At 57.3% G+C, this 57,269-nt stretch carries 50 protein-coding genes, 1 tRNA gene and 2 pseudogenes; 23 read left to right on the forward strand and 30 right to left on the reverse strand.

Annotated elements, in window-relative coordinates; translation table 11 throughout:
- Positions 1-257 precede the first annotated feature (257 nt).
- The 4 genes from AAEZ08_RS14350 to AAEZ08_RS14365 all read left to right on the forward strand — a co-directional run bounded on the left by AAEZ08_RS14350 (position 258) and on the right by AAEZ08_RS14365 (position 3,945).
- On the forward strand, positions 258-1,595 hold the full coding sequence (locus AAEZ08_RS14350) for a TRZ/ATZ family hydrolase (RefSeq protein WP_500124595.1): 1,338 nt from the start codon (positions 258-260) through the stop codon (positions 1,593-1,595).
- A 150-nt stretch (positions 1,596-1,745) separates the two neighbouring features.
- Positions 1,746-2,444 (forward strand): bifunctional 2-polyprenyl-6-hydroxyphenol methylase/3-demethylubiquinol 3-O-methyltransferase UbiG, encoded by a 699-nt coding sequence (ubiG, locus tag AAEZ08_RS14355; protein WP_102819642.1) that lies wholly within the window; start codon positions 1,746-1,748, stop codon positions 2,442-2,444.
- On the forward strand, positions 2,444-3,115 hold the full coding sequence (gene mupP / locus AAEZ08_RS14360; protein ID WP_102819641.1) for an N-acetylmuramic acid 6-phosphate phosphatase MupP: 672 nt from the start codon (positions 2,444-2,446) through the stop codon (positions 3,113-3,115). The genes ubiG and mupP overlap by 1 nt, the downstream gene beginning before the upstream one ends.
- Before the next feature lie 89 nt (positions 3,116-3,204).
- Entirely contained in the window at positions 3,205-3,945 is a 741-nt protein-coding gene (locus AAEZ08_RS14365; RefSeq protein WP_003282593.1) for a YciK family oxidoreductase, read from the forward strand.
- A gap of 78 nt (positions 3,946-4,023) precedes the next feature.
- Here AAEZ08_RS14365 and rluB read toward each other — a convergent pair whose 3' ends face one another.
- The 5 genes from rluB to prmB all read right to left on the reverse strand — a co-directional run bounded on the left by rluB (position 4,024) and on the right by prmB (position 9,264).
- Positions 4,024-5,151, reverse strand: coding sequence for a 23S rRNA pseudouridine(2605) synthase RluB (rluB, locus tag AAEZ08_RS14370; RefSeq protein ID WP_500124596.1), 1,128 nt, complete (start codon positions 5,149-5,151; stop codon positions 4,024-4,026).
- Positions 5,152-5,264: 113 nt separating this feature from the next.
- Complete coding sequence (locus AAEZ08_RS14375) at positions 5,265-5,909, reverse strand: bifunctional 4-hydroxy-2-oxoglutarate aldolase/2-dehydro-3-deoxy-phosphogluconate aldolase (protein WP_102819657.1); 645 nt, start codon at positions 5,907-5,909, stop codon at positions 5,265-5,267.
- Between the two features lie 17 nt (positions 5,910-5,926).
- A complete protein-coding gene (gene pgl / locus AAEZ08_RS14380; RefSeq protein ID WP_181066898.1) occupies positions 5,927-6,640 on the reverse strand; it encodes a 6-phosphogluconolactonase in 714 nt (237 codons plus the stop codon).
- Positions 6,627-8,096 carry a glucose-6-phosphate dehydrogenase gene (gene zwf, locus AAEZ08_RS14385; protein WP_500124665.1) on the reverse strand — a complete coding sequence of 490 codons (1,470 nt, stop codon included), beginning with the start codon at positions 8,094-8,096 and terminating at the stop codon, positions 6,627-6,629. The genes pgl and zwf overlap by 14 nt, the downstream gene beginning before the upstream one ends.
- A gap of 244 nt (positions 8,097-8,340) precedes the next feature.
- Positions 8,341-9,264, reverse strand: a complete 924-nt coding sequence (gene prmB / locus AAEZ08_RS14390) for a 50S ribosomal protein L3 N(5)-glutamine methyltransferase (RefSeq protein WP_500124597.1) — start codon at positions 9,262-9,264, stop codon at positions 8,341-8,343.
- A 297-nt stretch (positions 9,265-9,561) separates the two neighbouring features.
- On the opposite strand from prmB, the gene AAEZ08_RS14395 reads away from it, so the two are divergent.
- From AAEZ08_RS14395 to folE, 3 genes are all read left to right on the forward strand, one after another.
- Entirely contained in the window at positions 9,562-10,158 is a 597-nt protein-coding gene (locus tag AAEZ08_RS14395; protein ID WP_003282587.1) for a cysteine hydrolase family protein, read from the forward strand.
- A 150-nt stretch (positions 10,159-10,308) separates the two neighbouring features.
- The gene (locus AAEZ08_RS14400) at positions 10,309-10,866 is read left to right on the forward strand and encodes a Smr/MutS family protein (protein ID WP_003282586.1); all 558 of its coding nucleotides are present in this window, start codon (positions 10,309-10,311) and stop codon (positions 10,864-10,866) included.
- 95 nt (positions 10,867-10,961) lie between these two features.
- Positions 10,962-11,507: a GTP cyclohydrolase I FolE gene (gene folE / locus AAEZ08_RS14405; RefSeq protein ID WP_003282585.1), complete on the forward strand. Its 546-nt coding sequence runs from the start codon at positions 10,962-10,964 to the stop codon at positions 11,505-11,507.
- Between the two features lie 51 nt (positions 11,508-11,558).
- Here folE and AAEZ08_RS14410 read toward each other — a convergent pair whose 3' ends face one another.
- Both AAEZ08_RS14410 and AAEZ08_RS14415 read right to left on the reverse strand, forming a co-directional pair.
- Positions 11,559-12,161: a glutathione S-transferase family protein gene (locus AAEZ08_RS14410; RefSeq protein WP_003282584.1), complete on the reverse strand. Its 603-nt coding sequence runs from the start codon at positions 12,159-12,161 to the stop codon at positions 11,559-11,561.
- 42 nt (positions 12,162-12,203) lie between these two features.
- Positions 12,204-13,370 carry an aminotransferase-like domain-containing protein gene (locus AAEZ08_RS14415; protein ID WP_003282583.1) on the reverse strand — a complete coding sequence of 389 codons (1,167 nt, stop codon included), beginning with the start codon at positions 13,368-13,370 and terminating at the stop codon, positions 12,204-12,206.
- Between the two features lie 80 nt (positions 13,371-13,450).
- Between AAEZ08_RS14415 and AAEZ08_RS14420 the strand changes: the two genes are divergently transcribed.
- On the forward strand, positions 13,451-13,894 hold the full coding sequence (locus AAEZ08_RS14420; RefSeq protein WP_058064609.1) for a MarR family winged helix-turn-helix transcriptional regulator: 444 nt from the start codon (positions 13,451-13,453) through the stop codon (positions 13,892-13,894).
- 103 nt (positions 13,895-13,997) lie between these two features.
- Here the strand turns inward: AAEZ08_RS14420 and rpsA are convergent, their stop codons facing one another.
- The 8 genes from rpsA to mtnA form a co-directional block, all read right to left on the reverse strand.
- A complete protein-coding gene (rpsA, locus tag AAEZ08_RS14425) occupies positions 13,998-15,680 on the reverse strand; it encodes a 30S ribosomal protein S1 (RefSeq protein ID WP_058064610.1) in 1,683 nt (560 codons plus the stop codon).
- 194 nt (positions 15,681-15,874) lie between these two features.
- Positions 15,875-16,564 (reverse strand): (d)CMP kinase, encoded by a 690-nt coding sequence (gene cmk, locus AAEZ08_RS14430; RefSeq protein ID WP_500124598.1) that lies wholly within the window; start codon positions 16,562-16,564, stop codon positions 15,875-15,877.
- The gene (locus AAEZ08_RS14435) at positions 16,561-18,804 is read right to left on the reverse strand and encodes a bifunctional prephenate dehydrogenase/3-phosphoshikimate 1-carboxyvinyltransferase (protein WP_500124599.1); all 2,244 of its coding nucleotides are present in this window, start codon (positions 18,802-18,804) and stop codon (positions 16,561-16,563) included. Before AAEZ08_RS14435 ends, cmk begins: the two co-directional genes overlap by 4 nt.
- On the reverse strand, positions 18,801-19,910 hold the full coding sequence (hisC, locus tag AAEZ08_RS14440; protein ID WP_500124600.1) for a histidinol-phosphate transaminase: 1,110 nt from the start codon (positions 19,908-19,910) through the stop codon (positions 18,801-18,803). The genes AAEZ08_RS14435 and hisC overlap by 4 nt, the downstream gene beginning before the upstream one ends.
- A 78-nt stretch (positions 19,911-19,988) precedes the next feature.
- Positions 19,989-21,086 (reverse strand): prephenate dehydratase, encoded by a 1,098-nt coding sequence (gene pheA / locus AAEZ08_RS14445; protein ID WP_023444760.1) that lies wholly within the window; start codon positions 21,084-21,086, stop codon positions 19,989-19,991.
- Positions 21,086-22,171: a 3-phosphoserine/phosphohydroxythreonine transaminase gene (gene serC, locus AAEZ08_RS14450; RefSeq protein ID WP_181066900.1), complete on the reverse strand. Its 1,086-nt coding sequence runs from the start codon at positions 22,169-22,171 to the stop codon at positions 21,086-21,088. The genes pheA and serC overlap by 1 nt, the downstream gene beginning before the upstream one ends.
- 116 nt (positions 22,172-22,287) lie before the next feature.
- A complete protein-coding gene (gyrA, locus tag AAEZ08_RS14455; protein ID WP_181066901.1) occupies positions 22,288-25,098 on the reverse strand; it encodes a DNA gyrase subunit A in 2,811 nt (936 codons plus the stop codon).
- 146 nt (positions 25,099-25,244) lie between these two features.
- Positions 25,245-26,321, reverse strand: a complete 1,077-nt coding sequence (gene mtnA, locus AAEZ08_RS14460) for an S-methyl-5-thioribose-1-phosphate isomerase (RefSeq protein ID WP_003282574.1) — start codon at positions 26,319-26,321, stop codon at positions 25,245-25,247.
- Positions 26,322-26,689: 368 nt separating this feature from the next.
- Between mtnA and AAEZ08_RS14465 the strand changes: the two genes are divergently transcribed.
- On the forward strand, positions 26,690-28,093 hold the full coding sequence (locus AAEZ08_RS14465; RefSeq protein WP_500124601.1) for a tyrosine-type recombinase/integrase: 1,404 nt from the start codon (positions 26,690-26,692) through the stop codon (positions 28,091-28,093).
- A 214-nt stretch (positions 28,094-28,307) separates the two neighbouring features.
- On the opposite strand, the gene AAEZ08_RS14470 is transcribed toward AAEZ08_RS14465, so the two are convergent.
- Positions 28,308-29,336 (reverse strand): IS30 family transposase, encoded by a 1,029-nt coding sequence (locus AAEZ08_RS14470; RefSeq protein ID WP_500124602.1) that lies wholly within the window; start codon positions 29,334-29,336, stop codon positions 28,308-28,310.
- 935 nt (positions 29,337-30,271) lie between these two features.
- On the opposite strand from AAEZ08_RS14470, the pseudogene AAEZ08_RS14475 reads away from it, so the two are divergent.
- From AAEZ08_RS14475 to AAEZ08_RS14490, 4 genes and pseudogenes are all read left to right on the forward strand, one after another.
- Positions 30,272-30,460: pseudogene (locus AAEZ08_RS14475) on the forward strand (integrase core domain-containing protein); the annotation flags it as partial.
- A gap of 206 nt (positions 30,461-30,666) precedes the next feature.
- Positions 30,667-31,101, forward strand: a complete 435-nt coding sequence (locus AAEZ08_RS14480) for a disulfide bond formation protein B (protein WP_177326207.1) — start codon at positions 30,667-30,669, stop codon at positions 31,099-31,101.
- Entirely contained in the window at positions 31,098-31,778 is a 681-nt protein-coding gene (locus AAEZ08_RS14485; protein WP_108235065.1) for a DsbA family protein, read from the forward strand. Before AAEZ08_RS14480 ends, AAEZ08_RS14485 begins: the two co-directional genes overlap by 4 nt.
- 4 nt (positions 31,779-31,782) lie before the next feature.
- Positions 31,783-32,244 (forward strand): methyltransferase family protein, encoded by a 462-nt coding sequence (locus tag AAEZ08_RS14490; RefSeq protein ID WP_041013797.1) that lies wholly within the window; start codon positions 31,783-31,785, stop codon positions 32,242-32,244.
- A gap of 215 nt (positions 32,245-32,459) precedes the next feature.
- On the opposite strand, the gene AAEZ08_RS14495 is transcribed toward AAEZ08_RS14490, so the two are convergent.
- Positions 32,460-33,380: a cation diffusion facilitator family transporter gene (locus AAEZ08_RS14495; protein ID WP_500124603.1), complete on the reverse strand. Its 921-nt coding sequence runs from the start codon at positions 33,378-33,380 to the stop codon at positions 32,460-32,462.
- A 400-nt stretch (positions 33,381-33,780) separates the two neighbouring features.
- Between AAEZ08_RS14495 and AAEZ08_RS14500 the strand changes: the two genes are divergently transcribed.
- Positions 33,781-34,011 (forward strand): hypothetical protein, encoded by a 231-nt coding sequence (locus tag AAEZ08_RS14500; RefSeq protein WP_003282470.1) that lies wholly within the window; start codon positions 33,781-33,783, stop codon positions 34,009-34,011.
- A gap of 227 nt (positions 34,012-34,238) precedes the next feature.
- Here the strand turns inward: AAEZ08_RS14500 and AAEZ08_RS14505 are convergent, their stop codons facing one another.
- The 3 genes from AAEZ08_RS14505 to AAEZ08_RS14515 are packed head-to-tail and all read right to left on the reverse strand — an operon-like array spanning position 34,239 to position 40,013.
- Positions 34,239-37,403 (reverse strand): CusA/CzcA family heavy metal efflux RND transporter, encoded by a 3,165-nt coding sequence (locus AAEZ08_RS14505; protein WP_083729358.1) that lies wholly within the window; start codon positions 37,401-37,403, stop codon positions 34,239-34,241.
- A gap of 19 nt (positions 37,404-37,422) precedes the next feature.
- Positions 37,423-38,730 carry an efflux RND transporter periplasmic adaptor subunit gene (locus tag AAEZ08_RS14510; protein WP_013982155.1) on the reverse strand — a complete coding sequence of 436 codons (1,308 nt, stop codon included), beginning with the start codon at positions 38,728-38,730 and terminating at the stop codon, positions 37,423-37,425.
- 41 nt (positions 38,731-38,771) lie between these two features.
- Entirely contained in the window at positions 38,772-40,013 is a 1,242-nt protein-coding gene (locus AAEZ08_RS14515; protein WP_048329176.1) for a TolC family protein, read from the reverse strand.
- Between the two features lie 301 nt (positions 40,014-40,314).
- Here AAEZ08_RS14515 and AAEZ08_RS14520 point away from each other — a divergent pair, with 301 nt between their 5' ends.
- The 3 genes from AAEZ08_RS14520 to AAEZ08_RS14530 all read left to right on the forward strand — a co-directional run bounded on the left by AAEZ08_RS14520 (position 40,315) and on the right by AAEZ08_RS14530 (position 44,000).
- Positions 40,315-41,634: an OprD family porin gene (locus tag AAEZ08_RS14520; protein WP_084899568.1), complete on the forward strand. Its 1,320-nt coding sequence runs from the start codon at positions 40,315-40,317 to the stop codon at positions 41,632-41,634.
- Between the two features lie 321 nt (positions 41,635-41,955).
- On the forward strand, positions 41,956-42,630 hold the full coding sequence (locus tag AAEZ08_RS14525; RefSeq protein ID WP_301584422.1) for a heavy metal response regulator transcription factor: 675 nt from the start codon (positions 41,956-41,958) through the stop codon (positions 42,628-42,630).
- Positions 42,627-44,000, forward strand: a complete 1,374-nt coding sequence (locus AAEZ08_RS14530; RefSeq protein ID WP_301584420.1) for a heavy metal sensor histidine kinase — start codon at positions 42,627-42,629, stop codon at positions 43,998-44,000. Before AAEZ08_RS14525 ends, AAEZ08_RS14530 begins: the two co-directional genes overlap by 4 nt.
- Before the next feature lie 389 nt (positions 44,001-44,389).
- Here the strand turns inward: AAEZ08_RS14530 and AAEZ08_RS14535 are convergent, their stop codons facing one another.
- The 4 genes from AAEZ08_RS14535 to AAEZ08_RS14550 all read right to left on the reverse strand — a co-directional run bounded on the left by AAEZ08_RS14535 (position 44,390) and on the right by AAEZ08_RS14550 (position 47,840).
- Positions 44,390-45,418 carry an IS30 family transposase gene (locus AAEZ08_RS14535; RefSeq protein ID WP_500124602.1) on the reverse strand — a complete coding sequence of 343 codons (1,029 nt, stop codon included), beginning with the start codon at positions 45,416-45,418 and terminating at the stop codon, positions 44,390-44,392.
- Positions 45,419-45,442: 24 nt separating this feature from the next.
- Complete coding sequence (locus AAEZ08_RS14540) at positions 45,443-46,132, reverse strand: hypothetical protein (RefSeq protein ID WP_500124604.1); 690 nt, start codon at positions 46,130-46,132, stop codon at positions 45,443-45,445.
- Positions 46,133-46,146: 14 nt separating this feature from the next.
- Positions 46,147-47,547 carry a YfjI family protein gene (locus AAEZ08_RS14545; RefSeq protein WP_500124605.1) on the reverse strand — a complete coding sequence of 467 codons (1,401 nt, stop codon included), beginning with the start codon at positions 47,545-47,547 and terminating at the stop codon, positions 46,147-46,149.
- 68 nt (positions 47,548-47,615) lie between these two features.
- Complete coding sequence (locus AAEZ08_RS14550) at positions 47,616-47,840, reverse strand: helix-turn-helix transcriptional regulator (protein ID WP_500124606.1); 225 nt, start codon at positions 47,838-47,840, stop codon at positions 47,616-47,618.
- 342 nt (positions 47,841-48,182) lie between these two features.
- Here AAEZ08_RS14550 and AAEZ08_RS14555 point away from each other — a divergent pair, with 342 nt between their 5' ends.
- The 6 genes from AAEZ08_RS14555 to AAEZ08_RS14580 all read left to right on the forward strand — a co-directional run bounded on the left by AAEZ08_RS14555 (position 48,183) and on the right by AAEZ08_RS14580 (position 52,322).
- Positions 48,183-48,455, forward strand: coding sequence for a hypothetical protein (locus AAEZ08_RS14555; protein ID WP_023443657.1), 273 nt, complete (start codon positions 48,183-48,185; stop codon positions 48,453-48,455).
- A gap of 95 nt (positions 48,456-48,550) precedes the next feature.
- Positions 48,551-49,519, forward strand: coding sequence for a DUF932 domain-containing protein (locus AAEZ08_RS14560; RefSeq protein WP_500124607.1), 969 nt, complete (start codon positions 48,551-48,553; stop codon positions 49,517-49,519).
- A gap of 81 nt (positions 49,520-49,600) precedes the next feature.
- The gene (locus AAEZ08_RS14565; RefSeq protein WP_500124608.1) at positions 49,601-50,605 is read left to right on the forward strand and encodes a YqaJ viral recombinase family nuclease; all 1,005 of its coding nucleotides are present in this window, start codon (positions 49,601-49,603) and stop codon (positions 50,603-50,605) included.
- A 91-nt stretch (positions 50,606-50,696) separates the two neighbouring features.
- Complete coding sequence (locus AAEZ08_RS14570) at positions 50,697-51,599, forward strand: recombination directionality factor (RefSeq protein WP_500124609.1); 903 nt, start codon at positions 50,697-50,699, stop codon at positions 51,597-51,599.
- Positions 51,600-51,628: 29 nt separating this feature from the next.
- Positions 51,629-52,126, forward strand: coding sequence for a RadC family protein (radC, locus tag AAEZ08_RS14575; RefSeq protein ID WP_500124610.1), 498 nt, complete (start codon positions 51,629-51,631; stop codon positions 52,124-52,126).
- Positions 52,127-52,139: 13 nt separating this feature from the next.
- Complete coding sequence (locus tag AAEZ08_RS14580) at positions 52,140-52,322, forward strand: hypothetical protein (RefSeq protein ID WP_213573605.1); 183 nt, start codon at positions 52,140-52,142, stop codon at positions 52,320-52,322.
- Positions 52,323-52,382: 60 nt separating this feature from the next.
- Here the strand turns inward: AAEZ08_RS14580 and AAEZ08_RS14585 are convergent, their stop codons facing one another.
- The 6 genes and pseudogenes from AAEZ08_RS14585 to AAEZ08_RS14610 form a co-directional block, all read right to left on the reverse strand.
- Positions 52,383-52,664, reverse strand: coding sequence for a type II toxin-antitoxin system RelE family toxin (locus AAEZ08_RS14585; RefSeq protein WP_213573607.1), 282 nt, complete (start codon positions 52,662-52,664; stop codon positions 52,383-52,385).
- Positions 52,654-52,899 carry a type II toxin-antitoxin system prevent-host-death family antitoxin gene (locus AAEZ08_RS14590; protein ID WP_500124666.1) on the reverse strand — a complete coding sequence of 82 codons (246 nt, stop codon included), beginning with the start codon at positions 52,897-52,899 and terminating at the stop codon, positions 52,654-52,656. Before AAEZ08_RS14590 ends, AAEZ08_RS14585 begins: the two co-directional genes overlap by 11 nt.
- A gap of 172 nt (positions 52,900-53,071) precedes the next feature.
- Positions 53,072-53,836, reverse strand: a complete 765-nt coding sequence (locus AAEZ08_RS14595) for an inovirus Gp2 family protein (protein WP_500124611.1) — start codon at positions 53,834-53,836, stop codon at positions 53,072-53,074.
- 410 nt (positions 53,837-54,246) lie between these two features.
- Positions 54,247-55,257, reverse strand: coding sequence for a DUF4917 family protein (locus AAEZ08_RS14600; RefSeq protein ID WP_500124612.1), 1,011 nt, complete (start codon positions 55,255-55,257; stop codon positions 54,247-54,249).
- A 53-nt stretch (positions 55,258-55,310) separates the two neighbouring features.
- Positions 55,311-56,876, reverse strand: a pseudogene (locus tag AAEZ08_RS14605) (BREX system Lon protease-like protein BrxL); the annotation flags it as partial.
- A 278-nt stretch (positions 56,877-57,154) separates the two neighbouring features.
- Positions 57,155-57,231, reverse strand: a tRNA-Pro gene (locus AAEZ08_RS14610).
- Between the last annotated feature and the right edge of the window lie 38 nt (positions 57,232-57,269).

Here is a 57,269-nt window from a genome sequence, read left to right on the forward strand (position 1 = left end):
CTAACCTTTTGATTTACAAGAGGTTTTGCTTGAGGACTGCGCCGGAAGTGGTGCGCATTATAGGGGCCTGAAAACTAACGTCAACCGTTTATTTGTTCTTTTCAGCAGCGGCAGTACCCAGTAACCAATTACAGGCATCCGCAAGCCGTGCCTATATAAGGAATGCGAGCATGAGGCGGACGTGCCTTAACTGCATTCCTTCAAACCGGCCCCATCAGCTATTACACTAATGCCTTTCTACTTAGTCATGGCTTCCCATGTCCCCGCAAAGCGGCACACCGCTAGATCTGCTTCTCTTTCCATCATGGTTGGTTCCGGTAGAACCTGCAGGGGTGGTGCTCAAAGGGCACGGCCTCGGAATTCGAGACGGCCGCATCGCTCTCATCGCACCACGAGCTGAAGCGCTTAAGCATCAAGCTAACGAAACTCGTGAGCTAGATGGGATGCTGCTCGCGCCAGGTCTTGTTAACGCGCACGGGCATGCCGCCATGACCCTATTTCGCGGCCTCGCCGATGACTTGCCGCTACAACGCTGGCTTAAAGACCATATCTGGCCCGCGGAAACCCGGTGGGTTGACGAGCACTTCGTCCAAAGCGGCAGCGAGCTGGCTATTGCCGAACAGTTGAAGAGCGGCATCACATGTTTTTCAGACATGTATTTCTACCCCAATGTGGTAAGTGGGCTAGTACACAAGTATGGCGTGCGTGCGCAGATCACCATCCCGGTATTGGACTTTGCCATCCCCGGCGCTCGCGACGCTGACGAGGCCCTGCGCAACGGCGTTGCACTCTTCGACGACCTCAAGCATCACCCGCGCATTACGGTCGCCTTTGGGCCGCACGCTCCCTACTCTGTCGCAGACGACAAGCTTGAGAACATCCGCATACTGGTCGCTGAGATGGACGCAGGGATTCATATGCACGTCCACGAAACAGCTCACGAGGTTCAGGAAGCACTACAGAAGAACGGAGTGAGACCTCTAGCGCGGCTTGCACGACTTCAACTACTTGGACCGCGCTTCCAGGCGGTGCATATGACGCAGGTTGTTGATGAAGATATCGAGCTGCTCACTGAGCATAATTGCAGCGTCATCCACTGCCCTGAATCCAACCTCAAGCTTGCCAGCGGCTTTTGCCCCGTGGAGCGCCTTTGGGAGGCAGGGATTAACGTTGCGATTGGAACAGACGGCGCGGCGAGCAACAACGACCTGGATCTACTAGGTGAAACACGCACCGCAGCCCTGTTAGCAAAAGCAGTCGCAGGGTCGGCAACGGCACTGGATGCCCATCGGGCACTTCGCATGGCTACGCTTAACGGTGCACGGGCAATGGGCTTGGATGACCATACTGGCTCGCTAGAGGTCGGCAAGTACGCAGACTTGGTTGCGTTCGATCTTTCGGGCTTGGCGCAACAGCCTATATATGACCCTGTCTCCCAATTGATCTACTCCACCGGACGCGACACCGTGCGGCACGTGTGGGTCGGAGGCAAGCAGCTACTGGATAATGGCAGCCTGACGCGCATGGACGAACAGCAGGTCATTGCCAATGCCCGTCAATGGGCTGCACGCATCGCAGGTACGGACAAGCCTTGATGTGCGTCCGGTGCCTGCGAATAAAGCACTGTTAACGCGACAAACTGACATACAACTGCGGGCACCTGATGTGCCCGTCCTCTATCCGAAGCTGGCAACATGAGCGTTTGCAGCTCAAGCTTCTCCCTCAGCCTTGAAACGGACCCGATCATGAGCAACGTCGACCACGCCGAAATCGCCAAATTCGAAGCCCTTGCGCATCGCTGGTGGGACCGCGAAAGCGAATTCAAGCCGCTGCACGAGATCAACCCGCTTCGGGTGAACTGGATAGACGAACACATTGCGCTAGCAGGCAAGAAGGTCATCGATATTGGCTGCGGCGGCGGCATACTAAGTGAATCCATGGCCCAGCGCGGGGCGCACGTAACCGGCATCGATATGGGCGAAGCTCCGCTGTCAGTAGCGCGCCTGCACCTTCTGGAATCTGGGCTTGATATCGACTATCGGCAAATCACCGCCGAAGCGATGGCAGACGGAGCGCCTGAGCAGTTCGATGTGGTCACCTGTCTTGAGATGCTGGAACACGTGCCGGACCCAGCATCGGTTATTCGAGCCTGCTGTAAGCTGGTCAAGCCAGGCGGACAGGTATTCTTCTCGACAATCAACCGCAACCCGAAAGCCTACGCGTTCGCCATTATCGGCGCAGAGTACGTACTGCAGTTGCTTCCGCGCGGCACCCATGACTTCAAGAAATTCATCCGTCCATCGGAGCTGGGAGCTTGGAGCCGCGACGCGGGTCTGGCGGTCAAGGACATCATCGGCCTTACTTACAACCCGCTCACCAAGCACTACAAGCTGGCTGCGGACGTCGATGTCAACTATATGGTCCAGACCATCAAGGAGGCCTGATGCGTCTGCGCGCTGTTTTGTTCGATATGGACGGTACCCTACTCGATACCGCTCCCGACTTCATTGCCGTCGCACAAGCCATGCGAACCGCCCGCGGCCTGCCCCCCGTGCCCGGACAGCAGATTCGTGATGTCGTGTCAGGCGGTGCAAGAGCCATGGTGCTCAGCGCATTCGACGTCGATCCACTATCGGCCGAGTTCGAAGCGCTGCGCCTCGAGTTCCTCGTGCGATATCAGGAAAATTGCGCGGTACACAGCCACCTTTACGAAGGCATGGCGGAACTGCTCGAGGAGATCGAGCGCGCAAATTTGCTCTGGGGAGTGGTGACCAATAAACCGCTGCGCTTTGCGGAACCAATCATGCATCAGCTGGGCTTGGCATCCCGCTCTGCGGTTCTGATCTGCCCTGACCATGTAACCAACAGCAAGCCAGACCCCGAGCCTATGCTCCTGGCGTGCAAGCAACTCGACCTTGATCCGTCTTCCGTGTTGTTCGTAGGGGACGACCTTCGGGACATCGAATCGGGCCGCGCTGCGGGCAGCAGAACGGCGGCTGTGAGCTACGGCTACATCCACCCAGAGGACAACCCCGGTAATTGGGGCGCGGATGTCGTGGTTGATCATCCATTGGAACTGCGTCGAGTTCTGGATCGAGCGTTATGCGCCTGCTGAACTGCCAATAGCGCAAAAACCGCCCCAGTCTATCTGCTCGGCAGCAACTGCCGGGCGTCAACCATCAATATGATCTACGAGGCATCCCGATGTTCGAGTACTCCGCCCGTCCCGACCTGCTGAAGGGGCGCATCATTCTGGTTACCGGGGCCGGCCGCGGCATCGGTGAAGCCGCGGCCAAAGCCTATGCCGCTCACGGGGCTACGGTACTGTTGCTGGGCAAGAACGAAGAAAACCTGAACCGTGTCTATGATGATATCGAAGCGGCGGGCCACCCTCGCCCCGCGGTCATCCCGCTGAATCTGGAAACCGCCCTACCTCACCAATATGATGAATTGGCCGCGATGGTCGAACGCGAATTCGGACACATCGACGGTATCTTGCACAACGCGGCGATCGTCGGGCCACGTACACCTCTCGAGCAGTTATCCGGAGACAACTTCATGCGGGTGATGCAGGTAAATGTGAACGCGATGTTCATGTTGACCAGCACCCTACTTCCGCTGCTCAAGCTCGCCAAAGATGCTTCGGTGATCTTCACGTCCAGCAGTGTTGGCCGCAAAGGGCGGGCTTACTGGGGCGCTTATGCCGTCTCGAAGTTTGCCACCGAGGGCCTGATGCAGGTGCTCGCAGACGAAATGGATGACACATCACCGGTTCGCGCCAATAGCATCAACCCTGGCGCCACCCGCACCGACATGCGCGCCAAGGCCTATCCGGGCGAGAATCCTGTGGTCAATCCGCTTCCTGAGGAAATTATGCCGGTCTATCTGTACCTGATGGGCCCGGACAGTGCCGGAGTCAACGGTCAGGCGCTGGACGCTCAATAACACTGGCCTGTCGATAACAGCAATGCACTGCGCAGTGGAATAGCTGCTATCCGCTGCGCAGTCTAGAACTCACCAGGATTACTTGTTGCGCTCACGCCCGAATCCTGGACGCTGACCGTCGCCCGCAGGCTTTTTGCCCAGCCCTGACGACCGCCCCGCCCCATCATTGCGCTTGCCGCCCTTACGCGAATTGCCCGGACGCTCTGCGACCGGTGTTCCACGAGACTTATCACCGTTAGCGTGCGGCTTACGCCCACCTTGATCGTTCCGTGTTGCCCGCGACTTTTCCGATGCCGCTGGAACATCAGCCTCGTTCGCCGAGCGTAGCACTCGGGGCCGCCGCTCACCCCGCGCCAGCGGTTTAGCCACCTTGCGCTGCATGCGGTCGATCTTCTCCTTCGCCTTGGCCTTCATGCTAGGCAGGGCGATCGGCTTGAGACCTACTTCCTGGCTGAGGATATCCACTTCGGATTGCGACATCTCGCGCCAGCGCCCCATTGGAAGATCAGAAGTCATGAATACCGGGCCGAAACGCACACGCTTCAACCGGCTCACGACCAGACCTTGAGATTCCCAGAGCCGTCGAACCTCGCGATTGCGGCCCTCCATCACCACGCAATGGTACCAATGGTTGAAGCCTTCACCGCCAGGTGCTTCCTGTATATCGGTAAAACGCGCCGGACCATCTTCCAGCATTACGCCGGTTTTGAGCCGGTCGATCATCTCGTCATCAACTTCGCCGCGCACACGCACCGCATACTCACGGTCCATCTCATACGACGGGTGCATCAGACGGTTCGCCAGCTCACCATCAGTGGTGAAAAGCAGAAGCCCGGTGGTATTGATGTCCAATCGACCTATGTTGATCCAACGGCCTTCTTTGGGACGTGGCAACCGATCAAAAACCGTAGGACGGCCTTCCGGGTCGTTGCGGGTGCAGATCTCGCCATCGGGCTTGTTATAGATGAGGACGCGACGAACGATTTCGTTGGCTTCTTCGCGCTTTAGCAGGCGGCCGTCAACCGCAATCGCATCATGCGAGTCGACGCGCTGGCCAAGGCTGGCGATAGCCCCATTGACCTTGACTCGACCTTCGGCAATCCATTTTTCAACATCACGACGTGACGCCATGCCCAGACGGGCCAGGACTTTTTGCAGCTTTTCGCCGTGAGTTACATGAGTGCTTGTTTCTTCGTGCTCGGTCATCTGGGCACCTCCCGGTGTGGCAATCCGATTGAAAGGGCGCGAATCATACGCGCATCGCAGCTGTTACGCATCTACGACAGGGTAGCAGCGATCCGCACTAGCTGTGGCAGAGATCAGCGCAACGCTGCCAGCGCCTCAGCCGTACGCTGCTGAATACCTGCCCAGTTGCCACTATCAAGGCTTGCGCTGTCAATCATCCAGGTGCCGCCGACGCACATCACGTTCGACAATGCCAAGTATTGCGCGGCGTTGCCGGCACTAACCCCACCAGTGGGGCAGAACCGCGCGTCAACGAACGGGCCACCGAGCGCTTTCAAGGCGGCAACGCCGCCACAGACTTCTGCCGGAAAAAGTTTGAAGCGACGATAACCCAGCGCGTACCCTTCCATGATGTCCGATGCATTGCTTGTCCCCGGCAGCAGAGGTACAGAGCAGTTCACCCCTGCCTCTAGAATCTCTCGTGTAGAGCCTGGCGTGACAATGAACTGAGCCCCCGCCGCCTCAACCTCGTCCATCATGCGCCGATCCAGCACGGTGCCGGCGCCGATACAAAGATCGGGACGTTCTTCGCGCAACCGTCGAATGGCTGTTAAGCCATAGGCGGATCGCAAGGTGATTTCCAACGTACGAAGTCCGCCCCCGGCCAATGCATCAGCAAGAGGCAGGATCTGCTCTTCGCTCCCTATGGTAATGACTGGCAGGATCCGCGCATCTACACAGATTCGTTCGATGAGAGCGTTCTTCTGGTCCATGGTCATGCGAAAGTCCTCGGGCCTCACGGGCACCAATAGATTTCGAGCGGGGAATGCAGAAATGCGCGAATCGGCATCTGCAACGGATCGACACTCAGCGCCGCGCGCAGGGTTTCGAGCTTGTCAGCGCCCTGGATAGCCAGGCATTGCATTCGAGCACCAGCTAACAGCGGATAGGTCATTGTCAGACGGGCCTGCGGATCGACCGGCGCATGCATCGGCAGGCACCGCTCCGGGCAGTCATCACGCAACGCATGTGCCAGATTTGGGTTGCCGGGGAACAACGAGGCCGTATGGCCGTCATCCCCCATTCCCAGTATCAGCACGTCGATAGGCCGCTGCAGCTGCGCCAAGGTATGGTCAGCGAGCGATGCGGCCTGCTCAATGGATTCGACCGGCTGGTACAGCCCGATCAGCCGCGCCTCGCGCGCCGCGTTCTGCAGCAGATGACGCCGCACCAAGCCTTCGTTGCTGGCCGGATCGGTCGCGGGCACCCAGCGCTCGTCAGTCAGGCTGACCTGCACCTTCGACCAGTTCAGTTCCCGTGTCGACAGGGCTTCGAAGAACGCAATCGGACTGCGTCCACCGGATACGACGAGACTGGCAATGCCGTGGGTCTGCACCGCATAGGTCAGCGCCTTGGCCACGTTGTCAGCCATCAGCTCGGCGTGCCGCTGCGGATTGGCCGAACTATGCGCCACCACACCGGTAGGAAGATCCAGCTCAGAGATCGCCATACCACGCCCTCCCATCCCGCGTAATCAGTGCAATCGAAGCGACCGGCCCCCAAGACCCAGCCGGATAAAGTTTGAGCTCCGCACCGAGGCGATTCCAGCCCTCAATTAATTGATCGCACCATTGCCAGGCATATTCAATCTCATCTCTACGGACAAAAAGATTCTGGTTGCCCTGCATGACCTCGAGCAAGAGGCGCTCATAGGCATCTGGAATGCGGGTGCTCTTGTAGGTTTCAGAGAAATTCAGCTGCAAGGGGCCGCTACGCAGATGCATGCCCTTGTCCAACCCCTGCTCCTTGGTCATCACCTGCAGCGAAATGCCCTCGTCAGGCTGCAGTCGGATGATCAGGCGATTGCTGATCAGGGCTCGTTGCTCGGGCGCAAAGATATAGAACGGCGGCTCTTTAAAATGGATGACGATCTGCGAAAGCTTCTGCGCCATGCGTTTGCCGGTACGCAGATAGAACGGCACGACAGACCAGCGCCAATTACAAATGTCGGCACGCAACGCAACGAAGGTTTCAGTGCTGCTTTCAGCGTTCGAGTTCTCCTCATCCAAGTAGCCGGGTACCGAGACGCCGGCTACGTTTCCTGCTGAATATTGGCCCCGCACCACCCTTTGATGGATGGATTGCGCAGTGATCGGCGCGAGTGCCTTTAACACCTTCACTTTCTCATCGCGAATGCTGTCGGCGGTCAGATTGCTCGGCGGGTCCATGGCAATCAGGCAGAGCAGTTGCAGCAAATGGTTCTGCACCATGTCGCGCAGCTGGCCGGCCTGATCGAAATATCCCCAGCGGCCCTCGATGCCAACCGTTTCGGCCACGGTGATTTCTACATGGGAGATATGGTGCTGGTCCCACTGCGTCTCGAACAGGCTGTTGGCGAAGCGTAGCGCGATGAGGTTCTGTACCGTTTCCTTACCAAGGTAGTGGTCTATGCGGTAGATACTACTCTCGGGAAAGTAATCGGCGACCGCATCGTTGATCACCCGCGAGGACTCCAGATCATGACCGATGGGCTTTTCCAGAACGACCCGAGTCTGTTCGGCCATCCCCGCCGCGGCAAGAAGCCTGCAGATATCTCCGTACACAACCGCCGGTGTCGCGAAATAGGCGATCAACGGCAGCCCGGCCGGGACAGCATCGCGAAGAGCTGCGTAATCTTCAGCGCGACGAAAATCCATCGTCAGATAGAGCAATCGCGCGCTGAAACGCTCGAGGGCTTGCTCATCGAGTTCGCCAACGGCGACTCGCGTACGCAGTGCCTGCTCGATTCGCGCCTTGTGTGCGGCCGCTTCGCCGGTCTCACGTGACAGCGCCAGGATCTGGGTATCGGCATGCAGCAGACCGGCACGATCCAACTGATAAAGCGCGGGAAACAGCTTGCGTAGCGCCAGGTCGCCCGAGGCGCCGAACAACGAGAATGTAATGGGTTCTACCGTAATGCCTGGCATGGTCCGTCCGCTTGAATGCAAGGGCTCAATGACGTGCAGCACGAGCACGAGATGATCGATCAGCAGCAAGCAGCCAAATGCCATTACTCTCGATCAAACGCCACAAGCAACAGACCTTAGTGACATGCGAAATGCTTCAGGCATGGCGGAAATTGCACAACTCTTGACCCGCTGCCAATCTCTATGCGCACATCCCGCTCGCTTGATGGCTCGACACCACGGCCGAGCCCAAGCAGCACCTGATCTAGCTTTGAGCAAGACGCGAGCGGAACAGAGCCTGGTGTTTCCGACACTGCTGAGCTGCAAGCAGGAACACCCCATGTCCACCACGGGAGAAATCCAACCAGGTGAAGTCCACTTCGGGATATAGCGCCTGAACATGGACCTGACTGTTACCCACTTCGATGATCAGGATGCCGTCATCGGTGAGGTGATCCGCGGCCTGCGCAAGCATGCGCCGCACCAGATCCAACCCATCCTCACCACATGCCAGCCCGATAGCCGGCTCATGATGGAATTCGTCAGGCATGTCGCCGAAATCTTCGGCATCAACATACGGTGGATTGGACACGATCAGGTCGAAACGCTGATTGGGCAGTCCATCAAAGCCATCGCTCTGCACCGTATAAACGCGATCCTCGAGTCCGTGATGCTCGATGTTTCGATTGGCTACCTCGATCGCATCGAACGAAAGGTCAGCGAGAACAACCTGCGCCTCGAGAAACTCGTAAGCGCAGGCGATGCCGATACAACCCGAGCCGGTGCACAGGTCCAGTATCCGCGCTGGTGTATCGGGCAGCCACGGCTCAAAACGATGTTCGATCAGTTCACCTATCGGCGACCGCGGGATCAACACCCGTTCATCGACAATGAAGGGTAAACCGCAGAACCAAGCCTGCCCCAGCAGATAGGCCGTTGGCACACGCTCTTCGATGCGACGACGCAGCAGATTCTGCAAATGCTCACACTCGTCGAGTTCCAGGCGACAGTCCAAATAGCTGTCGGACATTTCCCACGGCAAGTGCAGCGCACCGAGTACCAACTGGCGCGCATCATCCCAAGCATTGTCGGTGCCATGGCCAAAGAACAACTGCTCAGCCTGAAAGCGGCTGACAGCCCAGCGAATATGATCACGCAGCGTTCGCAAGCGGGAGGGCGAAGCGGTCACAAGGACATCTCCTGTAAAAAGGGCGCGAGTGTAGCAGGCATACCGAAAATCGCAGCTATGCCGCTGGCCGCACGAGCGTAGAGCACTGGGGTTTCAGGGTTTGCTTCATTTAAGTCATCAATAGCAATCGGATCACTCTTCGAGCATCGCCAGGAGCACGAGATATTGTTGCAAGCAAGGCGGATTCCCGATTAGACCAAGCAGTCAGCTAATCACTCAGCGAAACATCAGCTGAACGGTTCACATCGGCGCATTCTGGCGCCACAATCAGCCCCCTCACAGCACAAGGAGCCGAAAATGACCAAGCCACAGACCATGCTTCAGCTCAGTGGCCGCAGCTACAACCCGGCGACGCTGGCGAATGCGACCTTGCTGGTCATCGATGTGCAGGAAGAGTACCGCAGCGGCGTTCTTGCGCTGCCCGCCCTGGATAGGGCACTTCCGGAAATCACCCGTTTGCTGGCAGCCGCACGCGAGGCTGGGGCGCCAATCGTGCATGTGCATCACCTGGGTATCAGTGGCGGCCTTTTCGATCCGCAGGGGTTTCGTGGACAGATCATGCCGGAAGCGGCACCGCAGCCCGGTGAGGCAGTAGTTGCCAAACGTCTGCCGAACGCTTTCTCCGGCACCGAGCTCCATGATCTGCTGCAGAGGCTGGGTCGCCTGGACTTGATCGTTTGCGGCTTCATGACCCACTCGAGCATCAGCACAACAGTTCGGGCCGCCAAGGATTACGGCTATCGCTGCACACTGGTGGACAGCGCCTGTGCCACACGCAATCTGCCGATGGGAGAAGGCAGCATCGATGCCGAACAGGTACACCGCATCGAGATGACCATTCTTGCCGACAACTTTGCCGTTTGCGTGCAAGACGCTGCAGCGCTAGCGCGCTGAAGGCCCATGATCCGAACGCTGCCTGAGCTGAACGAACTGGCAGCCTTTCCAGACGCGCGCCGCATAATGCAAGCAAAAATACGCCTGGATGGAAGACTCGTCCGCCAGGCGCTGTGGCTGGGGTAAACTGCCGTCCTGTTTGGAGGCCCCATGCAAGACGACGACTTCTCTCTCTTCCAATCGGCTGTGCGCGGCGTCAAGCCGATCAAGCACGACCGCGCCGAAACCGGCAAAGCACGCAGCAATCGCGAACAGATCGTGACTCGCCGCAGCAACGCCACAGTGAGCAACGAAACCACGCGCGTCGACGGGCTATCGGATCAGTTCGTCATCGACGTAGGTGCCGAAGACGAGCTTTATTGGGCTCGCGACGGAGTGCAGGACAGCCAGGTCCGCAAGCTAAAGGCCGGCCAGATCCCGTTCGAGGGAAGTCTCGACCTGCATGGCATGAGCGTCGAGAAAGCCCGCGAGCTGTTATGGGACTTTCTGGCCGAAGCGACACGGCTCGAAGTGCGCTGCGTCCGAGTGACCCATGGCAAGGCGGCAAGGCTCGACGGCAAGCGGCCGCTGATCAAGAGCCACGTCAACACCTGGCTGCGGCAACATCCGCAAGTGCTCGGCTTTACTTCCTGCCTGCCACGTCATGGCGGCACCGGCGCCATTTACGTAATGCTCAAGCGCACCATGCTTGAAGGCCGCGACGAATGAGCCGCGGCCAGCGTCTCGCTCGCCAGACTTGCCAGCCGGGCGGCGGCCCCCTACCCTTCGCCTTCGCGACCCCATGAAGCCTGACAGGTAGCTCAATGTCCCTGGAACAACACTACACCGCGATCCTTGGCCAACTTGGCGAGGACGTTAGCCGCGAAGGCCTGCTCGACACGCCTAAGCGCGCTGCCAAAGCCATGCAGTACCTGTGCAAGGGCTATCAGCAGACCCTTGAAGAAGTCACCAACGGTGCGCTGTTCACGTCAGATAACAGCGAAATGGTGCTAGTCAAGAACATCGAGCTGTACTCGCTGTGCGAGCATCACATGCTGCCTTTCATCGGCAAGGCACACGTTGCATATCTCCCCAATGGCAAGGTGCTCGGCCTGTCGAAGGTCGCTCGCATCGTGGACATGTATGCGCGACGCCTGCAGATTCAGGAAAACCTGACCCGCGAAATCGCCGAGGCGATGCAGCAGGTCACCGGCGCATCAGGTGTCGCGGTGGTCATCGAAGCCCAGCACATGTGCATGATGATGCGCGGCGTGGAGAAACAGAACTCGTCGATGGTCACATCGGTGATGCTGGGTCAGTTCCGCGATAACGCCGCGACCCGCAGCGAGTTTCTCGGCTTGGTGAAATAGAAATAGCACCGACCGCATAGGAAAACTGGGCCATTGCGGCCCAGTTTTCGTTTAATCGTACATCCCGACATGTCGCGGATGGCTGGCGATGCGCTGCAGCCATTGGCGAATCGCGGGATAGTCGTCCAGCTCAAACCCCCCTTCCTCGGCGACATGTGTATAAGCATATAGCGCGACGTCGGCGATCGAATAATGATCACCGACCAGGTAAGGCGTGCGCAGCAGCTGCTGCTCCATCACGTTCAGCGCGTGATATCCATCCAGTTGTTTGGCCTCGTACTCTTCACGGCGCTCTTCCGGCATGTCGAGGTAGACCTTGATGTAGCGGGCGACAGCCAGGAAGGGCTCGTGGCTGTACTGCTCAAAGAACTGCCACTGCAACACCTGGGTGCGCAAGCGTGGGTCAGTCGGCAAGAATTCACTGCCCTCGGCGAGGTAGTTCAAGATGGCATTGGACTCCCAAAGACAGGTGCCATCCTCCAGCTCAAGAACCGGAATCTTGCCGTTCGGATTTTTCCTGAGGAACTCCTCAGAGCGGGACTCACCACGAAGGATATTGATCGGAATCCACTCGTACGGCTGGCCCAGCAGATGCAGCATCAGTTTGACCTTGTAGCAATTACCCGATCTGTAATCACCGTAGACTTTCAACATGCTCCCCTCCGATCGACCCGGCGTGCGGGTCAGCGATAATGCTCAAGCAGCTTCCAGCGCCTTAGCTTCGCGGATAACCTTTGCCAGCCGACGCAATCCTTCCTCCATTCTCTCAGCGGCAACATGGCTGAAATTCAGCCGCAGATAGCCGGGATTGGCGTCCGGGTCCACGAAGAAGGGCTCGCCAGGCATAAACACCACATCGTTGGCGAGCGCCTGATTGAGCAGTGTTCGCGTATCCAGCGGTTCTTTCAGCGTCAGCCAGAAGAACAGCCCGCCCTGCGGCAGCTGCCAGGACGCAAGATCACCGAAGTGCTCGCTGAGCGCATCCTGCATAGCATCACGACGAGCCCGATAGAAATCGCGAAGCTCCGCCAGATGTGCCTGATACCGCTCGCTACCCAGCCACTGCAGCGCCTGCCACTGTCCAATCCGGTTGGTATGCAGATCAGCCGACTGCTTCAGTCGTAGCAAATAAGGGAACAGATCCGGCGAGGCGATCAGATAACCCACGCGCAATCCCGGCAGCAGCGTCTTGGATACGGTACCGGTGTAAATCCAACTCGCGCGCTGCAGACGTGCAACGATTGGCTTGGCACAACCCTGATCGAATACCAGCTCGCGGTATGGCTCATCCTCGAGCAGCGTCACGCCGAACTCGTCCAACAATGCAGCGACAGCGTCACGCTTGTCTTCGCTATAGCGAACGGCGGATGGATTCTGGAATGTGGGAATCAGGTAGGCAAAAGCAGGCGTGTGCTGCTCCAGCGTAGCGCGCAGAGCAGCGATGTCCGGACCGTCGGCTTGCTGAGGAACTGCTAGGCACTCAGCGCCGAACAGCTGGAAGGATTGCAACGCAGCTAGATACGTCGGCGCCTCGACCAGCACTTCAGTGCCCGAGTCGATAAACAGCTTCGACGCGAGATCCAGCGTCTGCTGCGAGCCACTGACGATCAGCACCTGGCTCGCCTCGCAGGGTACGCCTAGCTCTCGGGCTTGCGCGGCAATGGCCTCACGAAGAGCGGGCTCGCCTTCGCTCATGCCGTACTGTCCCATACCTGCCGGCAGCTCGGCCCAATCCACCGCAGGCAGCATCGCCTCGGCCGGCAGTCCTCCAGCGAAGGACATCACTTCCGGGCGCTGGGCTGCAGCGAGGATTTCACGAATGAGGGAACTTTTAAGGCGAGTAATGCGTTCGGAGAAGGCCATTTTCATACCAGATGCGAGGCGCTGCAAAATAAGTCAAACTTCTTGACCGAAATTACGCCTCTCACGATAAATACGTCAATATGCCTGACCTAAAAAAAAGCGCAGTACAGCGCCAGATCATGGAGAGCTTCTTTCTCGGCTATCAGGCCTTCACGGCCAAGCCTGACGAAATGCTCGCCCGCCGTGGCCTGTCCCGTGTGCATCATCGCATTCTGTTCTTTATCGCGAGCTACCCGGACCTAAGCGTCAAGGAGCTGCTGAGCTATCTCGGCGTTTCCAAACAGGCATTGAATACGCCGCTGCGTCAGTTGATCGAGATGCATCTGGTGGAAAGCCTTACTGCAGAGGATGACAAGCGAAAGCGCATGCTGCGGTTTACCGTAGAGGGAGCGAAGCTCGAGCAGGCCTTGCGCAGGGAACAGGTCCGCCTGCTTCAACGCGCCTTCGATGATGTCGGCGAACAGGCCGTGGATGGCTGGCTGGCAGTCAACCAGGCGCTTGCCATGGAGAAGGCCAAAGGCTAGACGAGGATTCGGAGATCCGACCGGATGGTTTCATCTTCAGACCACTTTCACACAGACACAAAAAAGGGCGACCGAAGTCGCCCTTTTTATGAAGAACCCGAACTTAGTTCTGGTTTTCCATCTGAGCACGGATCAGATCACCGATGGTGGTCGGGCCGGTGCTTTCTACGTCCTGCTTGGTGCGCAGCTCTTTCATCGCATCCTTTTCGTCTTCGACGTCTTTGGACTTGATGGACAGGCTGATCACGCGGGACTTGCGGTCGATACTGATGATCTTGGCTTCGACTTCGTCGCCTTCCTTCAGCACGTTGCGCGCGTCTTCAACGCGGTCACGGCTGATTTCGGAAGCTTTCAAAGTAGCTTCGATATCGTTACCCAGATCGATGATGGCGCCCTTGGCGTCAACTTCTTTCACGGTACCGCGAACGATGCTGCCCTTGTCATTGACGGCGGCGTAGTTGGAGAACGGATCGTCTTCCAGCTGCTTGATGCCCAGGGAGATGCGCTCACGCTCCGGGTCGACCGACAGGATGACAGTGTCCAGCTCGTCGCCCTTCTTGAAGCGGCGAACGGCTTCTTCACCCGGCTCGTTCCAAGAGATGTCGGACAGGTGAACCAGACCATCGATGCCGCCGTCCAGACCAATGAAGATACCGAAATCGGTGATCGACTTGATGGTGCCGGAGATCTTGTCGCCCTTGTTGAACTGGCCGGAGAAGTCTTCCCATGGGTTGGTTTTGCACTGCTTGATACCCAGGGAGATACGACGACGCTCTTCGTCGATGTCCAGAACCATGACTTCCACTTCGTCGCCGACCTGTACGACCTTCGACGGGTGGATGTTCTTGTTGGTCCAGTCCATTTCGGAAACGTGTACCAGGCCTTCGACACCCTCTTCCAGCTCGGCGAAGCAGCCGTAGTCGGTCAGGTTGGTGACGCGAGCCTGAACACGGGTGCCTTCCGGGTAACGCGCCTTGATGGCAACCCATGGGTCTTCGCCCAGCTGCTTCAGGCCCAGCGATACGCGGTTGCGCTCGCGGTCGAACTTCAGCACCTTGACATCGATCTCGTCGCCAACGTTGACGATCTCGGACGGATGCTTGATGCGCTTCCAGGCCATGTCGGTAATGTGCAGCAGACCATCGACGCCGCCCAGGTCAACGAACGCACCGTAATCGGTGAGGTTCTTGACGATACCTTTGACCTGCTGGCCTTCCTGCAGGGACTCGAGCAGAGCTTCGCGCTCGGCACTGTTCTCTGCTTCCAGCACGCTGCGACGGGAAACGACAACGTTGTTGCGCTTCTGGTCCAGCTTGATGACCTTGAACTCGAGCTCTTTGCCTTCCAGATGGGTGGTATCACGCACCGGACGGACATCGACCAAGGAACCTGGGAGGAACGCACGGATGCCGTTAACGTCGACAGTGAAGCCGCCTTTAACCTTACCGTTGATAACGCCCTTGACCACTTCCTCAGCGGCGAAAGCTGCTTCCAGAACAATCCAGGATTCCGCGCGCTTGGCTTTTTCACGGGACAGCTTGGTCTCGCCAAAGCCATCTTCAACCGCGTCCAGAGCAACGTGGACCTCGTCACCCACCTTGATGGTCAGCTCGCCCTGCTCGTTGTAGAACTGCTCGACCGGGATGACGCCCTCGGACTTGAGGCCGGCATGCACGGTGACCCAGTCACCGTCGATGTCGACCACGATGCCGGTGATGATGGCACCCGGCTGCATGTCGAGGGATTTAAGGCTTTCTTCAAAAAGTTCTGCGAAGCTTTCGCTCATGTTTATTCCTGCTGTTTTCAGGCGAGAATCCGCCCAATCTCCACATTCCAGACAATGTGGGTTCATTCATATAAAAAAAGGCCTGCGGGACTGGATCTGGTCTCCCACATGCCTCCTTGTTAACGGCCCCGAGATGCATACCCTAGAAAGGGTGCGCTTGCTCGACTCCGTTTGGCCGCCTTTCGGCGTTCCGTTCATCCAGCCAAATCGCGCTCAGCGACTTCGCTCAGAATTTTTTGCAGCACTTCTTCGATGGAGAGTGTAGTGGAATCCAATTGGACGGCATCGTCTGCCGGCTTCAGCGGTGCCACCGCACGATGGGTATCGCGCTCGTCGCGTTCCCGGATCTCCTCAAGAAGACTCGCGAGATTAACATCATCACCGCAAGCCTTCAACTGCAAGAAGCGTCTGCGGGCGCGCTCTTCGGCGCTCGCAGTCAGAAATATCTTCAGCGGCGCATCGGGGAAAACCACTGTCCCCATATCACGTCCGTCCGCTACCAGCCCTGGAGCCTCGCGAAACGCCTTCTGACGTTGCAGCAAGGCAGTGCGAACCACTGGCAACGCTGCAACCTGAGATGCACCGGCACCCACCTGCTCATTACGAATGGACTCGGTGACCTCTTCCCCTTCCAGGATGATGATCATGCCGTGGCCATCGCGAGCAGCGCCAAACTGGACATCAAGGTGCTCGGCGAGAACCTTCAGCGCTTCCTCGTTGGTTAGGTCGACACCATGGTTACGCGCGGCAAACGCCAGCAGACGATACAACGCGCCAGAATCGAGAAAATTCCAGCCGAGTTCTCCAGCGAGCAGCGCAGCTACCGTTCCCTTGCCTGATCCGCTCGGTCCGTCGATGGTGATGACCGGTACAGGCCTAATCATGAACCACCCTCCGAATGAACGCGCATACCGGCGCGCTGTGCCAAATCGAGAAAGTTAGGGAACGACGTCGCCACGTTTGCGCAGTCGTGAACCCGGATCGGACCGCTGGCGCGCAGGGCAGCCACGCTGAATGACATAGCAATACGGTGATCACCATGCGCCCAGACTTCGCCAGTGCCAATCGTGCCTCCTTCGATGACAATCCCGTCCGGCGTCGGTTCGGCCTTGACGCCAAGCGTCTGCAGCCCGTCCGCCATCACCTGGATGCGGTCAGACTCTTTGACGCGCAGCTCTTCGGCACCGCGCAGCGTAGTACGACCTTCGGCGCAGGCCGCGGCGACGAACAGCACCGGGAACTCGTCGATAGCCAGCGGCACAAGAGCTTCTGGAATATCGATACCCTTAAGCTGAGCACCCCGCACGCGAATGTCCGCCACCGGCTCACCGCCCACCTCTCGTGGATTCTCCAGGGAGATATCGCCACCCATCAATTTGAGAATGTCAATCACGCCGGTACGCGTCGGATTCACACCGACGTGCTCGAGTACGATATCCGAGCCCGGCGCGATGCTCGCGGCCACCATGAAGAAAGCCGCCGAAGAAATATCGGCGGGTACTTCTATATGGGTTCCGCACAGCTTGTGGCCCGGCTCGACGATCGCGGTGCTTCCCTTGACCGTCACCGGGTAGCCGAAGCCACGAAGCATCCTCTCGGTATGATCGCGCGTTGGAGCCGGCTCGGTTACGGACGTCTGGTCGGCCGCGTACAGACCAGCCAGCAGCAGGCACGATTTGACCTGTGCACTGGCCATCGGCATTTCGTAATGCATGCCCGACAGACGCTGGCCACCACGAATGATCAGTGGCGGACGCCCTTCAGGCGCCGTCTCGATCACAGCCCCCATCTCGCGCAGCGGTTTAGCAACGCGATTCATCGGGCGCTTGGTCAACGATGCGTCGCCGGTCAGCGTCGTATCGAACGGCTGCGCAGCAAGCAAGCCAGACAACAACCGCATCGAGGTTCCGGAGTTGCCCAGGTAAATAGGCCCGGGTGGCGCCTTGAGGCCGTGCAAGCCGACGCCGTGAACCGTCACGCGCCCCTGCTGGGGGCCTTCGATGACGACGCCCATATCCCGAAACGCCTGAATGGTGGCCAGAGCGTCCTCCCCCTCGAGGAACCCCTCGACTTCAGTCGTGCCCTCGGCCAGGGAGCCAAGCATGATCGAACGGTGAGAAATGGATTTGTCGCCCGGCACACGCAGATGGCCGGTCAGGCTGCCGCCAGGGTTGGCGAGGAAAACGAGGTCATTGGAATGCATAACGTCCACATAGGCTCGACGAGCCAGTATTTTGCTGAAATGTTCCCGGGCAGCCTGGGCACGAGTGAATACGCCCAACAACCTGTGCCCGTCTCCTTCATCGACCGCGGCGCGCAGCGCGTCGAGATCGGCACGAAAATCGTCCAGGGTATGCAGCACTGCCTCGCGATTGGCGAGAAAGATGTCGTGCCACATCACCGGGTCGCTACCGGCAATCCGGGTGAAATCGCGAAACCCCCCCGCCGCATAGCGGAAGATCTCGAGATTTTCATGGCGCTTGGCGAGCGAATCAACCAGGCCGAAGGCCAGCAGATGCGGTAAATGACTAGTGGCAGCCAGCACCTCATCGTGATGCGCCACCTCCATATGCTCGACATCCGCGCCAAGCACCGACCACAGCCGGCTCACCAGCGCGAGTGCTTGTGGATCGGTATTTTCCAGCGGCGTAAGGATCACCTTGTGCCGCCGAAACAGTGTGCTGTTCGCCGCCGTCACGCCACTGAGCTCGGAGCCCGCGATGGGATGGCCAGGCACGAACCTTAACGGCATGCTGCCGAACACTTTGCGCGCGCAGCGCACGACATTGCCCTTGGCGCTACCGACATCGGTGATCACAGCATCGCCCAGTTCTATTGTCGCCAGTTCGGCGAGCAGCTTTTCCAGCGCAAGAATGGGTGTAGCGAGCTGAATCACGTCAGCGCCGCAACACGCCTCGGCGAGTGTGTCCGCGCAGCGGTCCACTACACCCAGCTCAACTGCCAGCTCACGCGAGCGCGTGTCCAGATCGAAGCCGATCACCTCACGACAGATACCAGCCTCACGCAACCCCTTGGCAAACGAACCGCCAATCAGCCCAAGGCCGATAACCACTAGACGCTCCACAATGGGGACAGCCTGCCGAGCTTGGTTAACGTGACTCACTGCGCAAGGACCTGGTGCAGCACTTCGATAAAGCGCGAATTTTCCTGCTCGGTGCCAACTGAGATACGCAGGAACGTTGGCATACCGTATCCAGCCATAGGACGCACAATCACCCCTTCGCGCAACAGCGCCTGGTTGATCGGCGCAGCGTCACGGGCGAAGTCCACCGCGATGAAATTGCCCCGCGAAGGGATCCAATCCAACCCCAGCTGACGGAAACCTGTTTCCAGCTGAAGCATCCCGGCATCATTCGCCTTGCGGCTGGCAAGCAGATAATCGACGTCATCCAGCGCTGCGCAAGCCGCCGCCAGTGCCAGACTGTTTACGTTGAATGGCTGCCTGACGCGATTCAGCACATCGGCGATCACCGCCGAACAGATCGCGTAGCCAACCCGCAACGCAGCAAGCCCATAGGCCTTGGAGAAGGTGCGCAAAACCAGCAGGTTTGGATAGTCGGCCAGAAATGCCAGACCATCCGGCAAGTCCTGCCCTTCGGCGTATTCAATGTAGGCCTCGTCCAGCACCACAAGGACACTCTCCGATACGCGCGCTAGAAATTCACCAAGCGCAGCGGCATCGAACCAGGTTCCGGTGGGATTGTTGGGGTTGGCGATGAAAACCACTCGGGTGTTTTCATCAACGGCAGCCGCCATTGCGTCGAGGTCGTGGCCCCAGTTCCTGGCCGGTACGGCACGCCCCTCGGCCCCGACCGCCTGCGTCGCAATCGGATAGACAGCAAAGGCGTGCTCACTGAACACGGCGTTGAGCCCCGGCGCCAGATAGGCGCGCGCAACCAGCTCAAGAATGTCGTTGGAGCCGTTGCCCAGGGTGACCTGATTGATGCCGACGGAATAGCGTTCGGCGAGTCGCTGCTTGAGCGCGAAACCGTTGCCGTCTGGGTAGCGGGTCAGCTCCGGAAGCTCAACCCTGATCGCATCAAGTACTTTCGGGCTTGGCCCCAGGGGGTTCTCGTTGCTGGCGAGCTTGACGATTCCAGCGGGGTCCAAATTCAGCTCGCGCGCCAGCTCGTCAACCGGCTTGCCCGGCACGTACGGTGACAGCTTCTGTACCCCTGGCTGCGCCAGGGTGAGGAAATCACAACTCATAACAAGACCTCAGGCTGCAGGCTTCGGGCGGAGGTACAAGCCGGTCGCCTGCCCCACTGCCGCGACCTGAAGCCGCAATTAAAGAACCGCTTTGGGGTAGGAACCCAACACCTTAAGGGCCACAGCTTCCTGACCGAGCTTCTCCAGCGCATCCTTGATCAACGGATCCTGATGGTGGCCCAGGAAATCGATGAAGAACACGTAGGTCCACTTGCCGCTGCGCGACGGCCGCGTTTCGATTCGAGTAAGGTCGATGCCGTTGGCATGGAACGGCACCAGCAGCTCGTGCAAGGCGCCTGGCTTGTTGCGCATCGAAACAATGATCGAAGTCTTGTCGTCGCCGGTCGGGGGCACTTCCTGACTGCCGATGATCAGGAATCGCGTGGAGTTGTCCGGGCGATCCTCAATCTTCTCGGCCAGCTTGGTCAGGCCATAGAGCTGCGCAGCCATGTCACCGGCGATGGCCGCCGAATTCCACTCGCTCTTGACCCGCTTGGCTGCATCCGCATTGCTGGAAACCGCCACCCGCTCGACGTTCGGATAATGCGCATCCAGCCACTTGCGGCACTGCGCGAGCGATTGTGCATGGGAATAAATGCGCGTGATGCGATCGGTCTTGGTCGTCTCACCCACCAGTAAATGGTGGTGGATACGCAATTCCACTTCGCCGCAGATCACGATGTCGTGCTCGAGGAAGCTATCCAGCGTGTGATTGACTGCACCTTCGGTGGAGTTCTCCACCGGCACTACGCCGAAATTCACCGCCCCCGCCACGACTTCGCGGAACACCTCATCGATGGCGGCCATTGGCGTACTGATGACCGCATGGCCGAAATGCTTGAGCGCCGCAGCCTGGGAGAAGGTACCTTCCGGACCGAGATAGGCAACCCGGAGCGGCTGCTCCAAGGCCAGGCAGGACGACATGATCTCGCGAAACAGCCGTGCCATTTCCTCGTTGTCGAGCGGCCCGCGGTTAAGTTCCATGATGTGCTTGAGCACCCATGCCTCGCGCTCGGGGCGATAGAAGACTGCCGACTCACCCTCGGCCAGCGCCGCCGTCTTGACCCGCGCGACTTCCTGAGCGCAGCGAGCGCGCTCGCTGATCAGATCGAGAATCCGTTCATCAAGGCTGTCGATTCGAACCCGCAGGGCCTTCAGCTGATCGGCATCGCTCATCAGCCGTGCTCCTTCTCGAACTCGGCCATGTAGGCCACAAGCGCTTCGACCGCGTCCAGGCCGACGGCGTTATAGATCGAAGCGCGCATACCACCCACGGAGCGATGCCCCTTGAGGTTCAACAGACCACGCGCGTCAGCGCCGGCCAGAAACGTTTTGTCCAGGCGCTCATCGGCCAGGCGGAACGGGACATTCATCCACGAACGCGCGCTGACGGCTATCGGGTTGGTGTAGAAATCGCTGGCATCAATGGCGCCATAGAGCATTTCTTTCTTGGCGCGGTTGCGCTGCTCCATCGCCTCGACGCCGCCCTGCTCCTTCAGCCACTCGAAGACCAGCCCCGACAGGTACCAGGAAAACGTGGCCGGGGTGTTGTACATCGAGCCGTTATCCGCGGCGACCTTGTAATCAAGCATGGTCGGGCAAGCAGAGCGCGCGCGACCGAGCAGATCTTCACGAACGATGACGACCACCAGCCCGGACGGCCCGATGTTCTTCTGCGCGCCGGCGTAGATCAGGCCGAACTTCGAGACGTCGATGCTCCGCGACAGAATGTCCGAGGACATATCGACGACCAGCGGCGTATCGCCGAGATCCGGGATCCAGTCGAACTGCAGGCCGCCGATCGTCTCGTTGCTCGCGTAGTGCAGGTACGCAGCGCGCTCGCTCAACTGCCAATCGTTTTGCCCCGGAAGGGCGAAGTAATCGAGGGATTTTGCGCTGGCCGCCACGTTGACGTTACCGAAACGACGCGCCTCTTCGATCGCCTTGCGCGACCAGATGCCGGTGTCGATGTAGTCGGCAACTCCATCTTCCGGCAGCAGGTTCAGCGGAATCTCGGCAAACTGCTGGCTGGCGCCCCCCTGCAGGAAGAGCACCTTGTAGTTCGAGGGAATCGCCAGCAGGTCGCGCAGATCCTGTTCGGCCTTTTCGGCGATAGCGGTGTATTCGTCGCTGCGGTGACTCATCTCCATGACTGACAGGCCCTTGCCATGCCAGTCGAGAAGCTCTGCCTGGGCGCGCTGAAGGACGGCTTCGGGAAGCGCAGCCGGACCGGCACAGAAGTTAAAGGCGCGTTTGCTCACTGCTGTTCTCTCGCTCTTGCTCGATATTGAATCCCGGGATGCGGCGGCCGGCACCTCTACCGACCACCTCACTACCACTTGCCCAGCATGCTGCTGTTGGCACCAGCTCTCGCGAGTCAGTCCTCGTCGTCGGTCGGCACCACATCTGGAGACACGTCGCCAGAACCGCCGAGCAGCTCATCCTCGCCAGGATCGGTGCTGATCACAGGCATTTCCTTCTCGAGGGCATCGTCATCGAGCAGAGCTTCGATGTCGTCCAGCACGTCTTCCTCGGATGGCTCCTGCACGCGCTCCAGACCAACCAGGTGCTCGCCCTTGCTCAGCTTGATCAGGGTGACGCCCTGCGTATTGCGGCCCAGCGATGACACCTCGTCGACGCGGGTCCGCACGAGCGTGCCCTGGTCGGAAATAAGCATGATCTCCTCGCCCTCTAGCACCTGAACGGCACCAATCAGCGGACCGTTACGCTCATTGGTGACCATGGCGATCACGCCCTGACCACCACGACCGCGGCGCGGAAACTCTTCCATCGCGGTGCGCTTGCCGTAGCCACGCAAAGACGCGGTAAGGATCTGCGCGTCCGATTCCGGAATCAGCATGGAGATGATGCGCTGCCCTTCGGGCAGACGCATACCGCGTACACCGCGGGCATTGCGACCCATGATGCGAACCTTGCTTTCCTTGAAACGAATCACCTTGCCGCCATCGGAGAACATCATCACTTCCTGGGCGCCGTCGGTGACGGCGGCAGCGATGAGGGTGTCGCCTTCTTCCAGCTTGAGCGCAATCAGGCCGGACGTACGCGGACGGCTGAACTGTACCAGCGGTGTCTTCTTGACCGTGCCATTGGCAGTAGCCATGAAAATGTAGGAGCCGGTCGGCTCGCCCTTCTCGTCGCTGTCGGCGTCATCGCTTTCGACGTCGTCCGCATCATCATGCTCGATGACCAGACCGTCGGCTTCGTCCAGGTCTTCCTCACCTTCGGCTGCCTGCTTGCGCAAGGCTTCCAGATCGACCTGAAGCATCGCGGTGATGCGCTCGCCCTCGTCGAGCGGCAGCAGATTGACCAGCGGGCGGCCACGCGAAGTGCGGGATGCTTCGGGAATCTCGTAGGTCTTCAGCCAGTACACCTTGCCCTTGCTGGAGAACAGCAGCAGCGTGGTGTGACTGTTGGCAACCAGAAGATGCTCGACGTAATCCTCTTCCTTCACACCAGTCGCAGCCTTGCCGCGACCACCGCGGCGCTGCGCCTGGTAGGCGGCCAGCGGTTGCGACTTGGCATAGCCCCCATGAGAGATGGTGACGACGCGCTCTTCCTCGGTGATCAGGTCAGCCAGGGTAAGATCCAGGCGGGACTCGAGAATCTCGGTACGCCGTGCATCACCAAAATCGCGCTTCACCCCCTCCAGCTCTTCACGAATGACTTCCATCAGACGGACCGGGCTGGTTAGGATGCGGATCAGTTCGCCAATCTGGGTCAGGATTTCCTGATACTCGCCGAGCAGCTTCTCATGCTCAAGACCAGTCAGACGGTGCAAACGCAGGTCGAGAATCGCCTGAGCTTGCTCCGGGGACAGGAAGTACTTGCCGTCACGCAGACCGAACTGCTCGTCCAGGCCTTCCGGCCGACAAGCGTCAGCACCCGCACGCTCGACCATCGCCTCGACAGCGCTCGACTCCCAAGCAGTGGAGATCAACGCATCCTTGGCTTCGGCCGGCGTGGGCGAGGCTTTGATCAACGCGATAACAGGATCGATATTGGACAGCGCGACCGCCTGCCCTTCAAGGATATGACCGCGCTCACGCGCCTTGCGCAGCTCGTAGACGGTGCGGCGGGTGACGACTTCGCGGCGGTGGCGAACGAAGGCTTCCAACAGCTCCTTGAGGTTCAGCGTACGCGGCTGACCATCGATGAGCGCGACCACGTTGATGCCGAATACACTCTGCAGCTGGGTCTGTGCATAGAGATTGTTGAGGATCACCTCCGGCACTTCGCCACGACGCAGTTCGATGACCACGCGCATGCCGTCCTTGTCGGACTCGTCACGCAGTTCGGTGATGCCTTCGATCTTCTTCTCTTTTACCAGCTCGGCGATCTTCTCGATCAGCCGCGCCTTGTTCAGCTGGTAAGGCAGCTCGGTAATAACGATCTGCTGGCGGCCGCCGACCTTATCGATGTCTTCGATATCGGCGCGCGCACGGATATAGATGCGGCCACGGCCAGTTCGGTAGGCCTCGATGATGCCAGCTCGGCCATTGATGATACCGGCGGTGGGGAAATCGGGGCCCGGGATGAACTGCATGAGTTCGTCGATGGTGATATCGGCGTTGTCGATCAGCGCCAGGCAACCATCGATGACTTCGCCCAGGTTATGCGGCGGAATGTTGGTCGCCATGCCTACCGCGATACCACTGGAGCCGTTCACCAGCAGGTTGGGCACCTTGGTCGGCATGACCGCCGGGATCTGCTCGGTGCCGTCGTAGTTGGGGACCCAGTCAACGGTCTCCTTTTCCAAGTCGGCCAGCAGCTCGTGAGCCAGCTTGGCCATACGCACTTCGGTGTATCGCATTGCCGCAGCACTGTCGCCGTCGACCGAGCCGAAGTTTCCCTGACCATCGACCAGCATGTAGCGCAGCGAGAACGGCTGAGCCATCCGCACGATGGTGTCGTACACCGCCGAGTCGCCGTGAGGGTGATACTTACCGATCACGTCACCGACCACACGGGCGGATTTCTTGTACGGCTTGTTCCAGTCATTGCCAAGCTCGCTCATGGCGAACAGTACGCGGCGGTGTACCGGTTTCAGGCCATCGCGCGCGTCCGGCAGCGCACGGCCAATGATCACGCTCATCGCGTAATCAAGGTAGGACTGCTTGAGCTCGTCTTCGATATTGACCGGGAGGATTTCTTTGGCCAGTTCGCCCATGGAAGCCTGGTTCCTTATAGTCAGCAGGGTCCTGTAATAAGCGCGGGATAATAACACAGACAGCCGTTATAAACTGAGCCTTGAACGGAGCAGGACCCGACTTGCTCACCACAACACTAGGCGCGACATCGTGAACCAAAAACGCCTCAGTGAAGCCGCTTGCGGCTCATCAAGGCGGACATTTTCGCAGCATTTGGACGCTCGACAACACCCTTCTCGGTCACTATGGCGTCGATGAGGTCGGCAGGAGTCACATCGAATACGGGGTTGAACGCCTCGACATTTGCGGCGAACCGTCGACCATCAACCTCAAGCAGCTCGCTACTGGCGCGCTCCTCGATGGGTATATCGTCGCCACTCTCCAGCGCCATATCAATGGTAGAACTAGGCGCAACAACCATGAAACGAACACCATGATGCATCGCCAGGACCGCAAGCTGATAGGTACCAATCTTGTTCGCCACATCGCCATTGGCAGTGATGCGGTCCGCACCGACGACTACCCAGGAGATGCCCTTTGACTTCATCAAATGCGCAGCCGCCGAGTCGACATTCAAAGTGGCAGGCACACCGTCACCCAGCAGCTCCCACGCGGTCAATCTGGAGCCTTGCAACCAAGGACGCGTCTCGTCGACATAAACCCGCTCCACCAGGCCCTCAAGGTGCGCTGCTCGAAGAACACCAAGCGCAGTACCAAAACCACCAGTGGCTAGCGCGCCAGTGTTGCAGTGCGTGAGAAAGTTCTGCGGATTGCCTTGGTGCCGCCGGATAAGTTCGACACCGAACTGTGCCATCGCGAGATTTGCCTCGCGATCGCTTTCATGTATCGAAATGGCTTGAGCCTCTAGCGCCGCGCAAGGGTCCTCACCAGGTTTGAGGCGCGCGAGACGCTCACGCATCTGATTCAGCGCCCAGAACAGATTGACCGCGGTGGGGCGCGAATCCGCGAGGACCTTGAAATCCTCCTCTAAAGCCTGCCGCCAATCACCATCACTGGCAGTGCGGGCCCGAATAGCCAACACAACGCCATAGGCAGCACTTATTCCAATTGCTGGAGCACCTCGAACCACCATATCCCGAATAGCCCCAGCGACCGACGCGGCCGAGTCATAGCCGAGCCAGACCTCCTTGATCGGCAACCTGCGCTGATCAAGGAGATTCAGGCGGCCGCCCGCCCATTCGATGGACTTCACGCTCTCCGCGGCCAGCAAACGCTCGCGCATGGCAGTTCCCCTTCTTCAGATAACACACCCTGGCCCACCAGGAAGAATCGAACCGACGTGCTCGCGCCAACATATGCGCAAAAAAAAGCCCGGTCGTTTCCGATCCGGGCTTTCTCATCTATCAATTTGGTCGGGACGGAGTGATTCGAACACTCTACCCCTTGCACCCCATACAGGTAAAATATCTTCCAACGCCATCCTACCCAATCCAATTCATCGAGCATAAACCCTTGATTTATATGGCCTAAAGCCTTTATATCGTCCAAAATGGTCCGAAGCCATACGAAGAAAGCCGATCTCAATTGGCAACGAATTGGCAACCAGACAATCTTAATTGGCAACGAATTGGCAACGGGAAAACGGACCAGATGGCCAAGATTACAGATCGGCAAATGACTGCCAAGCCAGGCGTAAGCGACAAGTGGCTAAGCGAAGTGGCCATATGGGGGCACGGAAGCCTGGTGGCACGCATTACAACAAGCGGCGAACGCCTCTTCTATTTCCGCTACACCAACGGCAGTGGCGAGCGCGTGACCTTCCCTATCGGCACCTACAGCCGTGATGGAGGCGAAGGCACGATGACGCTGGCTGAAGCAGGACAACGAGCCACAGAGCTTGCAGGGCTTCATAAATCTGGCATCAAGGATGTGAAGCAACATCTCGAGGCGAAGGAAGCCGCCCGCGTCGCTGCGCGTGACGCTGAGCTAGCGAGGATTGTTGCTGAGAAAGCGGCGATAGAAGAAGCAAAGGCCCGCCTTGCCGCAAGAAAGACTGTCCAAGATCTGTTTGATCACTGGGCAAAGGTTGACCTCATCAACCGCAAAGACGGCGGCGATGAGGTTCGGCGCATGTTCAAAAAGGACGTCCTGCCAGTTCTCGGCACTCTGCCTCTGGACGAGGTAAAAAAGGGGCATATCACAGAGGTGACAGACGCCTTACTGGCCCGCGGCGTGAACCGCATGGCCAAGCTGATCTTTAGTTTAATGCGTCAGATGTTCCGATTCGCGGTTGATCGAGATCTGCTCGATCATGATCCGACTGCGAGCATTCGCAAAGCAAAGATCGGAGGCAAAGATGTCGAGCGGGATCGAGTACTCAGCGAAGATGAAATTTCCCTCCTCGCGAAGCGGGCCCCTGATGCAGGACTTCTTCCTCCGACGGAAGCGGCAATATGGATTGCCCTTTCTACCTGTTGCCGTATCGGGGAGCTGATGAATGCTCGCTGGGAAAATATTGATCTGAAAACAGGCAGCTGGCTCATACCAGCTGAAGACAGCAAGAACGGCAAAGCCCATACCGTGACACTATCAAAATTCGCCACCCAGCAGTTCAAAAAAGTCAAGGCCTTCAGCAAAAAAAGTCAGTGGTGCTATCCGAATACGAAAAATACCGGCCCTGTCTGCTCAAAGACTGTAACCAAGCAGCTCGGTGACAGGCAGCGCCTGCCGGGTCAAGGCATCATGAACAACCGCAGCGCTAAAGCCAGCGCCCTTTTACTGAAAGGCGGGAAATGGACCCCTCACGATCTTCGGCGTACCGGGGCAACCCTCATGACTGCACTAGGTGTCCTTCCAGAAGTCGCCGAACGCTGTCTCAATCACACTGAGGAAAACAAGATTAAGCGCACCTACCAGCGTCACAGCTATATCAAAGAGATGGCTGAAGCTTGGTTGATTCTAGGGAGGAGTCTTGAGCAGCTAACTGGATATGCCATCCCTGAACCAAACACAGCAAAGATTCAAGTAGAGCACGGCAGTGAAAGCTCGCTCTAAAAATTGGTGAGTGCGCCACGCCTTTGGACGAGCACTATGAAAGGGCACGATCTTACCCCGGAAGGTTCGTTTCGAGATGCCCTATGCCCTATGCCTTGTCCTGAGGAATTATTGTCAAATCGGGCGGATGTTGTGGCGTCAGAAGTAGTCATTCGTCGCCGCCCGTATCTGCAAGCATTAGATTGGGCGGTTGCAGGGGCTGAGTGCAACACGGTTATTGAATTGAAGCAGGCGCATCATGCCGCATAGCCATGGCTTCCTGCATCACTTTGCCCATAACTTCAATTGGGCATTTGAAGTCGAAGCGCTTACGTGGGCGCATGTTCAGTTGCAGTGCGATGGCATCCAGTTCTTCCTGGCTGTGTACCGACAGGTCTGCGCCTTTGGGCAGGTACTGGCGGATCAGGCCATTGATGTTTTCGTTGCTGCCGCGCTGCCAAGGGCTGTGCGGGTCGCAGAAGTAAATGGCCACCCCGGTCTGCTGAGTGATTTCAGCATGCCGCGCCATTTCTCGGCCCTGGTCGTAGGTCATGCTCTTGCGCATCGCCAGCGGCATGCCATTGAGCGCTGCACTGAAGCCTTCCATCGCCGAGGTCGCCGTCGCGTCGTTCATCTTTACCAGCATCAGGTAGCCACTGGTGCGCTCTACCAGCGTGCCTACAGACGAGGCGTTGGCCTTGCCCTTGATCAGATCGCCTTCCCAATGCCCTGGCATCAGTCGGTCTTCGATCTCCGGTGGGCGCACATGGATGCTGACCATCTCGGGGATCTGGCCACGCCGATCCACGCCGCCAGAGCGCGGCCGGCGCGTCGTCTTACTTTGGCGCAGGCAGATGATCAGCTCCTTACGCAGCTCGCCGACCGGCAAGGCATAGATGGCGTTATAGATCGTCTCGCGACAGACGTATGCATCTCTGAGGCTGGGAATGTTCATGCTGCGCAGCTTGCCGGCAATCTGCTCGGGAGACAAACGCTCGCGCAGCATATGGGCCACCAACTGAAAGCGCTCACCACCCGGCAACAGCTTTCGTTTCGGTCGACAGCCTTGGCGGCGGGCCTGCATCTGCTGCTGGGCCATGCGGGCCGAGTAGCCACCACAGACATCTCGATTGCGGCGCAGCTCCCGGCTGATGGTCGAAGGGGATCGGGTGATCAAGCAAGCAATCTTGCGCAGGCTGAACCCTTGGGCACGGCTGATTTGAATGGTGGCGCGTTCTTCAACGCTGAGTTCGGAATAAGACATAGGGGCAGCACCGTACCGGAAAGGTCAGGTGTTGCACTCAGTTTTTGCCGCCGCCCCCCCAAATACGGTGGGAACGGCCAGAAGAGGGTAAATCTCTGACCGTTAGCCAAGGCTGGTAGTCTTTTCCGGAGCCAACTCCTCGCCCTTGTTTTATCCACTTCAAAGAACGTGAGTCAAGTGTGCTGCTTGTCATGCTCCGCACCTCAATTTTGAGCATTAAGTATACGGAGATAAGTTACCAACTTTATTGTCAAGTTACCAACTATATTGTTTTGTTACCAACTTTATTGTCATGCCACACCGTTTGGTGGCTTACAAATAATTCTGACAATTTCAGAACTATAAATCGGGGGCTGAGGTCGATTAGAGTCAGCTTTCAAATAATAATATTTCGACAATCAACGTGTAGAGAACTGACTAGAACAACGATTTTTGCCAAAATATTTTGACAATTTCACCGTACATACAACGTGCATGCTGTGGAGCCCAAGATTGCTGCTGCAACTTAGGCTTTGGCATCACACTGCTGCAACTCTACAGCACATAAAACCTTTGCCGCGCCTCACTCCGTTGACCTGCAGACCCTGCTCAAGAGGCGCGTAGGAACAACAAGACACTGCCTCCACGGAGCAGCGCCTCGTCGAACCGCCATCTCCACGGTGCTAGAGCACCTTGTTCATGCTTGCCACTGAGGTGAAAAAGCGGAAAAGGCATGAGATATTTGGTCTATCCAGATCCCAGGAGCGCGATTTTTCGCAGCCCGCGATGTAAGGCTCGCGCTATCGAGGCGTTAGCCGGTCATTACCCCGTAGCGCCAATGTGCCGGCCGTTGCGAATATCGCGCGGCGGTTTTTTGCAACGATCTCAATAAGCCAACGTACATGCCGCGCTGGTGATGGCCGTCGCATGCCCGCAGCCACGATCGGAGATGCCGCTGTACTCGGATTGCGGCAGGGAGCTGTTGGGATAATGCGGCGATAGAGAGCTTTTTCAGCTCGTTTAACGCCGAACTGGTGTACCTGACTCGCTATGAAGCGAAAACCGACCTGCTCGACTACATCCGCTTATACAATCACCCTCGGCGCCACTCGACGCTGGGCTACCTTAGTCCGATCGAGGTTTGAGCGGCCAAACGCGAGCAGTAGCTCTCAACTATCTGTCCGCCAACCCCGGGACAGACCTGCCTAGTTGCTTTCAGCTTCTAGTGTGTCGTTGGGCGAAGCCTGCAACACTCCTAACAAGTTTTTCGGATAAGAGGGAGCATGATGTTTCAAATCCATCGGATGCGGGCTCTGACGCTAGTGTTCGCCAACGCCAAGAGTTCACCGCAATGATCCCTCAACGTTCCAATATGACCTGGAACCTGCTGCTGCTAACCTGGCTGTTCGCACTGGTATCGACCCTGTCCGCGCTGTTCATTGGTGAGGTAATGGGCCAAGCACCCTGCGTGTTGTGCTGGTTCCAGCGTGCCTTTATGTTTCCGCTGGCGGTGATTCTGGCCATCGCCTGCTACCGCTCGGATTTTACAGTCTGGCGTTATGCCCTACCGCTGACCACTATCGGTGCGGCACTGGCATTTGTTCACACGCTGCTCTATGCAGGGCTGATTCCACAGCCGATCCAGCCCTGCACGGCCACCGGTCCATCCTGCTCAGGCGCCGGAATGACCCTCTTCGGCGTGGTGCCCCTGCCGGCACTCGCCTTGTTCGCTTTTATCCTTATCGCCATCCTGCTCATTATCATCCGTCGGAGAACCACCCCATGAATCGCCGTTCCGTGGTCCTGATCGTCAGTGTCGTGATCCTGGCCGTCTTTGCTGCCGCCGCATTCTTCTATTCCCCCTCGCAGTCGCCTCAACAGGCCCAGGCTCCCGGTTCGACCGCCCAAGAGACCGGGACACAACCCAAACAGAACGGCGGCCAATTGGTTCGCTTCCACTCACCAGTGTTCGGTCCGGCGCAGGCTCCAGTGACCATCGTCGAATTCTTCGATCCTTCATGCGAGGCATGCCGCGCCTTCCATCCCTATGTGAAGCAGATCCTCGCCGAGAACCCGGAAGATGTACGTCTAGTGCTGCGCTATGTACTGTTTCATCAGGGTTCGGAAGAAGTGGCGCGGATGCTGGAGGCGGCGCGTAAGCAAAATCTCCATGAAAAAGTGCTGGAGGCTGTGCTGGAGGCCCAACCCGGTTGGCACGACGACCCCAAGGTAACGCAGGCATGGGCTGCTGCAGAGCGCGTCGGTTTGAACTTGGAACAGGCCCGCCAGGACATGCATACGCCTGGCGTCAACGCCGTGCTGGAAACGGACATGCAGGACGTTAAGGCCGTTGGGGTTCGTGGCACGCCGACTTTTTTTGTCAATGGTCGTGCGCTCAGCGAGTTTGGCCCGGAGCCGCTGCGCCAATTGGTGAACAGCGAAGTGGCCAAGGCACGGGAATGACACTATGAGCGCGCTGGAAAATCGCGTGCCACCGCTGCTCGTGGCAGGCCTGATCGCTGTGCTGATGGGTTTGTCGGGAACCAAATTGCCGGGTTTCGAACTGGCATGGACCGCGCGCCTGACCTTCGCTTTGCCGGTACTGCTCCTGGGGCTCGGCGTGTGCCTCGCCGGCGTCCTGTCGTTTCGCCGCGCGCGTACAACGGTTAATCCATTGCAGCCGCAGCAGGCTTCGGCATTAGTGGAGGCTGGCATCTACCGGTACAGCCGCAACCCCATGTACTTAGGCTTTGCCATTATCCTGGCGGCTTGGGCGCTGGTCTTGGCTTCGCCTCTAACCCTGCTTGGCGTGGTTGCTTTCGTGCTGTACATGAACCGTTTCCAGATCACACCCGAAGAGTGGGCGCTGGAAGCACTGTTCGGCGAATCATTCGCCCGCTACCGTGCACGAGTCCGCCGCTGGCTCTGAGCGTCGGCGGCGGTAGCGACTGGCGGGGCTTACTCGTCGCGGCAGCCTGCTGAAGGTGCCACGACCTAGCCTGATCTCCTCGTGGCGAGCTACTTTGGCCACATGCCGTTAGCATTTCTAAGGTCAAGGGCATAGCGCCAACGAGTGCCGCACGCGAATTCGCTCCGTTGATATCGAGTTAACTGTCAGGTGACAGCGGTAAAAGCAAAGCAGGCTTATGCTTCGCTGCGATGATTTTCGGCCTGCCTGGTGTCGATACAAACACTGCCGTCTAGCTCCATTTCAAGTGTCGAGTGGCTGACTTTGAATTGCTCATGGAGTACTCGTTTTAAATCGGTCTTCACTCGTTCGATATCAGGCAGACTAGCCTTCTTTATGACAACGTGGGCTTCCAATGCAATTGTATGTTCCGCGATTTCCCAAACATGTACGTGGTGAACGCTCTCAACATCGTCTACTTGCTCCATGACGTTGATTATATCGGCGATGGAAACCCCTTCTGGTGCGCCTTCCATCAACAAGTGAATGGTTTTAGGCAGCATGCTAAAGCCCTGCCAGAGCACGTAACCAGCAATCATCAGCGTCAGTACAGTATCCGCCCAGTACCACCCATAAAGAAGTATCAATGTCCCGGCGATAACCACTCCAACGGAGGCCAGTGCATCCGACACATTGTGCAAAAATGCCGCCTTTATGTTCATGCTGTCCTTAGACATCGAGTATGTGAGAAAGGCAGTGACGATATCTACAACCAAGGCTACTCCTGCGACCACGACCACCGTCCAACCTTCAATGGGCTGCGGGGAAAACAACCGGCCTATGGCCTCGTAAATAAGATAGAGACCGACGATGATCAGGGTGACCAAGTTGATCAAAGCCGCTATGGTTTCACTGCGTCGATAGCCAAAGGTTTTAAATGCATCTGGCGGTCTGCGACCGATCTTACGTGCGATCAGCGCAATAACCAGTGATGCGGCATCGCTCAAATTATGTAGCGCGTCAGCAATGAGTGATAAGCTACCAGAGAGTATTCCACCGACTATTTGTGCCAGTGTTAATGCGGCGTTAACGCCTATAGCAGCAATTAGACGCTTATCGCCTATAGCTTCGGTGTTATGGTTATGTTCGTGGCCCATTGGTTTTTAACCACCCTTAAAAATCTAAAAAAAGACTAAGCACAGGAAGCCAAACGGTCGTCTATAGCAACAAATAAATATACTAGTGCCTTTGTACCGTCTGACACGGAGACAGCCTCCAAACCGTTGACAGAAATCCGACCATCATCGCCCGAGTTCGTGCGCCATTGCCTTCAATACGCCGATAACTGGCTAACCCTTGTCATGATCTGAATATGACAGATTTGTAATCTTCACATCATCTTTCGTGGTTCAAGCTGCACAGCGGAAGATTACATTTCAATAATGTAATGTTTGGCTCACACTGCCGTTATCTTCAGTCGCGCAAAATTCGTTAGAACCTGTAGAGCTCACCGGGAAAGCTCAACAAGCCACTTTGAATTTAGCGAGGACTGCCCATATGAATCTGTTGAAAGCTATTATTGTTGGATCGGTAATCTTCGGCTCCGCATTATCCTATGCAGGAGACGGCTACGATCGTTCAATGAAATTTAACGAAAAGTTTCGTGCAGAACAAAAACGGATTCACGAAACCGAGTCTGGTGAAGAAAAAATAGACGGACTAGAAGCTAAGAATCCGCGCCCGGATCAGAGCAATATGCAAATAAAGAAAGAATCCAAAACTGAATAACCGCTTCACCCGAACAATCTTCGCCTCCGATAGCTTCCGAATCCCGTTGGTAAAGCTGTATTTAAGCGCCTTTCGAGGCGCTTTTTTTGTTTCTCGATAACGTACCCGTCAGTCGTTACCAGCGCATTGGGGCCACAAATCCTTTCAGTGAACCCTTCGAAGCTTCGATTGGATATTCATAAAAAGGCCAGGCATCAAGCCTGGCCTACGTTGGGAGAAAACCAATATCAGCTCGCGTCCTCATCCTCTTCGTTGCGTTTCATGCGGCGCTGCAGAGCCGTGTAATAGAGCGCAGGCAATACCAGCAGCGTCAGTGCTGTCGAGGACAGGATGCCGCCAATGACCACGGTCGCCAGAGGCCGTTGGACTTCCGCGCCGGTCCCTGTGGCCAACGCCATTGGGACGAAGCCGAGCGACGCCACCAGCGCTGTCATCAGGACTGGGCGCAATCGCACCAGTGCGCCCTCACGCACAGCCTCGGATAAAGGCCGGCCTTCCTCTAGCAATCCTTTAATGAAAGCAATCATCACCAGTCCGTTGAGTACTGCCACACCCGACAACGCGATGAACCCGACGCCAGCGGAAATTGAGAGGGGAATGTCCCGGAGCCAGAGTGCAAGAATTCCCCCAGTAAGCGCGAACGGAATGCCAGTGAAGACGACCAGCCCATCGCGCAGTGTGTTGAACATCATGAACAGCAGCACGAAGACCAGCAGTAAGGCGACTGGGACGACCAGCTGCAGGCGCTTGGCGGCAGCCTGCAGCTGCTCGAACTGCCCACCCCACGTCGTCCAGTAACCGGGCGGTACCGGGTTTCGTTCAGCGATTGCTGCAGACGCATCTTGGACGAAACTGCCAATGTCACGCCCTCGAACGTTGGCGCTTACCACCACCAGACGCTTGCCATCCTCACGGCTGATCTGATTCGGGCCCAGCACGAATTCCAGCGTGGCAACCTCAGCCAGCGGGATAAAGTCGATTCGGTCGTTGGCAGCACCCGCTACCGCTGGCACCGGAATCGGCAGGCGAGCCAGCACATCCGGATCGGCACGCAGCGTATCGGAAAGACGAACAACGATGTCGAAACGACGGTCACCCTCAAAAAAGGTTCCGGCTTCCCGTCCGCCAATCGCGGCGGCGACGGTATCCTGCACATCGCCGATGTTGAGCCCGAAGCGTGCCGCCTTGTCACGATCCACATTGACGCTCAGCAATGGGAGGCCCGTCGTCTGCTCCACTTTAACTTCGGAAGCGCCTGGTACGTCTTGCAATATCGCCGCGATGTCATCAGCTGTTTTGTTGAGAACATCCATATCGTCCCCGAACACCTTAACGGCCACATCGCTGCGAACTCCGGAAATTAGCTCGTTAAAGCGTAACTGGATCGGCTGAGACATCTCATAGTTGCTGCCCGGCACAGATGCGGCCGCCTTTTGGATGTCCTCAATGAGCTGCTCGCGGGATTTGTCCGGATCTGGCCATTCTTCCTTGGGCTTGAGCATCACATAGCTGTCCGAAATATTCGGCGGCATCGGGTCAGCCGCGATCTCGGCGGTGCCGGTTCGGGCAAATGTACGCTTGACCTCCGGGACCTGCTCGGCAATTGCCTTTTCCAGCCGCTGCTGCATATCCACGGATTGGGAGAGGCTGGTCCCTGGAACGCGCAGAGCTTGAAGCGCAAAATCACCCTCGCTAAGGCTCGGAATGAACTCGCTACCCATTCGCATCACCAGCAGGGCAGACAGCAGCACGCTAGCGACGGCGCCACTGAATACCAATGTGCGATGACGCATGACCCAGTCGAGCACGGGCGCATAGCCATTGCGCGCCGCGCGCATCAGGCGGTTGTCCTTCTCTTGCACCTTACCGGTGACAAAAAGCGCAACAGCAGCGGGCACGAAGGTGACCGATAGAATCATGGCACCCAACAGTGCGATTACCACGGTGAATGCCATGGGGTGGAACATCTTCCCCTCGACACCAGTGAGCGCAAAGATGGGCAGGTAGACCACCATGATGATCAGCTGGCCGTAGATGAGCGGACGCCGTGCCTCCTTGGCCGCCGCGAATACTTCGTGGAAACGCTCGCTACGGGTCAGAATCCTGCCATGTTTTTCCTGCGCGTGGGCAAGCCGGCGGATGGCGTTTTCGACGATGACCACCGCACCGTCGACGATGATGCCGAAGTCGAGAGCCCCTAGGCTCATGAGGTTGGCACTGACTTTGTTGGTGGCCATGCCGGTGAAGGTGAACAGCATGGACAACGGGATGACCATTGCTGTGATCAGGGCTGCACGCAGGTTGCCGAGGAAGAGAAACAGCACGGCGATAACCAGGATCGCGCCTTCGATCAGGTTCTTGCGAACCGTGGCGATTGCCTTGTCTACGAGGTCGGTCCGGTCATAGACCGTTATCGCGCTTACGCCTTTTGGCAGGTTCTGGTTGATAATCTCCAAGCGCTGCGCGACGGCCTGCGACACGCTACGGCTATTTTCTCCTACCAGCATGAACGCGGTCCCAAGGACCACCTCGCGTCCATTGTCGGTGGCTGCCCCTGAACGCAGCTCACGACCGATCCCCACTTCGGCAATATCGCGAACCCGCACGGGCGCGCCGCCTGCGTTGCTCAGGACGATATTGCCAATGTCCGCGGGGGAGCCGAGCTGGCCAGGTGTGCGGATCGACAACTGTTCGCCGTTACGCTCAATGAAGCCGGCGCCGACGTTGGCATTGTTGCGCTCAAGCGCAACGACGAGCTGTTCCAGAGTGATTCGGTAAGCGGCCATGCGCTTCGGATCGGGCGCTACCTGATACTCTTTGGCGAAGCCACCGATCGTGTTGATCTCGGCAACGCCTCGAACGTTTCGCAGCTGCGGCTTGATGATCCAGTCCTGGATTTCACGCAGGTCGGTCGGCGTGTAGGGCTGACCATCAGGACGGCGCGCCTCGGGCTCGGCCTCGACCGTCCAGAGGAAGATTTCCCCCAGGCCGGTGGAGATGGGACCGAGAGTGACCTCCACGCCCTGCGGAAGCTCGTTGCTCGCGGCCTGCAGCCGTTCACTCACCAATTGCCGGGCGAAATAGAGATCGGTGCCATCATCAAAGATTACGGTGATCTGAGCGAACCCGGAGCGCGATAATGAACGTGTCTGGCGCAGGTGGGGCAAGCCGGCCATCGCCGTCTCGATGGGGAAGGTAACGCGTTGCTCGGTTTCAAGCGGCGACGCGCCTGGGACTGCGGCGTTAATTTGAACCTGTACATTGGTGATGTCGGGCACAGCGTCGATAGGTAAGCGCTGATAGCTATAAACCCCGACGCCCGCCATGCCCAAGACCGCCAGCAGCACTAGCCAGCGCTGCTCGATGGCGAAGCGAAGAATACGTTCGAACATGAGTTAGGTATCCGGAGGATCAGTGAACGTGCTCGGCGGAGCCTTTGCCGAGTTCGGATTTCAGGATGAAGCTGCCAGCGGTCGCGATCTGTTGGCCGGCCTGCAATCCGTCACGAATTTCCACGCGATTTTCGTCGCGCTGGCCCAGCGAAACCGGGTGCGCCTGGAAGCCGTGCGGCGTGCGAACGAAAACCGTCGGCGCGTTTTCGACGGTCTGGACCGCCTCGACTGGAACCGTGACCGGAACACTACGTCCGTCGGCGCTAACTCGGACCGTCACGAAAAGACCGGGACGCCAAGCCCCATCGGGGTTGGCCAGGGTCACGCGGGCTGTCGCGGCACGCGTCTGCTCGCCCAGCAGGCTGCCCACATGGGCGACCTTCCCCATTGTTCGCACGCCTAGCTCGCCGGCAACAACTTCGACTTCTCGGCCGACGGTTACGCGCATCAAATCACGGGCAGGTACGCTGAACGTGGCCCAAACCCGCGACAAATCAGTCAGAGTGAAGACGCTGGTCGTTTCATCCACACGCTCGCCCAGCACAATATGCTTCTCGACGACCACTGCATCGAAAGGTGCGCGCAGCTCGTAGCGGTTGCCTACGCCTGCGCCACTTCCGCCGCCCAGCGCCCGTGTTTTTTCTTGGGCATTACGCAAGTCGATTTCTGCTACGCGCAGGCTCTGCTGGGCCTGCAAATAGTCCTGTTCTGCAGAGATACGCTCCTGCCATAGGGTGCGCTCACGCTCGAACAAGGTGCGAGCCAGCCGGAGGCGCTGCTCGGCGGCAGCCAGCTCACTACGCTGCTCGGACAGCTGCTCGCTGGCGATAACCGCCAGCAACTGGCCCTTCTTCACTTGGTCACCCAGGTTGACCGAAACCGATTCGACAACGCCGGCCACACGGGGCACGACATGTGCGGTACGGTCTTCGTCGAAACGCAGCTCGCCCGGCAAAGATACAGACGAGCCGATTTCAGCCGGTCCGGCCTTGCTTAGCTGAATGCCTGCGGCACGTATCTGCTCTTCGGAAAGCTCAATCTCACCTTCGGCATGCGTTTCGTTGCCGTGCTCGTCCTCCTCACCGCCATGACCGCTTTCGTCACCATGGCCGTGGCCATCGCCTTCAGCGTCATGACCGTCTTCGTCCCCATGGTCGTTCTCAGATTCCTCGTGACCGCTTTCTCCATCCTCATGCGCGTGGCCATCCTCGGCGTGCTCAGCCTTGTTATCGCTGGCCTGCGCCTCAAGAACGAAGCCCTGTTTTACGCCAACGCCGGTCAGCAGTACCAAAGCGACCGCCAGAGCGATTCCCGTCTGTTTTTTCATGCAAGCTCCCCCACCGCCAATACGTAATGGCGGCGTTTCGGTCATTCGAAGGTAGTGGTAGGTCCGTACAGCCGCTCGATACGCGCCCAGGCGTCGACCACGGCTTGCAATGACTGCAGATAGCGCGTGCGTGCATCTATCAGCGCACGCTGTGCGTCGAGCACGTCGAGGAACGCGAAGCGGCCAAGACTGAAACCACGTGTGGCCGCTTCCACGGTTCGCTGTCCTGCCGGCAGTATCCGGTTGCGTATTTCCTCGACGTCTGCACGTGCGGTACGCCAGTCGCGAAGGGCCTGCTGGATCTCCGCACGAACGCGCAGCTCTGCCGCATTACGAAGATCACGCGCCTGCTCCGCCCGCCGTGCGGCCGCCAGAACATTGCCTTGGTTACGATCGAATAAAGGCAGCGGAACAGAGAGGCCGACGAGGTTGACGCGCTCACGCTCGATTTCGTCGTACTGGCTACCGATACTGACGCTTATGTCCGGGTAGCGCTGGCTTCGCTGAAGCCCCAGCTCGGCTTCACTCAAGGCCACTTGGCGCAGAGCCCTACGCATATCGGCACTCTCACGCACGCGCGCCAATAATGCAGATTCGCTAGGCACATCTGGCAGGTGTTCGAAACTGCCCAGCAAACTGCCAAACTCCGGTGCGTCGGTCCCGAGCAGGCGCGCTAGCATCTGTCGAGCGTTGTCCCATTCCTGGCGTGCTCGCCGCAGGTCCAGTTGTACGGTCGCCAGTTGCATATCGGCGCGCGTCGCCTCCACTGGCGAAACTTTTCCGGCATCGACCTGTGCGTCGGCGACCTTAGCAGCCCGCTCGGCCAATGACAGAGAGGCCTCGGCCAGTTGCATGCCCTCCTGGGCACGCAAGGCGGCGAAGAAAGCCTGGATCACATCTGCACGCAACCCCTGGCGTCGAAAGTCAAGGTCGGCATCCACCATCGAGCGATTGGCGTCCGCCACACCGATTCGAGCGCCGCGCTTGCCGCCTAACTCGATCGGCTGAGTGATTGTGATTGAGCGAGTCTGGCGATCGGACTGAGTGTCTTCCACCTCGAATCCTAATTCCGGGTTCGGGATAACCCCAGCTTGGCGGCGCAGACCGCTTGCGATGCCGATCTCCGACCGCGCAGCGGAAAATTCTGGGTTGCGTTCATACGCAAGGGACACGGCCCGCTCCAGTGTCAGACCGTCTTGCGCGCCCACCTCGAGCGACATTAGTGCCAGCCCGAGCCCAAGCAGCCCGCTAGCAAGCAGATACAAGCGTTTCTTTTGATACATACGCAACACTGCAGTGCAGTGCCCCCTTCGTCGATAGCGTTTCCTCAGCCGCACTAAACCGGCCAGATAGCTGATGGCTAAGCGGCGTGACTTTAGATAAGCGCGGATATCGGCCGGGTGACTACGACATTACAAATTTGTAATCCAAGGAATATCTGCGATTGCACCGCTCAAGATTACGAGATCGTCATTTACCGCTAATCCTGCGGTCATTTACAGGGGAAGATCATCGCCCGGCACTCGAACAAAAAGGCGAAGGCGTCATTCGAGCGCTGACATGCCGTATATCAGGAGCATCATCATGAGCAAAAAGGCCGCCCTTTCACTTACAGCCCTTTCACTGGCACTGGGCAGCGCCCCGGTCTTTGCCCAATCGGAAACAGCGGAGGGCTTCATCGAAGGCAGCACGCTTTCGCTGATAAATCGCAACTTTTATTTCAACCGAGATTTTCGCGACGGTGGGAGCGCCACCGGCAATGGCTATTCTGAGGAATGGGCTCACGGACTGATGGCATTCTTTGAGTCCGGATATACCCAAGGCTCGGTGGGGATCGGCGTCGACGCCTTCGCCATGCTCGGCCTCAAACTCGATTCTGGATCAGGACGTTCCGGTGCTGGCGGAACCGTCGATCTTCTCCCCTACAATAGCGCCGGCGATGCCGAGGATGACTTTTCTCGAGTAGGGGGGGCCGTGAAAGCACGGTTCTTGGGCACCGAGATCAAGGCAGGCGATGTATTTCCCGCTACTCCTGTCGTGCACTTTGGTGACGCACGGCTGCTGCCGGAGTCTTTCAAGGGTGTCACCGTTGTGAACAACTCGCTGGACGACCTCACCCTCCAGGGCGGCCGCCTGCACGCGATGAGCCAGCCCAATACCAGCAACACGAACGATGACTTCGTCACCTTCTACGGCGGGGCCGTGGACGCGCCTTGGCTCGGCTACGCAGGCGGCGACTATAGCGTGAACGAAAATCTCAGTCTTAGTCTGTACACCAGCCGGCTTAAGGACGCTTGGAACCAACATTACTTCGGTCTATCGGCCACCTATCCGCTTTCTGATGTCGTCGCGCTGCTGGGCAGCTTCAATTACTACAAGGCAATCGACGAAGGCCGCGAGCTGCTGGGCGAGTTCAACAACAACATCTGGAGTTCCAGCCTGGGTGTCGCCTTCGGCGCGCACACCGTCACGGCGTCGTATCAGCGAAACAACGGTAACAACGACTTTGACTACTTGCGCCAAGCGGACTCGATCTACCTGAATAACTCCATCCAGTACAGTGATTTCAACTCACCTAAAGAGCAGTCCTGGATGCTGCGTTATGACCTGAACATGGCGGGTTACGGCATACCTGGGCTTACGTTCATGACTCGCTACGCCCGCGGCTGGGGCGCCGATTACAGCAACGCAAATGAGGTATATATGCGCCAAGACGATAACGGCGCGCCTCTGTCCGGACAGAAGCGCTGGGAACGCGACGTCGAAGCACGCTACGTTGTACAGACAGGCTCGTTCAAGGACCTCTCTCTGCGGGTGCGCCAGGCTACAACACGGGCGACTGCTTTCGAGTCCGACCTCAATGAGGTTCGATTCATCGCCGAGTACCCGCTCTCGATCCTGTGAAGCACTACGAGCAACACCACATCTTCTTTTTGTGCTCCCTTGGTTTGAAGATGTGTTTCAGGCGCCCGTAGGGCGCCTTTTTTTGCTTAAGTGCACCTCCTTGCGCTGCGGGCCAACCAAATGACCGGTAGATTACAAATTTGCAAGACAGCCCCGCAGGACTTTTACCGCGTTAAAGTGCTTCCCGCTTCCCTGTGCAGGTCATTTCGCCTCTGCCTTTCACCCTAGAGCCAAGCCTCTTTCGTCTTGACCCTATAGTTACTACATGGATTATTTTTGGTTCCGCTTACCACGCACCCCCTTGCCGAGTTACCTGAAAACATGCGCATCCTGGTTGTAGAAGACGAAATCAAAGCTGCGGAATACCTGCAGCAGGGTCTTATCGAATGTGGGTACATCGTCGATTGCGTAAGTGATGGGCTCGATGGATTTCACCTAGCACTGCAGAACGACTATGACATCGTGCTACTGGATGTGAATCTGCCAACCATGGATGGGTGGGAGGTGCTCGAACTTATTAGGCGGCGTAAACAGACACGCGTCATCATGCTGACAGCCAACGCCCGCCTAGAGCAAAAAGTCCGCGGTTTTGAGCTGGGTGCTGATGACTATCTGGTCAAGCCGTTTCAGTTCCCTGAGCTGCTCGCTCGTATCCGGACACTGTTGCGGCGAGGCGAGGCAGTCGCACTTCCAAGCAACCTGCGCGTAGCCGACCTCGAACTGGACCCGGGCCGGCATCGGGCCTACCGGAATGGTCAGCGTATTGATCTCACCAGCAAAGAATTTGCGTTACTGCATCTGCTCATGCGCCGGACTGGCGAAGTCCTCACGCGTACCGAAATAACTGCCCTGGTGTGGGACATCAACTTCGACTGCGACACCAATGTGGTGGATGTTGCGATTCGTCGCCTGCGGATGAAAGTGGACGAACCCTTCGGCGATCGCCTGATACACACTATCCGGGGTGTGGGCTACGTGCTGGAGGCGCGGCCTTGAAGCCACTCAGCCTCGCATCGCGCCTCGCGCTTCAAATCACACTTACCGGCGCCGCTTTGGTCGCGCTGCTGATTGCACTGAGCTACTGGGTACTGGTGCGCCAACTGGAACTGCGCGCCCAAGAGGAAGTGACGGCCAAGCTCTCGCAGATCGATCATGGACTCCTCGAAGACACCAAAACCCGTATGGGCCTTTCCTGGCAACACGTACTGAGCGATACGGTACTCGGCCATGACAACCTTTCGATTAGAGTTATCGGCGATACAGTGAAATCACACATTTTCAGTATCGGCCGCTTCGCCAATGAGCCGCAGCAGCTGGATCTCGTGAGCAGGGACGGCGACTATCTTGGCTGGACAACGAAAGATGGCGTGCAGATGCTAAGCGGGCGCAAGCGAATTCAAGTCCCGGGACTGGCTCCAATGACGCTTTTACTTTCGCAAGACCGCAGTGCCGATCAACAGCTGGTGGCTGCGTTCCTGCGCTCGGCCTTAGTGACCGTGCCGATGCTACTGATATTGATCGGATTGGCTGGGTGGCTAATCGCCCAAAATGGTTTGCGACCGCTGCGCAAGTTCCGGGCCTTGGCGACTAAGGTATCGACACAGGACCTATCACCCCGAATCAGTAGCGATCGGCTCCCACAAGAGCTCCAGGCATTGGCGCACAGCCTCAACGTAATGCTTCATCGACTCGATGACGGCGTTCAGCAACTGACACAGTTCTCGGACGATGTGGCTCATGAGTTGAAAACTCCGTTGAACAACCTAATAGGCAAGGCGCAGGTGACTTTGGTACGAGAGCGAAGCAAAGAGCAGTATCGCGAAGTGCTCGAATCGTCGGTCGAAGAGCTCGAACGCATGGATCGAATCGTGTCAGACATGCTGTTTCTTGCCCAGGCCAGCCACTCCAGCCCGGCACTGAAGCTCGAACAATTATCCTTAGGAAGTGAGGCGAGGCGCGTATGTGAATACTTCGAAGTCCTCGCCGAAGAAGCGGGAGTTGCAACGACAGTAACGGGCGATGCCGTGGTTTTAGGAAATCGGCTTATGGTCCAACGGGCGATTTCCAACCTGTTATCCAACGCGTTGCGGCATTCGAATACTGGCAGCACGGTCGAACTTAAGATCCTTGAGGAGAACGTAGACATTGTCTCGCTGACTGTCACCAATCATGGCGCGACTATCGAATCGGATCATCTCCCACACCTGTTCGACCGCTTTTACCGCGTGAACGGCATACAACCTCGTGGAGCAGGCTTGGGGCTAGCGATTGTCCGTTCAGTGATGAACCTCCACAAAGGCCACGTGGCCGTCGCCAGCAAAGACGGTCGGACCACGTTCGAACTCACCTTTCCTCGGCATGCCTGATTGAAAGTGACACGGCTAGGGAGACGGCTTATGAGAGCATCAAACTATGGAGAAGAGTAATCATTTGAGCGTGCACGTTGGTCGGGTACCCACTCCCGCGAGCCCAACGCCATTCGTTTAAGCATGCCTCCCGGTGAAAATTCCGCAGGGCTCAACTTACACCCATCATGTTTTGCCGGGTGATTGCACAGTTCCTATGGTATTTGTTTATCTCTGGTCGCTATCGTTTCGTTGCCGACCGGCATACCGTCGATAAACAGCCTATAGATGGCATGCCAATTGGGCCAAAAGCACGATCATGTCCAATGGACCAGAAGTTGGCGATCCATACCGCTAATGTCACCGGTATGGCCAAGGGTGGGCGGTTGCAGGGGCTGAGTGCAACACGGTTATTGAATTGAAGCAGGCGCATCATGCCGCATAGCCATGGCTTCCTGCATCACTTTGCCCATAACTTCAATTGGGCATTTGAAGTCGAAGCGCTTACGTGGGCGCATGTTCAGTTGCAGTGCGATGGCATCCAGTTCTTCCTGGCTGTGTACCGACAGGTCTGCGCCTTTGGGCAGGTACTGGCGGATCAGGCCATTGATGTTTTCGTTGCTGCCGCGCTGCCAAGGGCTGTGCGGGTCGCAGAAGTAAATGGCCACCCCGGTCTGCTGAGTGATTTCAGCATGCCGCGCCATTTCTCGGCCCTGGTCGTAGGTCATGCTCTTGCGCATCGCCAGCGGCATGCCATTGAGCGCTGCACTGAAGCCTTCCATCGCCGAGGTCGCCGTCGCGTCGTTCATCTTTACCAGCATCAGGTAGCCACTGGTGCGCTCTACCAGCGTGCCTACAGACGAGGCGTTGGCCTTGCCCTTGATCAGATCGCCTTCCCAATGCCCTGGCATCAGTCGGTCTTCGATCTCCGGTGGGCGCACATGGATGCTGACCATCTCGGGGATCTGGCCACGCCGATCCACGCCGCCAGAGCGCGGCCGGCGCGTCGTCTTACTTTGGCGCAGGCAGATGATCAGCTCCTTACGCAGCTCGCCGACCGGCAAGGCATAGATGGCGTTATAGATCGTCTCGCGACAGACGTATGCATCTCTGAGGCTGGGAATGTTCATGCTGCGCAGCTTGCCGGCAATCTGCTCGGGAGACAAACGCTCGCGCAGCATATGGGCCACCAACTGAAAGCGCTCACCACCCGGCAACAGCTTTCGTTTCGGTCGACAGCCTTGGCGGCGGGCCTGCATCTGCTGCTGGGCCATGCGGGCCGAGTAGCCACCACAGACATCTCGATTGCGGCGCAGCTCCCGGCTGATGGTCGAAGGGGATCGGGTGATCAAGCAAGCAATCTTGCGCAGGCTGAACCCTTGGGCACGGCTGATTTGAATGGTGGCGCGTTCTTCAACGCTGAGTTCGGAATAAGACATAGGGGCAGCACCGTACCGGAAAGGTCAGGTGTTGCACTCAGTTTTTGCCGCCGCCTTGTTTTTCTTGAAAATGAAGTAATTTTTTCTTACATCGCCTGCATTCTTGAGTGACCTAGTAATAAAATCCCCAATATCTATTTTGAATGAACTGAATGACTCATCCAAAAAACCTTCAAGTATCAACTCAAAATCCTTCACAACATCCTCGTGACAGGACCATCCGGACTTAGGGTCTGCCGGGCCTCTTTTGACCAACTCAAGAAGCTTCTCATACAACGCATCCCTAATATTTTTACCTGCCTGCGCACCTTTGAGGCGGCCATTATAAGAAATATTTACAACAGACATGAACTCCTGCCAACCATCAAACCGGCCAAGCTCAAGTGCACACCTTGTGGCTAGGGATGCAGCCATTTCATCACGTTCCTTATCGTATTCACGCATTGCAGCAAAGTAATAAAGCGAGGCATAGAAAAATCGTTCTTTCAATTCAACAGGCCCGCGCGCTTCCTCCTTCAACCAACACCAAAGAATATTTTTCTCAGAAATCCTTTTATCTTCATCGAGAAAAATCGATACTCTTTTTGAAAAATCGCCAAACATCTCTTTAGGCCAGCGCCTTGAAAAGACATATCGCAATCCAGCACGCAGCCTGTGTAAATTATCCTCAAGCGAAACTGCCCTTACCCTATCAACCGAGTCATATGAACCCATTAAATCCAGCCTTCTCAATTAAGAATCACAACCCCTTTTTTACCTTCATGCACAAGGCGAATCAATCCATCACTGGCAAGCTTTTCATATAGTTCATCCAGCCTCCCTGAATCCCTAAGCCTATTAGCGCAATAACGCCTGACATAATTCCTTTCAATCCGCCTATCACCAGTTTTTTCGTAATGAGCCCTAAGCCAAGCGTGAAGCTCATTTGCATCGTTTGCCAGTATCGTATCAGGACTGAAAATCTTATCAAACTGACGTGAAAACCAATAACCAAGCTCAACAGCTCCCCTCATCGTCATCTCAGAAATATCCCCTTCACGTCCTTCAAACACGTGAAAAAGCGCAGCCAACCTAATCATATTTTCGGCGAGCTTTGAAGCATGATCTGGCGCCCAGCCATACCTGCCTTCTTGAGTCATTTCTCTTTCTATTTCGTTTCGCGTTTTTATCCAGACATCATTTGCGCGCTCAGACAATCTAATCACCTGGCGGGCACTGTCTCCAAGGCGACAGCGCTCAACGTAATCCTTCAAGAGAGCAACTGCCCTGGTTCCAAATCTTTCGCAAGCATCCCATCGCCGCTCAGATCCATCAGCAATTCTAGTTCCTTGTGTTGACCTAGGCCGGCAAAATAAAAAACGCGAAGTAAAACCTGTCCCTCTTGCGTTATCCCCCTTTACCTCATTGAATGACTCGAAAACATTAGGCTGAATCATCAAGCAAAGCGTAAGTCTTGCATCAGGCACCTGATAGGACTCACTTGAAACTCGTCCCACACGCACACCATCTCCACTCCACACTGAATTAATTTTGTCAAAATGTTGGAGCGCCCCTCCCTTAAGAATTCCTGAAGCTTCACTTGATATCCACCCAGCCGATGACAAGCCTCCATTCATGGTTTGGAACAAAGCCTGAACTGTCACATCATCATTAAGAAAAAGCAGATTCAACGGCGGTCTTGGCTCTATTTCGTGATGTTTTCGAATCAATCCTGCAACTTCTTCCGCACTCTCACCCCGCTTTACACGCTTCCTTAAATCAGCTCTATACGCTTTTAAAATCTCGAACCAAATTCCGTGGCTGGTCTTGTACTTAATCAAATCAAGTTCACGCTCAGCAAGAAGCGTTTCTTGATATTTAAATACACTTGCGGCAAACGCACGAAGCGTCGGTGACTTTCCGTCTCCAGAACCAGAAATCGCCATGATAGCCAACGACAACGGACAGACATTCCCGAGAGGAGATTTAACATCATATAGCCCTTGGCAGGCCAATGAAATAATTGCCAACGCGGAGCATACCGCCAACTCCCTCGGAGCCATTACATTCCTCTGCACCTCATCGACCGCTTCAGAGAAAATCTCGAAGGGCAGATCAGGAACAAGATCCTGCGCAATAAGCTTATTCACCGCTGGCTTAGGCTCTGGTACCAATGAACCCCACGAGGGCTGCCGTGCCGTCCTCCGGCCACACGGCATCATCTGCCCACCTGTTTTTTCAGTTCAATGTATTCTTTCACTTCCCGAAAATCCCATCCAACTGCATAGCTTCCGATTTTGAACGGTTTAGGAAAGTCTGGATCAAACCAATTTGATTTTGGTTTAATTCGCTCATAAATAGTCGACCTACTGAGTCCGATCATTTCCTGAAGCCGGCTGATACGAACCACTCGAAATTCATCATCAAAATTTTTTGTTTGCATACGTCCTCCTTCGACACCTCAACGGTATCCATTGGCAGAGGCGGGAACAGCTGTGCTGCTAAACAAAGATTTCTTTCAGTGGCATCCTTGACATCAATCGAGACTTGTGATTTTTAATTTTTGTTGTTTTTTTAAACTCAGCAGCACCCTGCTACTTGCTACTACTGCTACCTCTGTAGCAGCGGTAGCAGTAGTAGCGATGCCAACCCTGGATCAAAAATTCCATTCGTATTTTTTTTGACAGCACATAACTGCCATGACATCACCACCAAGAAGGTTCACCCCATGTCATTGCAGTGCCCTCGCTGTCGCTCTCCAAAAGTCGCTTCCTTCCACCACGCTATGAAGATCGCCGCTGCTGTCGGCACAGTCGGCGGTGCCGCTCGTGGCATCAGTGCTGCGCTGGCTGGCGGTCAAGCCGGGGCGGCTATTGGCGCTATTGCCGGCCCTGTCGGCATTACCGTCGGCTCAATCTCCGGTGCCATCCTCGGCGGACTGGCCGGTGGCGTCGGTGGCTGCGCGCTCGGCGCTCAGCTTGGCCACAAGCTCGATCGCCACGTCCTGGCTAACAACCTCTGCCTGCTCTGCGGGCATCGCTTCAATCTGCCGACCTGACCAGGCGGCTCCACTCCCTCTTTTCTCTGACTCCCAGCCGGTGCTGCGCTCTGCGCAGCGCTTTATGCCGGCGCGCACCCAAAGGAATCGTTCTCATGGCTCATCTCGTCGAAACCATGGCCTACGCTGGCGCTACCCCTTGGCACGGTCTGGGCAACAACCTGCCGCAAAAACAGCCCATTGAGGCCTGGCAACGTGAAGCTGGAATGGACTGGCAAATCTTGGAAAGCCCCGTTCATTTCAAATCGGACGCCATCGGCCACCTCGGTACGATTCATTCCTTCCCTGAGCAGAAGGTGCTCTATCGCTCGGATACCAAAGCCCCGCTGTCAGTGGTCTCCAAGCGTTATCACACCGTGCAGCCACGCGAGGTACTGGAGTTTTACCGGGATCTAACCGAGGTCTCCGGCTATGAGCTGGAGACAGCCGGCGTGCTCAAGGGTGGGCGCAAGTTCTGGGCGCTTGCACGCACTGGGCAAGGCACGGCGATCAAGGGTAACGACCAGGTCAACGGCTACCTGCTATTGGCTACGTCATGCGACGGCACCTTGGCCACCACCGCAACGCCGACCACTGTTCGCGTGGTGTGCAACAACACCCTGACCATCGCCCTGGACGGAACCAGCCGAGCCATCAAGGTGCCGCACAACACTCGCTTCGATCCGAATCTGGTGAAGAAGCAGCTCGGCATCGCCGTCTCGCAATGGGACGACTTCATGTACCGCATGCGCCATCTGGCTGAGCGCAAGGTGCAGTGGCATGAGGCAATGGGCTTCTTTATGAACGTCATGTGCGAGGTCAGTCCGACCGGCCAGCTTCCTGAACAGCTACCCAACGAACGCGCCCTGCGCAAGGTTCAGGAGCTGTACGAAGGCCGTGGCCGGGGCAGTCAGCTGGAATCGGCAAAGGGCACCGCCTGGGGCCTGCTGAATGCCGTGACCGAATACGTAGATCACGAACGGCGTGCACGCAGCACCGAGTACCGGCTTGATTCAGCCTGGTTCGGCCAAGGCGCACAGATCAAACAACGCGCCCTGGATACCGCTCTTCAGCTCGCTGCCTAACCCCCGTCACCCCATCTCAACCGTATCGCCCGGTCAGCTTCGCGCTGGCTGGGCCTTTTTTATGTCTGCAAGGTGAACAGCATGAAAGCAACCTCATTGAACCGCAGTACCAGCAAACCCCGTCCGGCTTTGCGTCTGATCAGCACCAAGGAATTGCCTCGCGAAGATTGGCTGTCAGTCCGCAAGCAAGGCATCGGCAGCTCCGATGCAGCCGCTGCCGTCGGCCTCAACCCCTACAAATCGCAACTGGAACTGTGGCTGGAAAAGACCGGGCGAGATACCGGATTGCCGAAGACCGATCCTGATGATGAGGACAGCCCGATGTACTGGGGCAACGTCCTAGAGCCCATCGTGGCCTGGCATTACAGCAAGCGCACCAAGAACAAGGTCCGCCGAATCAATGCCGTGCTGCAGCACCCGGATCCAGAGCTGCCCTGGATGCTAGCCAATATCGACCGAGAAGTAATCGGTGCCGACGACGTGCAGATCCTCGAATGCAAGACAGCCGGCATAAACGGGGCACGCCTCTGGAAAGAGGGCGTGCCCGAATATGTACAGCTACAGGTGATGCACCAGCTCGCCGTCACCGGGAAGCAGGCTGCTGATGTGGCGGTTGTGCTCGGAGGGCAGCATCTGGAGATCCATCGCATAGAGCGGGATGAGCAGATGATTGCTCGCCTGATCGAGCTCGAACGGCGCTTCTGGCAGTACGTGGAAACCGATACCCCACCCCCCGCCGACGGCACAGCTTCCGCCGAGACCGCCCTGCGCTGCCTTTTCCCAACGGATTCGGGCGAGACCGTGGATTTCAGCGGTCATGCTGGATTGTCAGCGGCCTACATTGAGCTCAAAGCACTGCGCCAAGCGATTGCCGATAAGGAAAAGCGTGAAGCCCAGCTCAAGCAGATGCTGCAACAGGCCATGGGCGAGGCCAGTCGGGCTGAGTTCACCAACGGGTACATCAGCTGGCGTAAAGCCAAAGACAGCGTCGGCTTCGACGTGGCCCGGCTACTTCAGGAGAGACCGCACCTGAAAGCCAAATACTCCCTGATCAAACCCGGCGCACGGCGCTTCCTGGTCGGCTGATTCCAACCTCTTCTCATCGCTCCCTCCCCTTGGCCAGCCCATGCAGCTCGCGCTGTGTGGCTGGCGCTTTTTCATTTCTAGGAGAACAACCATGCTCAAAGGTCTGGCTATCACCCCGCCGGTGCTCGGGCGGATTTCCATCGGCAAGGTCATCGAGAAGAACGGCAAGCGTCTGCCGGAGAAGGATGACCAATTCACCATCACTTCCCAAGTACAGAGCCGCGACGGCTGGCTGGTGCATCCGCTCAATGATGAGCTGCGCCAAGGCAAGGACGACAAGCTGCGCAGCATCCCAGTACGGCTGCTATTCAACGAGCCGGAACTGAATTTCCGCGCGGATTACACGCTGTTCGACCGGCAATCGGGTCGCCCTATTTGCGTAGGCAATGGCGAGACCTGCAAGCGGGTGACCCAGGACGGTATGCAGTCACTGCCCTGCCCTTCACCGGATGCCTGCCCGATGGCGAAAGGCGGTGCCTGCAAGCCCTATGGCCGACTGAACGTGATCATCGGCGATGAGGATCCGCTGGGCAGCTTTGTGTTTCGCACCACTGGCTTCAACAGCATCCGCACACTTGCGGCTCGCCTGCATTACTTCCAGGCCATATCGGGTAACCGCCTGGCCTGCCTGCCGCTGGAACTGCGTCTGCGTGGCAAGTCCACTCGCCAGAGCCACGGCACACCGATCTTTTACACCGACCTGACGGCACGTAGCGGCATGGACATGACCGAGGCGCTGCGCTTGGCCAGCGAGCTCGATGAACAGCGGCAAGCGGCGGGTTTCGATCAGAACGCGCTAGACGAAGCGGCAAAGCGCGGTTTCGGCAACGGCGCCTTCGAGGACAGCGAGGAAGACGTCAGCGCCATCGTCGACGAGTTTTTCCCCGCAGAAAGCAGCGGCGATGAACACCGCCCCAGATCCACCAACCACACCTCAGGCAAACCCAGCCTGGCTGAAAAGCTGGAAGCCCAGCACCAATCCCTGAATGCCTGAGCCTGCCCACCCGGCTAAAGGAGCTGATGATGAGACTGCACAAAATCAAAGCCGGCGAGACCGCTGGCACCTACCTGATCGAATCACCGGTCACCGAAGCCGACATCCTGCTGATGGCCAAACAGCTGGCCAGCTTGCGCCTACGCCGGGGACGACAACTGACCGCACCACGGGATGTATTCAGCCACCTGCAGGCCTTGCTGGAGGCCTATGAATACGAAGTCTTCGCTCTGCTGATGCTGGATTGCAAGCACCGGGTCATTGCCTTTCACGAGCTGTTCAGGGGCACCCTGGACGGCGCGAGCGTCTACCCCAGGGAAGTCGTCAAGATTGCTCTGAAGCACAACGCTGCTGCCGTGATTCTGGTGCACAACCACCCCTCCGGCGATCCCGAACCCAGCCAGGCTGACCGCACGCTGACCAATAAACTGAAGGAGGCGCTTAATCTGGTCGGGGTGCGAACGCTGGATCACATCATCGTGGGCCGCGACGGATGCGTGTCGTTGGCGGAACAGGGCTACCTGTAGGAGACGAACGAGCATGAAGCTACTGCTACGGACCTTCGTTGCCTTATTCGTGTTTGCCGGCATCCTTGCCGGCAGCGCGGCAATGTTGCTGCTGGTGATTCTGATGGTGCGTTTTCCGCCGCTGCTGATCGCGGTGCTGCTGGCCTGCTGGATTTATCGAAAGCTGCAAATGCGAACAACCCAACGATCTCCATAGACCAGCGTGGGTAGTCGAAAGGCTGCCCACAATGGTTTCCACCTTTCTTTTTTGCTCCGGCTAACGTTTCTTGGCCGACTGGTATGCTGCCCCACGCTCGCGCTTGCCCACAGCCACCACCAGTACAACTAACCTTTCACCCTCAACCCGATAGACCAATCGATATCCCGCTGTACGCAGCTTGATCTTGTAGTGCCCAGGCATATCCCTTAAGGCATCAGCCTGCACCTTGGGCGCGTCAAGACGCTCAACGAGTTTTTTTTTGGCTTGTTCTCGCACCGTATGACCAAGCTTCTTCCACTCCTTGAGCGCGGAAGGCAGAAATTCAAGCTTATAGGTCATCCAGATTCACCGGGATACCCTTCTCTCCAGAGCGGGCTTTAACCACCTCGATCAGCTCCAGATCATCTAGGCGATCCATCATCTGCTCGTACAGCTCAGCAGGCACAATGTAGCCCATCACGCGATTGTGGTTGAGAACCGCCACCGGCATTCCACCAGCGCCGGCCAGGATCCCAGATGGGTTTTTCTTCAGCTCAGAAACGCTGACGGCGACATCGGCTAATACGCTCTGCATAATATGACCCCCTTTTAAGGTCTTTATTTTGGTCTTTTTTCGAAAGCATATCAAGGTACCAACCATGGCTCTCCATCGGACTGTGAATATTCAGTACCGACATACTCATCCCCTGTTGGTCGATCATCCGCTCAGCCGGGCGGGTTGCTTCCCGCCCGGTCGAAGCCTGCTATTACCCCCTACTGGTACCGAACCCTCGCTGGCGATCCCCGTAAGACTTCGTAGCGACCTTACATAGGTAACTGGCCCGATAGAACAGGTCTGGTAGTTCATACACCAATACCTTGTGATCACTGCCAGCAACCTTTTTGTAACGGGGGTATCGATCTATTCGATACGTCGCATTATCGGGGATATGCACTAGGTCCTCAGCCGTTGTGATCGGCAACCTCAGCGCGCTGGCCCATGCTCCTTGTAAGCGAGAAATCAAATTGAGTTTCTTTGAATGCAACTTCCCCACCGCGAAATATGCATCGCGGTTGAGCAAAAACACCAGATGGTAGTGCGGTCTTCCTCCAGATCCAATCTCTCTCGCCCAGACGTAGCGCACCTTGCAGCGACGAGCCCACTGGCTCTGATCACGTAACTGACCACGATGGTATTGAATCTTGGCGTTGAAAGACTCGATGAACCGACTGATGACCTGGTTTGTATAAGCGTAGTCTGGCAGTTCAATGCCTTGGGGGAGTCTGAGATCCACCCGGAAGGCCAACACCCTCGGATACTCAGCCAGAGCTAACTCAATGGTGTGCTTGAGATCCGAAAGATACTCCTGGATGAAAGGCCCTTTATTAACCATTACAGGTAGGCCTTCGAAGGACTCGCCAAAGTACAAGTGGAGGTTATTATTGTCGGGATGTCTGAGCGGGTAGCGCTGGAAGGTATAGGGACGCGTATCGTTGAACATGGCTATGACTTCGCAGTGGTTGAGTTTCATAACCAGTGCCTGTTGTGTATTTTTTAACTGTTACATCTTCCCTGCCTGATCACCTATTGATTGGATACTTGAATCGCATCGTCCATCCGTGATGATACGTTTTTAGCTTATGGCGGCTTGGTACCAGTAGGCTTGATGGATAGATACCTGTGATTCAGCACGAACCCTGCGGGTAGTAAGAGATAAAGCATAATACCCGCACCGCAATTGACCGCTCCGAGCGGCCGGGGAAAACCGATCCCGATCACCAAGCCGCAGCGTCAATTTTTGATGGGTCCATGTTCCGGAATTAAACCAGTCCGAAAGCCCATCAATGGTGGCTATCCAGACTCAGTCAGCGCAATGAGGCTCGGTTTTTGGGCTGGTTGAGCCCGCACTCGAAGTCTGAGATGTCGCTTAAAGTAGCTCGGTCAACTGTTCCAGCAACCCGGGCTCTGCGAATCAAAAAACGTCACGGTGGTGCCTGCCAAAGACCGGCCAGCAGCCTTGAGCACCTGGTGGCAGAACGCTTGCTGATCTCCATCTGGCTGACCAGTGAACACGGAGACAGCCATTCGCTTCGGCGGATTCGCCGAAATTGCATCAAGCACATGCTGGTCCCGTTCGTCAAAGCTCCAGCCATAAACGACCAAACTCTCGCCGATCGCTGGCAGGACTTCCTCGTACACGTTCGTCAGGTAGTGACTCCGGCGAATCGCGGCGACTTTCTCCTTGCTGGTTCCTTCGCTAACAAACACTGGCACGTAGTGCCCGGACGACCACTTTCGGGTGATCGCTTCGAGCAAATCGCCCGTCGCGCCAGTGGATGCCGCGATCTTTGTCTCGTCACCAATGTAGTCGCGAGCCACGGAAAGACTGCCGTGCGGGTAGAACACCAGCGTTGCTCCGGCAGCGTGCCCATATGGCCTCCGCAGGTACTCCCAGTCCGTCTGAAATTCACCGTGATGGAAGGCATCCTTGAACCAGCTGCCGTTTTCTGCATTGAACAGCAGCATGGCCCAGTACAGGGTGAGGTCGTAGTTCAGGCTGACGACAGTTGGGAACGAGCTCGCGAATGCACCAACCCGCTGCAAGTCGGCCGCAACATCGGCATGTACCGGATGCACGCTGTGCACCGCTTCGATCAGTGCTGTGCGTACTTCCGAGTAGGCCGCAGAGATATCGGCCGACGGTGACCCCAGGGCCGCGTTGACGTGCTCCGCATACCAGCATGCGAGCAACACATGTTCAAAGTCGGTCGTCCCCAGTTTCGCAAAGATTGGCGCGGTGGTTGGGAGCAAACCTTTCGCGTCGGCGACGCTATGAAGCGTTGGATATGCGAATTCCCTATGGATGGCAATGCTGGCCCCGTTCCCCAGGAGCAAGGTGTCCCAGGTGGATTCACGAAGCGCATCCCACAAAGCAATATCGATACGGTCCATGCGCTTCTATCCATTCACTCTGCGGGTTGGCAGTTTGGCGCCTGTCTTTTGCATCATGCTCGGAAGATATCCACCTTGGTTTCAAGGCACTTGCGCAGGCTCAGATCGTTCGCGCCCACCTCGAACCACCCCCCAGGCTTCTGGTAGAAGTCCAGTCCTCGCCCGATCTTGATGACCCAGCCATTATCCAGACGGATTTCGCGGTCATGGATGTTCGGGTTGAGCTTCACCTCCAGTTCGACATCCAGCTCCAGCAGACTCTGTTTCAGCTCATCGAGCTTCTCGGCGATGTCGGCCAACTGGGTCTTGTCCTCGTAGCCGGTGATTAGGCTGATCTTCTTCACGGTACCGGCTTTCAACACCGTCTCGCAGAAGCGCACGAAGTTCTGGATCTGGTGTTGCAGCCGGATGTACGGGTCTTCGATGACGACGGCCTTCGCGCCCTGCAAGTAGGGGCCAAGAATCGATTCATAGCTGTAACCCGTGTCGCCATAAAGGATGCTGAAGTGCTGCTCCTTCAGCTCCACTGCTGGTGGCGCATCCACTGCTGGTGTTGGCGGAATCGGCGACGGGGCCATTGAAGATTCTGTCGCAACGATAGGCGCGGGCTGCACGGCCGGCTGCACTTCGACTGTTTCGATGGGCTGCTCACCTGCCTGGCTCAAACGACGACGCGCCGGCTCTTGTGTTGCCGGCGCATCCTTCGACTCCGGACAGAACACCACCACTTCCTCACCGCCGGCCTTGAAGTAGGACAGATTGATGCGCGCAAACTCGTCATCTGGTTTGCGCTTGTTCATCTGCTCCTTGACGCGGCGCCGGCACTCGATCGCGTAGGCCACGTATTCTTCGAACTCGTCGTCAGTCGGTGGGCCGTTCGGGTGCAGTACCTTCAAGAATGCGCAGACGGTCTTTTTGATGCCTTTTTCGTCGCGCCCCTCGATCGATTTACCGAGTCGAATACTCTTGCTCACTTCCTCATACCGGTTCGTGTGCTTGAACTGGTAGTGGAAGGCCTCCGCCAGGTAGTCGGTAATGAACCCGTAGTTGTTGGTCAGGAACTCGCTGCTGTTCTTGGGCATTTCCCAGCCCGGGATGTACGCGGCGAAGCGGTCCATCACGGCCAGGTCGAGCTCTGGTGGCAAGGGCTGAAACAGGTCGTGCTCGTTGGAATTGACCACCTGCTGCACAGACACATCGATGTTGCCGACAAAACTCAGGCTGGCATCGGCAATGACTTCGGCGCCGCGCGAAAAGCGACCATTGGCCATGAAGTCTTTCATAATCTGGATCGTGTCTGGATCGCGCACCTTGATCCCGCCGACCTCGTCAAAGGCGACCGTGTCCCAGAATCCAACCAAACCTACCTTGCGGCGTGCGTTGTTGTAGAACAGCGTGGCCTTGGTCGCTTGCCCGCCCGAGATCAAGGTAGCGTAAGGTGAGAACTCGCTGAAGAAATAGGACTTACCTGTGCCTCGCGGTCCCAACTCAATGTAGTTGTAATTGGGCTCGACCAGCGCGGCCAGCCTGGCGATGAAATGCATCTGCACGCGTTTTGAGAGCTTACTGGGTTCTAGCCCCACGGAGCGCAGCACTGCTGCCAGCCACTCATCACGCGTAGCCGCATTTGCAGCAGGGTTGATAGGTAGGAGTCATTCATTTCAAGTAGCAGTCCTGTACTTGTTGACGCATCCAATGCATTCCTTGGGCTGTTTGCGCCAATCTGTTCTATCGGGCGCAAGCAAAGCGCCCCTACCGTTCAGATGACTATGCCTCTTGCGAATCTCAATTGGCAACCAATTGGCAACCAGAAAGCCATTTTCTGGGGAGCACCGAAAAATAAGCGGGCATAAAAAAATCCAATCACCGCTAAGTGACTGGATTTTCTAGGTTTTTTTGGTCGGGACGGAGTGATTCGAACACTCGACCCCTTGCACCCCATGCAAGTGCGCTACCAGGCTGCGCTACGCCCCGACTATCGCCTCCAGCTCTGCTGAAAGCGGAACGAACTA

Source organism: Pseudomonas sp. E45-MNA-CIBAN-0222 (genome assembly GCF_040310405.1).
Classification (GTDB): Bacteria; Pseudomonadota; Gammaproteobacteria; order Pseudomonadales; family Pseudomonadaceae; genus Stutzerimonas; species Stutzerimonas stutzeri_AC.

Bases quoted from the DNA above. Each gene is read 5' to 3' on its own strand.
- AAEZ08_RS14350 (WP_500124595.1), top strand. From the start codon at position 258: ATGTCCCCGCAAAGCGGCACACCGCTAGATCTGCTTCTCTTTCCATCA.
- ubiG (WP_102819642.1), top strand. From the start codon at position 1,746: ATGAGCAACGTCGACCACGCCGAAATCGCCAAATTCGAAGCCCTTGCG.
- mupP (WP_102819641.1), top strand. From the start codon at position 2,444: ATGCGTCTGCGCGCTGTTTTGTTCGATATGGACGGTACCCTACTCGAT.
- AAEZ08_RS14365 (WP_003282593.1), top strand. From the start codon at position 3,205: ATGTTCGAGTACTCCGCCCGTCCCGACCTGCTGAAGGGGCGCATCATT.
- rluB (WP_500124596.1), bottom strand. From the start codon at position 5,151: ATGACCGAGCACGAAGAAACAAGCACTCATGTAACTCACGGCGAAAAG.
- AAEZ08_RS14375 (WP_102819657.1), bottom strand. From the start codon at position 5,909: ATGACCATGGACCAGAAGAACGCTCTCATCGAACGAATCTGTGTAGAT.
- pgl (WP_181066898.1), bottom strand. From the start codon at position 6,640: ATGGCGATCTCTGAGCTGGATCTTCCTACCGGTGTGGTGGCGCATAGT.
- zwf (WP_500124665.1), bottom strand. From the start codon at position 8,096: ATGCCAGGCATTACGGTAGAACCCATTACATTCTCGTTGTTCGGCGCC.
- AAEZ08_RS14395 (WP_003282587.1), top strand. From the start codon at position 9,562: ATGACCAAGCCACAGACCATGCTTCAGCTCAGTGGCCGCAGCTACAAC.
- AAEZ08_RS14400 (WP_003282586.1), top strand. From the start codon at position 10,309: ATGCAAGACGACGACTTCTCTCTCTTCCAATCGGCTGTGCGCGGCGTC.
- folE (WP_003282585.1), top strand. From the start codon at position 10,962: ATGTCCCTGGAACAACACTACACCGCGATCCTTGGCCAACTTGGCGAG.
- AAEZ08_RS14410 (WP_003282584.1), bottom strand. From the start codon at position 12,161: ATGTTGAAAGTCTACGGTGATTACAGATCGGGTAATTGCTACAAGGTC.
- AAEZ08_RS14415 (WP_003282583.1), bottom strand. From the start codon at position 13,370: ATGGCCTTCTCCGAACGCATTACTCGCCTTAAAAGTTCCCTCATTCGT.
- AAEZ08_RS14420 (WP_058064609.1), top strand. From the start codon at position 13,451: ATGCCTGACCTAAAAAAAAGCGCAGTACAGCGCCAGATCATGGAGAGC.
- rpsA (WP_058064610.1), bottom strand. From the start codon at position 15,680: ATGAGCGAAAGCTTCGCAGAACTTTTTGAAGAAAGCCTTAAATCCCTC.
- cmk (WP_500124598.1), bottom strand. From the start codon at position 16,564: ATGATTAGGCCTGTACCGGTCATCACCATCGACGGACCGAGCGGATCA.
- hisC (WP_500124600.1), bottom strand. From the start codon at position 19,910: ATGAGTTGTGATTTCCTCACCCTGGCGCAGCCAGGGGTACAGAAGCTG.
- pheA (WP_023444760.1), bottom strand. From the start codon at position 21,086: ATGAGCGATGCCGATCAGCTGAAGGCCCTGCGGGTTCGAATCGACAGC.
- gyrA (WP_181066901.1), bottom strand. From the start codon at position 25,098: ATGGGCGAACTGGCCAAAGAAATCCTCCCGGTCAATATCGAAGACGAG.
- mtnA (WP_003282574.1), bottom strand. From the start codon at position 26,321: ATGCGCGAGCGTTTGCTGGCCGCGGAGAGCGTGAAGTCCATCGAATGG.
- AAEZ08_RS14465 (WP_500124601.1), top strand. From the start codon at position 26,690: ATGGCCAAGATTACAGATCGGCAAATGACTGCCAAGCCAGGCGTAAGC.
- AAEZ08_RS14470 (WP_500124602.1), bottom strand. From the start codon at position 29,336: ATGTCTTATTCCGAACTCAGCGTTGAAGAACGCGCCACCATTCAAATC.
- AAEZ08_RS14480 (WP_177326207.1), top strand. From the start codon at position 30,667: ATGATCCCTCAACGTTCCAATATGACCTGGAACCTGCTGCTGCTAACC.
- AAEZ08_RS14485 (WP_108235065.1), top strand. From the start codon at position 31,098: ATGAATCGCCGTTCCGTGGTCCTGATCGTCAGTGTCGTGATCCTGGCC.
- AAEZ08_RS14490 (WP_041013797.1), top strand. From the start codon at position 31,783: ATGAGCGCGCTGGAAAATCGCGTGCCACCGCTGCTCGTGGCAGGCCTG.
- AAEZ08_RS14495 (WP_500124603.1), bottom strand. From the start codon at position 33,380: ATGGGCCACGAACATAACCATAACACCGAAGCTATAGGCGATAAGCGT.
- AAEZ08_RS14500 (WP_003282470.1), top strand. From the start codon at position 33,781: ATGAATCTGTTGAAAGCTATTATTGTTGGATCGGTAATCTTCGGCTCC.
- AAEZ08_RS14505 (WP_083729358.1), bottom strand. From the start codon at position 37,403: ATGTTCGAACGTATTCTTCGCTTCGCCATCGAGCAGCGCTGGCTAGTG.
- AAEZ08_RS14510 (WP_013982155.1), bottom strand. From the start codon at position 38,730: ATGAAAAAACAGACGGGAATCGCTCTGGCGGTCGCTTTGGTACTGCTG.
- AAEZ08_RS14515 (WP_048329176.1), bottom strand. From the start codon at position 40,013: ATGTATCAAAAGAAACGCTTGTATCTGCTTGCTAGCGGGCTGCTTGGG.
- AAEZ08_RS14520 (WP_084899568.1), top strand. From the start codon at position 40,315: ATGAGCAAAAAGGCCGCCCTTTCACTTACAGCCCTTTCACTGGCACTG.
- AAEZ08_RS14525 (WP_301584422.1), top strand. From the start codon at position 41,956: ATGCGCATCCTGGTTGTAGAAGACGAAATCAAAGCTGCGGAATACCTG.
- AAEZ08_RS14535 (WP_500124602.1), bottom strand. From the start codon at position 45,418: ATGTCTTATTCCGAACTCAGCGTTGAAGAACGCGCCACCATTCAAATC.
- AAEZ08_RS14540 (WP_500124604.1), bottom strand. From the start codon at position 46,132: ATGGGTTCATATGACTCGGTTGATAGGGTAAGGGCAGTTTCGCTTGAG.
- AAEZ08_RS14550 (WP_500124606.1), bottom strand. From the start codon at position 47,840: ATGCAAACAAAAAATTTTGATGATGAATTTCGAGTGGTTCGTATCAGC.
- AAEZ08_RS14555 (WP_023443657.1), top strand. From the start codon at position 48,183: ATGAAGATCGCCGCTGCTGTCGGCACAGTCGGCGGTGCCGCTCGTGGC.
- AAEZ08_RS14560 (WP_500124607.1), top strand. From the start codon at position 48,551: ATGGCTCATCTCGTCGAAACCATGGCCTACGCTGGCGCTACCCCTTGG.
- AAEZ08_RS14565 (WP_500124608.1), top strand. From the start codon at position 49,601: ATGAAAGCAACCTCATTGAACCGCAGTACCAGCAAACCCCGTCCGGCT.
- AAEZ08_RS14570 (WP_500124609.1), top strand. From the start codon at position 50,697: ATGCTCAAAGGTCTGGCTATCACCCCGCCGGTGCTCGGGCGGATTTCC.
- radC (WP_500124610.1), top strand. From the start codon at position 51,629: ATGAGACTGCACAAAATCAAAGCCGGCGAGACCGCTGGCACCTACCTG.
- AAEZ08_RS14580 (WP_213573605.1), top strand. From the start codon at position 52,140: ATGAAGCTACTGCTACGGACCTTCGTTGCCTTATTCGTGTTTGCCGGC.
- AAEZ08_RS14585 (WP_213573607.1), bottom strand. From the start codon at position 52,664: ATGACCTATAAGCTTGAATTTCTGCCTTCCGCGCTCAAGGAGTGGAAG.
- AAEZ08_RS14590 (WP_500124666.1), bottom strand. From the start codon at position 52,899: ATGCAGAGCGTATTAGCCGATGTCGCCGTCAGCGTTTCTGAGCTGAAG.
- AAEZ08_RS14595 (WP_500124611.1), bottom strand. From the start codon at position 53,836: ATGAAACTCAACCACTGCGAAGTCATAGCCATGTTCAACGATACGCGT.
- AAEZ08_RS14600 (WP_500124612.1), bottom strand. From the start codon at position 55,257: ATGGACCGTATCGATATTGCTTTGTGGGATGCGCTTCGTGAATCCACC.